General features: G+C 65.2%; 52 protein-coding genes (2 of these 52 only partly in view). 24 read left to right on the top strand and 28 right to left on the bottom strand.

The window, feature by feature from the left end; all coding sequences use genetic code 11:
• The 4 genes from DLM85_RS22500 to purB all read right to left on the bottom strand — a co-directional run.
• On the bottom strand, positions 1-2,870 hold the 5' portion of the coding sequence (locus tag DLM85_RS22500; RefSeq protein ID WP_111480433.1) for a T9SS type A sorting domain-containing protein. Its footprint begins 1,453 nt before the window's first position; the window shows 2,870 of its 4,323 coding nt (coding positions 1-2,870); it begins with the start codon at positions 2,868-2,870; its stop codon lies off the left edge, out of view.
• Between the two features lie 656 nt (positions 2,871-3,526).
• Positions 3,527-4,261 (bottom strand): helix-turn-helix transcriptional regulator, encoded by a 735-nt coding sequence (locus DLM85_RS22495; protein ID WP_111480432.1) that lies wholly within the window; start codon positions 4,259-4,261, stop codon positions 3,527-3,529.
• Between the two features lie 54 nt (positions 4,262-4,315).
• Positions 4,316-4,987, bottom strand: coding sequence for a LuxR C-terminal-related transcriptional regulator (locus DLM85_RS26250; protein WP_111480431.1), 672 nt, complete (start codon positions 4,985-4,987; stop codon positions 4,316-4,318).
• 296 nt (positions 4,988-5,283) lie between these two features.
• Positions 5,284-6,636: an adenylosuccinate lyase gene (gene purB, locus DLM85_RS22485; protein ID WP_111480430.1), complete on the bottom strand. Its 1,353-nt coding sequence runs from the start codon at positions 6,634-6,636 to the stop codon at positions 5,284-5,286.
• Between the two features lie 240 nt (positions 6,637-6,876).
• Here purB and DLM85_RS22480 point away from each other — a divergent pair, with 240 nt between their 5' ends.
• Positions 6,877-9,054: a biosynthetic peptidoglycan transglycosylase gene (locus DLM85_RS22480; RefSeq protein ID WP_111480429.1), complete on the top strand. Its 2,178-nt coding sequence runs from the start codon at positions 6,877-6,879 to the stop codon at positions 9,052-9,054.
• Between the two features lie 76 nt (positions 9,055-9,130).
• Here DLM85_RS22480 and DLM85_RS22475 read toward each other — a convergent pair whose 3' ends face one another.
• The 3 genes from DLM85_RS22475 to hemG form a co-directional block, all read right to left on the bottom strand.
• The gene (locus DLM85_RS22475; protein ID WP_111480428.1) at positions 9,131-10,072 is read right to left on the bottom strand and encodes a TerC family protein; all 942 of its coding nucleotides are present in this window, start codon (positions 10,070-10,072) and stop codon (positions 9,131-9,133) included.
• Positions 10,073-10,118: 46 nt separating this feature from the next.
• Positions 10,119-10,916, bottom strand: a complete 798-nt coding sequence (locus DLM85_RS22470; RefSeq protein WP_111480427.1) for a polyprenol monophosphomannose synthase — start codon at positions 10,914-10,916, stop codon at positions 10,119-10,121.
• A 91-nt stretch (positions 10,917-11,007) separates the two neighbouring features.
• Positions 11,008-12,339: a protoporphyrinogen oxidase gene (gene hemG / locus DLM85_RS22465; RefSeq protein ID WP_111480426.1), complete on the bottom strand. Its 1,332-nt coding sequence runs from the start codon at positions 12,337-12,339 to the stop codon at positions 11,008-11,010.
• A gap of 230 nt (positions 12,340-12,569) precedes the next feature.
• Between hemG and DLM85_RS22460 the strand changes: the two genes are divergently transcribed.
• Positions 12,570-13,103 (top strand): D-glycero-alpha-D-manno-heptose-1,7-bisphosphate 7-phosphatase, encoded by a 534-nt coding sequence (locus tag DLM85_RS22460; protein ID WP_111480425.1) that lies wholly within the window; start codon positions 12,570-12,572, stop codon positions 13,101-13,103.
• A 124-nt stretch (positions 13,104-13,227) separates the two neighbouring features.
• On the opposite strand, the gene DLM85_RS25635 is transcribed toward DLM85_RS22460, so the two are convergent.
• The 3 genes from DLM85_RS25635 to DLM85_RS22455 all read right to left on the bottom strand — a co-directional run bounded on the left by DLM85_RS25635 (position 13,228) and on the right by DLM85_RS22455 (position 15,341).
• A complete protein-coding gene (locus DLM85_RS25635; protein ID WP_165822260.1) occupies positions 13,228-13,380 on the bottom strand; it encodes a hypothetical protein in 153 nt (50 codons plus the stop codon).
• 224 nt (positions 13,381-13,604) lie between these two features.
• Positions 13,605-13,751, bottom strand: a complete 147-nt coding sequence (locus DLM85_RS25630; RefSeq protein WP_165822259.1) for a hypothetical protein — start codon at positions 13,749-13,751, stop codon at positions 13,605-13,607.
• Positions 13,752-13,940: 189 nt separating this feature from the next.
• On the bottom strand, positions 13,941-15,341 hold the full coding sequence (locus tag DLM85_RS22455) for a type III PLP-dependent enzyme domain-containing protein (RefSeq protein ID WP_111480424.1): 1,401 nt from the start codon (positions 15,339-15,341) through the stop codon (positions 13,941-13,943).
• 312 nt (positions 15,342-15,653) lie between these two features.
• Between DLM85_RS22455 and DLM85_RS22450 the strand changes: the two genes are divergently transcribed.
• The 7 genes from DLM85_RS22450 (at position 15,654) to DLM85_RS22420 (ending at position 23,823) form a co-directional block, all read left to right on the top strand.
• Positions 15,654-16,628, top strand: a complete 975-nt coding sequence (locus DLM85_RS22450) for an arginase (RefSeq protein ID WP_111480423.1) — start codon at positions 15,654-15,656, stop codon at positions 16,626-16,628.
• A 149-nt stretch (positions 16,629-16,777) separates the two neighbouring features.
• Positions 16,778-17,191: a YbaY family lipoprotein gene (locus DLM85_RS22445; protein WP_165822258.1), complete on the top strand. Its 414-nt coding sequence runs from the start codon at positions 16,778-16,780 to the stop codon at positions 17,189-17,191.
• A 237-nt stretch (positions 17,192-17,428) separates the two neighbouring features.
• A complete protein-coding gene (argS, locus tag DLM85_RS22440; protein WP_165822264.1) occupies positions 17,429-19,258 on the top strand; it encodes an arginine--tRNA ligase in 1,830 nt (609 codons plus the stop codon).
• A 110-nt stretch (positions 19,259-19,368) separates the two neighbouring features.
• Complete coding sequence (locus DLM85_RS22435; protein ID WP_111480420.1) at positions 19,369-19,950, top strand: LOG family protein; 582 nt, start codon at positions 19,369-19,371, stop codon at positions 19,948-19,950.
• 83 nt (positions 19,951-20,033) lie between these two features.
• Positions 20,034-20,627, top strand: a complete 594-nt coding sequence (locus DLM85_RS22430) for a glutathione peroxidase (RefSeq protein ID WP_111480419.1) — start codon at positions 20,034-20,036, stop codon at positions 20,625-20,627.
• A gap of 200 nt (positions 20,628-20,827) precedes the next feature.
• Complete coding sequence (locus DLM85_RS22425) at positions 20,828-21,784, top strand: 1,4-dihydroxy-2-naphthoate polyprenyltransferase (protein WP_243636091.1); 957 nt, start codon at positions 20,828-20,830, stop codon at positions 21,782-21,784.
• Positions 21,785-21,840: 56 nt separating this feature from the next.
• Positions 21,841-23,823, top strand: a complete 1,983-nt coding sequence (locus DLM85_RS22420) for a DUF2075 domain-containing protein (RefSeq protein WP_111480445.1) — start codon at positions 21,841-21,843, stop codon at positions 23,821-23,823.
• A 3-nt stretch (positions 23,824-23,826) separates the two neighbouring features.
• Here the strand turns inward: DLM85_RS22420 and DLM85_RS22415 are convergent, their stop codons facing one another.
• From DLM85_RS22415 to DLM85_RS22400, 5 genes are all read right to left on the bottom strand, one after another.
• A complete protein-coding gene (locus DLM85_RS22415) occupies positions 23,827-24,954 on the bottom strand; it encodes an ATP-binding response regulator (protein ID WP_111480417.1) in 1,128 nt (375 codons plus the stop codon).
• A gap of 15 nt (positions 24,955-24,969) precedes the next feature.
• A complete protein-coding gene (locus DLM85_RS22410) occupies positions 24,970-25,416 on the bottom strand; it encodes a response regulator (RefSeq protein ID WP_111480416.1) in 447 nt (148 codons plus the stop codon).
• Positions 25,417-27,732 (bottom strand): ATP-binding protein, encoded by a 2,316-nt coding sequence (locus DLM85_RS22405; protein WP_165822257.1) that lies wholly within the window; start codon positions 27,730-27,732, stop codon positions 25,417-25,419.
• On the bottom strand, positions 27,714-28,277 hold the full coding sequence (locus tag DLM85_RS25625; RefSeq protein ID WP_165822256.1) for a biliverdin-producing heme oxygenase: 564 nt from the start codon (positions 28,275-28,277) through the stop codon (positions 27,714-27,716). Before DLM85_RS25625 ends, DLM85_RS22405 begins: the two co-directional genes overlap by 19 nt.
• A 341-nt stretch (positions 28,278-28,618) precedes the next feature.
• Positions 28,619-30,151: a DEAD/DEAH box helicase gene (locus tag DLM85_RS22400; protein WP_111480444.1), complete on the bottom strand. Its 1,533-nt coding sequence runs from the start codon at positions 30,149-30,151 to the stop codon at positions 28,619-28,621.
• 194 nt (positions 30,152-30,345) lie between these two features.
• On the opposite strand from DLM85_RS22400, the gene DLM85_RS22395 reads away from it, so the two are divergent.
• From DLM85_RS22395 to DLM85_RS22385, 3 genes are all read left to right on the top strand, one after another.
• On the top strand, positions 30,346-30,654 hold the full coding sequence (locus DLM85_RS22395; RefSeq protein WP_111480414.1) for a hypothetical protein: 309 nt from the start codon (positions 30,346-30,348) through the stop codon (positions 30,652-30,654).
• 6 nt (positions 30,655-30,660) lie between these two features.
• A complete protein-coding gene (locus DLM85_RS22390; protein ID WP_111480413.1) occupies positions 30,661-31,383 on the top strand; it encodes an ATP-binding cassette domain-containing protein in 723 nt (240 codons plus the stop codon).
• 81 nt (positions 31,384-31,464) lie between these two features.
• The gene (locus DLM85_RS22385) at positions 31,465-32,124 is read left to right on the top strand and encodes an NAD-dependent epimerase/dehydratase family protein (protein WP_111480412.1); all 660 of its coding nucleotides are present in this window, start codon (positions 31,465-31,467) and stop codon (positions 32,122-32,124) included.
• A 47-nt stretch (positions 32,125-32,171) separates the two neighbouring features.
• Here the strand turns inward: DLM85_RS22385 and DLM85_RS22380 are convergent, their stop codons facing one another.
• Complete coding sequence (locus DLM85_RS22380) at positions 32,172-33,221, bottom strand: Gfo/Idh/MocA family oxidoreductase (protein ID WP_111480443.1); 1,050 nt, start codon at positions 33,219-33,221, stop codon at positions 32,172-32,174.
• Positions 33,222-33,470: 249 nt separating this feature from the next.
• Here DLM85_RS22380 and DLM85_RS22375 point away from each other — a divergent pair, with 249 nt between their 5' ends.
• On the top strand, positions 33,471-34,658 hold the full coding sequence (locus tag DLM85_RS22375; RefSeq protein WP_165822255.1) for a CaiB/BaiF CoA transferase family protein: 1,188 nt from the start codon (positions 33,471-33,473) through the stop codon (positions 34,656-34,658).
• An 89-nt stretch (positions 34,659-34,747) separates the two neighbouring features.
• Positions 34,748-35,656, top strand: a complete 909-nt coding sequence (locus tag DLM85_RS22370) for a hypothetical protein (RefSeq protein WP_243636090.1) — start codon at positions 34,748-34,750, stop codon at positions 35,654-35,656.
• A 156-nt stretch (positions 35,657-35,812) separates the two neighbouring features.
• Here the strand turns inward: DLM85_RS22370 and trpS are convergent, their stop codons facing one another.
• The 8 genes from trpS to DLM85_RS22335 form a co-directional block, all read right to left on the bottom strand.
• Positions 35,813-36,793, bottom strand: a complete 981-nt coding sequence (gene trpS / locus DLM85_RS22365) for a tryptophan--tRNA ligase (RefSeq protein ID WP_111480411.1) — start codon at positions 36,791-36,793, stop codon at positions 35,813-35,815.
• 11 nt (positions 36,794-36,804) lie between these two features.
• Positions 36,805-37,428 carry a hypothetical protein gene (locus tag DLM85_RS25195; protein ID WP_133257210.1) on the bottom strand — a complete coding sequence of 208 codons (624 nt, stop codon included), beginning with the start codon at positions 37,426-37,428 and terminating at the stop codon, positions 36,805-36,807.
• Between the two features lie 27 nt (positions 37,429-37,455).
• Entirely contained in the window at positions 37,456-38,229 is a 774-nt protein-coding gene (locus tag DLM85_RS22360) for a queuosine precursor transporter (protein WP_111480410.1), read from the bottom strand.
• A gap of 270 nt (positions 38,230-38,499) precedes the next feature.
• A complete protein-coding gene (locus DLM85_RS22355) occupies positions 38,500-39,411 on the bottom strand; it encodes a ribonuclease Z (protein ID WP_111480409.1) in 912 nt (303 codons plus the stop codon).
• 129 nt (positions 39,412-39,540) lie between these two features.
• Positions 39,541-39,915 (bottom strand): STAS domain-containing protein, encoded by a 375-nt coding sequence (locus DLM85_RS22350; protein WP_078012567.1) that lies wholly within the window; start codon positions 39,913-39,915, stop codon positions 39,541-39,543.
• A 108-nt stretch (positions 39,916-40,023) separates the two neighbouring features.
• On the bottom strand, positions 40,024-40,851 hold the full coding sequence (locus tag DLM85_RS22345) for a DUF4198 domain-containing protein (RefSeq protein WP_111480408.1): 828 nt from the start codon (positions 40,849-40,851) through the stop codon (positions 40,024-40,026).
• A 6-nt stretch (positions 40,852-40,857) separates the two neighbouring features.
• The gene (locus DLM85_RS22340) at positions 40,858-42,702 is read right to left on the bottom strand and encodes a glycosyltransferase (RefSeq protein ID WP_111480407.1); all 1,845 of its coding nucleotides are present in this window, start codon (positions 42,700-42,702) and stop codon (positions 40,858-40,860) included.
• A 138-nt stretch (positions 42,703-42,840) separates the two neighbouring features.
• Positions 42,841-44,694, bottom strand: a complete 1,854-nt coding sequence (locus DLM85_RS22335; protein ID WP_243636089.1) for an alpha-amylase family glycosyl hydrolase — start codon at positions 44,692-44,694, stop codon at positions 42,841-42,843.
• A gap of 186 nt (positions 44,695-44,880) precedes the next feature.
• Here DLM85_RS22335 and DLM85_RS22330 point away from each other — a divergent pair, with 186 nt between their 5' ends.
• The 5 genes from DLM85_RS22330 (at position 44,881) to DLM85_RS22310 (ending at position 48,378) form a co-directional block, all read left to right on the top strand.
• Entirely contained in the window at positions 44,881-45,990 is a 1,110-nt protein-coding gene (locus tag DLM85_RS22330) for a class I SAM-dependent methyltransferase (RefSeq protein WP_111480405.1), read from the top strand.
• Positions 45,991-46,054: 64 nt separating this feature from the next.
• The gene (locus tag DLM85_RS22325) at positions 46,055-46,741 is read left to right on the top strand and encodes a hypothetical protein (protein ID WP_133257209.1); all 687 of its coding nucleotides are present in this window, start codon (positions 46,055-46,057) and stop codon (positions 46,739-46,741) included.
• Positions 46,742-46,808: 67 nt separating this feature from the next.
• On the top strand, positions 46,809-47,372 hold the full coding sequence (locus DLM85_RS22320) for a YeeE/YedE family protein (protein WP_111480403.1): 564 nt from the start codon (positions 46,809-46,811) through the stop codon (positions 47,370-47,372).
• Positions 47,369-47,857: a DUF6691 family protein gene (locus tag DLM85_RS22315; RefSeq protein WP_111480402.1), complete on the top strand. Its 489-nt coding sequence runs from the start codon at positions 47,369-47,371 to the stop codon at positions 47,855-47,857. The genes DLM85_RS22320 and DLM85_RS22315 overlap by 4 nt, the downstream gene beginning before the upstream one ends.
• Before the next feature lie 122 nt (positions 47,858-47,979).
• Complete coding sequence (locus DLM85_RS22310) at positions 47,980-48,378, top strand: DUF6960 family protein (RefSeq protein WP_133257208.1); 399 nt, start codon at positions 47,980-47,982, stop codon at positions 48,376-48,378.
• Positions 48,379-48,509: 131 nt separating this feature from the next.
• Here the strand turns inward: DLM85_RS22310 and DLM85_RS22305 are convergent, their stop codons facing one another.
• A complete protein-coding gene (locus tag DLM85_RS22305; RefSeq protein WP_165822254.1) occupies positions 48,510-49,205 on the bottom strand; it encodes a glycosyl hydrolase 108 family protein in 696 nt (231 codons plus the stop codon).
• 271 nt (positions 49,206-49,476) lie between these two features.
• Between DLM85_RS22305 and DLM85_RS22300 the strand changes: the two genes are divergently transcribed.
• The 4 genes from DLM85_RS22300 (at position 49,477) to DLM85_RS22285 (ending at position 53,788) form a co-directional block, all read left to right on the top strand.
• Entirely contained in the window at positions 49,477-50,214 is a 738-nt protein-coding gene (locus DLM85_RS22300; protein ID WP_111480399.1) for a hypothetical protein, read from the top strand.
• A 288-nt stretch (positions 50,215-50,502) separates the two neighbouring features.
• Positions 50,503-52,167 carry a hypothetical protein gene (locus DLM85_RS22295; protein ID WP_133257207.1) on the top strand — a complete coding sequence of 555 codons (1,665 nt, stop codon included), beginning with the start codon at positions 50,503-50,505 and terminating at the stop codon, positions 52,165-52,167.
• A gap of 62 nt (positions 52,168-52,229) precedes the next feature.
• Positions 52,230-53,027, top strand: a complete 798-nt coding sequence (locus DLM85_RS22290) for a peptidoglycan recognition protein family protein (protein ID WP_111480397.1) — start codon at positions 52,230-52,232, stop codon at positions 53,025-53,027.
• A gap of 197 nt (positions 53,028-53,224) precedes the next feature.
• Complete coding sequence (locus DLM85_RS22285; RefSeq protein ID WP_111480396.1) at positions 53,225-53,788, top strand: hypothetical protein; 564 nt, start codon at positions 53,225-53,227, stop codon at positions 53,786-53,788.
• A gap of 33 nt (positions 53,789-53,821) precedes the next feature.
• Here the strand turns inward: DLM85_RS22285 and DLM85_RS22280 are convergent, their stop codons facing one another.
• On the bottom strand, positions 53,822-55,183 hold the full coding sequence (locus tag DLM85_RS22280) for a YfcC family protein (protein WP_111480395.1): 1,362 nt from the start codon (positions 55,181-55,183) through the stop codon (positions 53,822-53,824).
• A gap of 177 nt (positions 55,184-55,360) precedes the next feature.
• On the opposite strand from DLM85_RS22280, the gene DLM85_RS22275 reads away from it, so the two are divergent.
• Positions 55,361-55,606, top strand: coding sequence for a hypothetical protein (locus DLM85_RS22275; RefSeq protein ID WP_111480394.1), 246 nt, complete (start codon positions 55,361-55,363; stop codon positions 55,604-55,606).
• 35 nt (positions 55,607-55,641) lie between these two features.
• Here DLM85_RS22275 and DLM85_RS22270 read toward each other — a convergent pair whose 3' ends face one another.
• Positions 55,642-56,094, bottom strand: a complete 453-nt coding sequence (locus DLM85_RS22270) for a hypothetical protein (protein WP_111480393.1) — start codon at positions 56,092-56,094, stop codon at positions 55,642-55,644.
• Between the two features lie 39 nt (positions 56,095-56,133).
• On the bottom strand, positions 56,134-56,380 hold the final stretch of the coding sequence (locus DLM85_RS22265) for an efflux RND transporter permease subunit (protein ID WP_111480392.1). 1,994 nt of this gene lie beyond the right edge of the window; 247 of the gene's 2,241 nt are visible here — the last part of the coding sequence; its start codon lies off the right edge, out of view; it ends in the stop codon at positions 56,134-56,136.

Genomic DNA, 56,380 nt, shown 5'->3' with positions numbered 1-56,380 from the left:
TGTCCGTTGGTGCTCAGGTCGCCGCTGTTGAGCCGGAGTACCTGAGCCACGGCGGCGGGTTGCGAGAGGCGCAGGCCCGACGCGTTGCTGAGCTCCAGAGTGCGCACCTGCGCGGGCAGGCCCGAGCCCGTTACCTGGGCCTGGCTGCCGTTGTAGCGGTACACGGCGTCGGAGCTGAACGAGCGGGCACCGCTCAGGCGAATGGCGCCCAGCGTGTCGCCGCTGGCACGGATGCCGCCCGCGTCGCAGATGCCGAGCGTGGCGCCGCCCTGCAGCGTGAAGCTGCCAAGGCCGCGCACGGGCTGGCAGTTGGTGAGCAGGGCGCCGCCGGTCTGCACCGTCAGCGTGCCCGCTACGGAAAGCGGGCCGGTGAGCGTAGCCACGCCGGTGCCGGTGATGGTCACGTTGTTGTAAGAGCCGCTGATGTTCTGCGCGCTGCTGACGGTCAGGTTGGTCGGCGCCGCTACCACGGTGAAGACCGTACCGCTCAGGCCCGTGCTGCCGCCGTTGTTGACGCCGATAAAGCCCGTAGTGGCGTTGGCCGGCACGAAGGCGGTAATCTGGTTCGGCGAATTCACCGTGAAGCCCGTGCCGATGAGCGCGCCCTGGCCGAACGCCACTACGCCTACATCAACAAAGTTGGCCCCGGTGATGATTACCTGGGTGCCGGGGGCACCGCTGGCGGGCGAGAAGGAGTACACGACCGGGTCGGCCAGGACCGTGAACGAGGCGCTGGTGGCCGAGCCGTTGGGCGTGGTCACCTGAATCGGGCCCGAGGTGGCACCGGCGGGCACTACCGCCGAAATCTGGGTGCTGGAGTTGACCGTGAACGAGGCAGCGGTGCCGTTGAAGGTCACGGCCGTGGCCCCGGTGAAGCCGGTGCCGTTGATGAGCACGGTGCTGGACACCGGCCCCTGCGGGCGCGAGAGGCTGGTGATGGTGGGCGCCACCGTCACCGTGAAGCTGGTGGGCGACGTAGCCGTGCCCCCGGCCGTAGCCACGGCAATGGGGCCGGTGCTGGCGCCGGCGGGTACCAGCACGGTCAGCGACGTGCCGGCCGTATCCACGGCGAAGCCCGGCGCCGTCGTGCCGTTGAAAGTCACGGCCGTCGTGCCGTTGAAGTTGGCCCCGTTGACGCGCACGCTGGTGCCCACCGGGCCGCTGGCCGGCGTGAAGCCGCTGATGACCGGCGAGGGGGCTAGCACGGCCCCGATCAGGAAGGGTCCGAAACTCACTAGGGAGCGGTCGGAAAAAGTGCCGGTGGTGAGGGAGCCGCGGTCGTAGAAGGCTCCTGGGCGCACCGGCGTCTCGAACAGCAGGCCGATGGGGTAGTGCGCCACGGCGCTGGCGGGCTGGGCAATGCCTACCAGGAAGTCGCCGGCCGGCAGGGCCACGGGCGTGGTGAAGTTGAACGTGACGTTGGTGCCCAGGTCGGCCGCGCGCACGGTGTAGTCCGGCGTGCGCACCATCTGGGTACCGGCCGCATTGAGTGCCACCGCATAGATGACCTGCCCGACCGAATTACTACCGGTTGGTATGAAGTTGGTAACCGACAGCAGGGTGGAAACCGTTGGGTTGTTGAACTTCACGGCCGTGATGCCTTCGCGGGTATCAAACCCGTAGTACGAAGGCGTGATACCCGAGCCGGCAATCGGCTGCACGTAGTTGAGCGTGCTGGCCGTCACCGCCTGGGTGACCTGGAGCGAGTTGCGCACCGCGTAGGCATCGGCGGGCACACTCACCGCCACGGCGTTGTTGCCGCGCTGCGCCGAGGTCGTGTAGGGCGCAAACGTCACCGTGGTGCTGGCGCCGGGCGCGAGGCTGCCCACGAGCTGAACGTTGGAAAACGTGTTTACCCCCGACACGTTGAGCGTCACGGGCAGGTTGGTCAGGGTTTGGGTGCCAACGTTGCGCACCACGGCCTGCACGGCCAAGGAGCGCCCGACGGGCACCTGGCCCAGGGTGTACACCGCCGCCACATCCGCATCGTTGGCGGCATTGGCCCGGAAACGGTAGGTGTTGCCCGCTACGGGGCGCACCGAGCTACGGATGTTGAACGGGTCGGTACCGACGTAGTAGTTGTCGTAGAAGACGGCGCTGCTCCAGGCGGTGGCCGAGGCCTTATCCACCATCACCACGTCGCCAGCCAGGCCCTGACCGTTGTTGTTGCCTTTCAGGCCCACGGCCACGCTCCGAAACGCATCGGGGCCCGGCCCGGCCGTATTGGGGCCGTACACGAAGTCGACTTGCCCGGAGGTTTCGTACAGCTTCACCTGGAACGAAATGCTGGCGTACTGCGTGCCAATGGTAGTAGTGTTCGACGCGGACGCCTGCTTGGGCTTGTCGCGCACGTTTTTCCACTGAATGGTGCACACCCGGTTGGGGGCTACCCCGGTGGTGGCCACGCGGTATTCGGTACCGCCGCTCAGGGCGCCGGCCAGGTCCACGGCCAGCGGGGCAATGATGTTGTTGCTGCGCGAGTCGCTGCTGGCAATCGGCCCGCCCGGATACACCAGCTGCCCGTTGACCATTTCGGTCTGGGCGTATACCAGGTACAGGTACGGGTCCGACAGCGGGGAGCTGCCCAGCTTGATAAAGCCGTTGCTGCTCAGGATAAAGCTGCTAAAGGTGCTCCCGTTGTAGGGAAACGAGAAGCCAATGTTCTGCGGCGCTGAGTCGGCGTCGTCGAAGTTGGCGGTGGCAATGACCGTCCCCGCAGTGTCCAGGCTCGCGTAGGTAGTGGCGAGCACCTGCGCGTTCTGCGCGCGGAAGTTGAAGCTTTGCGCCGCGGCCGGCCTAGCTGCGGCTACCAGCCCCAAGGCGGCAACAGCTCCGCAGAGCGCAGAGCGGATAGGGTTGAGGTGTGTCATAAGCGACTCAGTGGGAAAAGGTGGATGTATTCACGCCGGGCCGAGAAGGCCCAACAAGTCAAGGCGCGCGCGCCCGTAGGCAGGCCACGGGCGCGCGGGGCAGAATCCGTTTGTCTTATAGCTGGCAGCCGGCGGGGCAGGAGCAGGGTCAAGGGCCCAAAAGGCGGACTCGTCTGCCGGAAGCATCAGCGCTGACTGGCCGGGCAGGCAGCGGCAGGTAGAAAAGAGAGGCCGCCAGTCGGCAGCCAACACAGTGCGTACGGGCGGAATTAGGGCACGAAGCGTACCAGCAGGGCAACAAGCTGATAGGCCGCCCAACACCACATTCCGGCGCCAGTTGAGTACAGCAAAATTGCCGGGTAAGCCACCCGGATCCAATACCCACTTTCGGGTATTTTTCATCTTTAAAGGAAATAATATAATTGCCTGCGAGGGGCCGGGACGTCGCTGCACGGAGCTGCCGGGCGGCCGCCCCGCGGCTCCGGCTACCCGCTGCCGGAGCCGGTGCAGCAGGATTCGGCCGGGGCTGAAAACGCAATGGGTGCCCGATGCACCCCAGGCCGCGCCGGGCGCCGCAGCTCTACCGCACGATTCAACGAAGCGGTAGAGCTGCGGCGCCCGGCGCGGCCTTGACGGCGCTCAACGTACCCAGAGGCCTAGATCAGGTCGAAGGCGCGCGCGTACTGGCTCAGCTCAAACAGGGAATCGGCGCCGAGCTTCTGGCGGATGTTGCGCCGGTGCGTTTCGGCCGTTTGCTGGGCAATGAAAAGCGCCTTGGCAATTTCGGGGGCGCTGTGGCCCAGCACCAGTAGCCGCAGCACCTCCCGCTCGCGCCCGGTGAGCGTGGCGAAGCGCGGGGCATTCAGGCGCAGGAAGTTGTTTTCTTCCAGCAGCCGGCTCACTTTGTGCGTGACGTGGTGCAGCGGGTCCACGGGCACCGACGAGGTGACCAGCAGCAGGGGCTGGCCGGTGTCCTCGTCGCGCAGCAGTACCCGCGTGGCGCTCAGGTGCCACACGTAGCCCCGGTCTTCGGCAATGCGCACCTGCTGAAATATGCTCACCACCGCCCACGGGTCGGGGTTCTGAATCATCGCGTACACTTTGGGCAGAAGGTCGGCGGAGTCGGTGGGGTTGAAGTACGTTTCCCAGTAGCCCGGGCCCAGCGCCTGCAGCTCGGGCAGCGTAGTGCGCAGCTCCAGCAGGCCGCGCTGCGACATGTACTCGACGCGGTCGATGAGCAGGTTGGCAATGATAATAACGCCGGGATGCAGGTCGGCGGTGGCGGCAATTTCGGCCACGGCGGCGGCTATGCGGGCCCGCTGCCGGGCAGTGGCGGGGTGCTGCTCGGTGGCGGGCACGAGCAGGGGTGCAGAAGCGTCGGAATGGGACATAACGGTGGAGCAGCAGTAAGCAAGCGCGTAGTAATCCGCCGTTGGGGCGGCGGTTTAAATCAGATCGAAGGCCCGGGCAAACTGGCCCAGCTCAAACGCCGACTCCGCCCCGAGCTTCTGGCGGATGTTACGGCGGTGGGTTTCGGCGGTTTGGGCCGATATAAAGAGCACCTTGGCAATTTCGGGGGCGCTGTGGCCCAGCGCCAGCAGGCGCAGCACCTCCCGCTCGCGCCCGGTAAGGCTGGCAAACGTGGCGGCGTGCTGCCGCAGAAAGTTGTTTTCGTCGACCAGGCGCTGCACTTTCAGCGGAATGTGGCTGCTCGGGTCGATGGCGCAGGAGTTGGAGAGCAGCAGCAGCGGCAGGCCGTCGTCGCCGCGCAGCAGCAGGCGGGCGGCGCTCAGGTAGAGGCTCCAGTCGGGGCTTTCAAGGGTGCGCACCTGCTGAAAAAACGAAATTACCTGCTCGAAATCGTTTTGCGCCACCAGCGCCCAGAGCTTCGGGGCGTATTCGGCCGCGTCCTCGGGGTTGAAAAAACGCTGGTGGTAGTCGGCGCCCAGGGCCTGCAGCTCCTCGGCGGTGATGCCGAGCAGCTGCAGCCCGCGGCGCGACATATAAGCCACCGTGGTACTCGGAATGTGGTGAACGATCAGGATGCCCGGGTGAAAGTCGGCGGTGGAGGCAATGGCGGCAATGCAGTCTTGCATGCGCTGCTGTTCGGTGGTCATAATAGGCGCGGAGTAGGAGGCTGCCAAAAAGCAGCGTCCGGGGACGGGAAATCCAGCCGAAACAATCCTGCGCCAGCGGCCTACGCCACAGATCATTCGTTTAGATGATGTACAATCTTCATCATAAAATCATGTATATCAAATATTATTACTGGTTTTTGTCTCAAATTGAGAGTGGCCTTCTTAACTCACTGCTAATCAGAGAAGCTTATTGCAGGCTCAATGGGACATTGGGAAACCAAAATGCCCCGCTTCATGTGGGCGGGGCATCTTGGCGGGGCCGAAGCCGGACGAACTTAGGCGCCCACGTAGTTCCAGGGCGTGATGCCGCGCAGTTCCGCTTTCACGGCGTCGCTCACGGCCAGCTCCTCCACAAACTCGCTGATGGCCGCGGCTGAAATGGCGGTGCCGGTGCGGGTCAGGGCCTTGAGGGCGTTGTAGGGGTCGGGGTACCGCTCGCGGCGCAGAATGGTCTGAATGGCCTCGGCCACCACGGCCCAGTTGGCTTCCAGGTCGCGGCGCAGGGCGGTTTCGTCGAGGGCCAGCTTGCCCAGGCCGCGCTGCAGGGCCGTGAGCGAAATCAGGATGTGGCCCAGCGGCACGCCCAGATTGCGTAGCACGGTAGAGTCCGTTAAGTCGCGCTGCAGGCGCGAAATCGGCAGCTTGGCCGCCAGGTGCTCCAGCACGGCGTTGGCCAGGCCCAGGTTGCCCTCGGCGTTTTCGAAGTCGATGGGGTTGACCTTGTGCGGCATGGCCGAGGAACCCACTTCGCCGGCCTTCACCTGCTGGCGGAAGTAGCCCAGCGAAATGTACTGCCACACGTCGCGCGCCAGGTCGATGAGGATGGTATTGAGGCGCTTAAGCCCGTCGCAGGTGGCCGCCAGGTGGTCGTAGTGCTCGATCTGGGTGGTGGGGAAGGAGCGGTGCAGCCCCAGCTGCTCGTTCACGAACCGCGTACCGAACGCGTGCCAGTCCACGTCGGGGTAGGCCACGTAGTGGGCGTTGAAGTTGCCGGTGGCCCCGCCAAACTTGGCGCCGTAGGGCACCTGCTTCAACTGGTGCAGCTGGGCTTCGAGGCGCGCCACAAACACGTCCAGCTCCTTGCCCAGGCGGGTGGGGGAGGCGGGCTGCCCGTGGGTGCGGGCCAGCATGGGCACCGCGGCCCACTGGGCCACGAATGAGCGGAGCTGGTCGGCCAGCTGCTCGTAGGCGGGCAAGATTTCGCGCTGCAGGGCCTCGCGCAGGCTCAGCGGCACGGCGGTGTTGTTCACGTCCTGCGAGGTGAGGCCGAAGTGGATAAACTCCAGGTACTCGTCCAGGCCCAGGCCGGTGAACTGGTCGCGCAGCCAGTATTCCACGGCTTTCACGTCGTGGTTGGTCACGCGCTCGTGGGCCTTGATGGCCTCCGCGTCGGCCTCGGTGAAGTCCTGGTAGAGGCGGCGCAGCGGCTCGTACGCGGCCCGGTCGACGCCGGTGAGCTGGGGCAGCGGCAGCTCGCAGAGGGCAATGAAGTACTCCACTTCCACCAGCACGCGGTAGCGGATCAGGGCCAGCTCGGAAAAATACGGGGCGAGCGGGGCGGTCTGGCGGCGGTAGCGGCCGTCGAGGGGCGAGAGGGCGGAAAGGGGCGTCAGCGCGTCGTGCAGCATGATGGGGCGGAACTGCGGAGCCCGCCACCGGGGTTTCAGACGCTGAAGCACTGGCTCCTGCCTGCCCGCGGCGGCACTCCGGCTTGATTCGGGGGCGAAGGTAGCGAGGCCCGGCGGCCCCGGCAACGCAAAGAAGCTCGGCGCGTAGGGGCAGTTTATGGTACTTTTGTTCCAGGGGCAGCGCCGGGCCGGCACGAAAATGGCCCGGGCCGCCGTCCAATACCCTCTCTCGACCCCCGCGTGAAGCCGAAGACCAAGAAAATATTGTACTGGAGCCTGGGCTCGGTGGCAGCGGTGCTGCTCATCGGGCTGGGGATTTTTCTGCTCAAGCGCGAACAGCTGCTGCGCTACGCCCTGGGCGAAGTCAAAACCAAGGTGGAGCGCAAGTACCCGGTGACCCTGGGCCTGGGCCCGGCCGCCTTCACCGACCTGAACACGGTGCAGATCAGCGGGGTGAGCCTGGTGCCCACCGAGGGCCTGCGCGACACGCTGCTCACCGCCCAGCGCATCACCGCCAGCATTTCGCTGCGCTCCTTGTTTGCCCGGCGCCCGGTGTTCAGCGACCTGCAGATTCACCAGGCCCGCCTGCGCGCCCTGAAAACCGCCGCCGGCGACGACAACTACGGCTTCCTGCTCAAGAAGCGCGGGGCCGTCACCGCCGTCAAGCGCGACACGACCAAGGGCACCAACTACGGCGCCGTGCTCAACCAGCTGCTCGACGCGGGCCTCGACAACATTCCCGGCCAGGCCGATTTCCGCGACTTTCTCGTCACCTACCGCAGCCCGCGCCACACGGCCACGCTCACCATGCCCCAGCTGGCCATCGAGGACGGCGACCTGAGCGGGCAGCTCACCGTGGTGCTCGACTCGGTCACGAACCGCATCGGCCTGACCGGCCACGTGGAGCAGGGCGACGAAAACCTCGACGTGCAGGTGTTCGGCCAGAACCGGCAGCCCGTCATTCTGCCGCTGCTGCAGCGCCGCTACGGCGCCCGCGTGCAGTTCGATACCCTGAACCTGAGTTTGGCCGGCAAGGACTACGACGACGAGCAGCTGACCGTGCGCGGGGCCGCCGCCGCCAGCAACTTCCGCCTGAACCACCCCAAGATTTCGGACTCCGACGTGGTGGTGCGCCGCGGCGGCATCGACTTCGTGGCCACCCTGGGCCAGAACTACCTGGCCCTGGACAAGGGCACGAAAGTGCGCCTCAACAAAATCGAGGCCTACCCGCAGGTGAGCATCCGCCTGCGCACCGCCGCCGATCTGAAGGGCCGCTACGACGAAAACACGCTCAACTACAGCCCGCGCCTGCGCGGCCTGCTGCTGGCGGCCACCGTGGAATCGGCCGAAACGCCGGCTACCGACTTCTTCGCCTCGCTGCCGCAGGGCGTGTTCGAGGCCGTGCAGGGCATGCAGGGCACCGGCAAGCTGCAGTACCGCATGAACCTGGCGCTGGACATGCAGCGGGTCGACAGCCTGAAGTTCGACTCCGCGCTGAAAAAGAGCAGCGACTTCCGCATCACGCGCTTCGGCAACACCGACCTGCGCCTGCTCAACCAGGAATTCCCCTACACGGCCTACAACGACAAGGGCGATTCGCTCAAGACCTTTCTCGTGGGTCCCTCCAACCCCGAGTTCGTGCCCTTCAGCCAGGTGTCGAACTACCTGAAATACGCCATCATCACGGCCGAAGACCCGCGCTTTTTCACTCACAAGGGCTTTATGGAAAAGGCCTTCGTGAAGTCGGCCATCCAGAACCTGAAGGAAAAGCGCTTCGCCCGCGGCGGCAGCACGCTCTCGATGCAGCTGGTGAAGAACGTGTTCCTGACCCGGCAGAAAACCATTGCCCGCAAGGCCGAGGAGGCGCTGATGGTGTGGCTGATCGAAAACACCCGCCTGGTGAGCAAGGAGCGCATGATGGAGGTGTACCTGAACATCATCGAGTGGGGCCCGAGCAAGTACCGCTGGCCCGGCGGCGAACGGGGCGTGTACGGCGTGGGCGAGGCCGCCCGGTTCTACTACGGCAAGCAGCCCGCCGACCTCAACCTGCAGGAAAGCCTGTACCTGGCCAGCATCATTCCCAAGCCCAAGTACGCCCGCCAGTCGTTTGACGCCTACGGCGACCTGCGCCGCAGCACGCGCTACTTTTTCCGCCTGATTGCCGACATCATGGCCGCCCGCGGCTACATTCCGGAGGCCGAAGCCGACGGCCTGAGCCGCTCCGTGAGCCTGACCGGTCCCGCCCGCGGCTACATGGCCTTTGCGCCGCGCCCCGATACGACGCGCGTCGTGGCGGCCGACAGCAGCCAGTTCGACCCGATCAACCTCATCGACCTGCTCAATACCGGCGGCGCCCCCGACGCGGGCGTCAACGCCGCCCAGCCCGGCGAAGCCCCCGCCCCCCCGCCGAAAAACTAGCCACGCCCCCAAACACGAAGGCCGCCCGGAGCAAACCGGGCGGCCTTCGTGTTTAGGGGCGGGTGCCGCGCGGCGGCTATTCGTCGGGCGCTTCCAGCGGCACTTCCTTGCGCGGAAACACGAGCGAGAAGACCACCGACAACGCCAGCAGCGCCGCCACAACGCCCAGGGCCCATTCCGTGGGCACCGCGAAAAAGTCGTGGAGCAGCAGCTTGCCGCCGATGAACACGAGGATAAGCGCGAGGCCGTAGTGCAGGTAGTGAAACAGGGTCATCAGCCCGGCCAGGGCGAAGTACAGGGCGCGCAGTCCGAGCAGGGCAAACACGTTGGAGGTGTAGACGATAAACTTATCCTGCGTGACGGCCAGGATGGCCGGAATGGAATCGGCGGCGAATACCACGTCGGTGGTTTCCACCATGACCAGCACCACAAACAGCGGCGTGGCGAAGAGCAGCTTTTCGCGCCGCACGAAAAACCGGCCGCCCTCGTAGCGCGCGGTGATGGGCAGGTGCCGGCTCAGGAACTTCACCACCGGGTTGTTTTCCGGGTCGATGTTCGGGTCGCCGCTGCTGCTGGCCATCTTCACGCCGGTATACACCAGGAAGGCCCCGAGCAGGTAAAGCGTCCAGCTGAACTTGCTGATGAGCGCCGCCCCGAGCACGATAAACGCGGCCCGCAGCACCAGCGCCCCCAGCACGCCCCAGAACAGGATGCGGTGCTGGTACTGAGCCGGCACCTTGAAGTAGGTGAAAATGAGCAGGAACACGAACAGATTGTCCACGCTCAGGGCCTTTTCCAGCAGGTAGCCGGTCAGGAAATTCATGGCCGCCTCCCGGCCCATTTCCCGGTAGATCAGGTAGTTGAAGGCCAGCGACAGGGCAATCCAGAAGGCGCTCCAGCTCAGGGCTTCGCGCATGCGCACCACGTGGGCCTGGCGGTTGAATACCAGCAGGTCCAGCAGCAGCATGGCCAGCACGAAGAGGTTGAACCCAACCCAGAACCAGGGAGAAATCGTCATGCAGCGCGCCCGTAAAATGGCCGCCGCGGCGGCCTGTTGTCAGCCCTTACCGCGTTTCCCGGGCCGGGGTTGCGGCCGTCGTCGCGGGCGCGGCCGCAGCCGCCGTTTCGCCCCGCCGCGGGAAGCGGCGGAACCAGCTGTCGACCTTCATTTGCACCACGCCCAGCAGGGCTTCCTTGAAAATGCCCTTCGACATCTTGGAGGCGCCGCGGGTGCGGTCGGTGAAGATAATCGGCACTTCCTTGATGCGGAAGCCGTACTTGAAGGCCAGCCACTTCATCTCGATCTGGAAGGCGTAGCCCACGAAGCGAATCTTGTTTTCCAGGATGGTGCCGAGCACCGCGGCCGAGTAGCACTTGAAGCCGGCGGTGGCGTCCATGATGGGCATGCCGGTGACGAAGCGCACGTAGGCCGAAGCAAACCACGACATCAGCACGCGGTCCATGGGCCAGTTCACCACGTTCACGCCGGTGATGTAGCGCGAGCCGATGGCCATGTCGTGCCCCTCGACGGCGCAGGCCTCGTAGAGGCGAATCAAATCGTCGGGGTTGTGGGAAAAGTCGGCGTCCATCTCGAAGATGTAGCCGTAGCCGTGGCGCAGCGCCCACCGGAAGCCGTGAATGTAAGCCGTGCCCAGGCCCAGCTTGCCGCGGCGCTCCTCCAGGTGCAGGCGCCCCTGAAACTCGTGCTGCAGGCTGCGCACCACGTCGGCGGTGCCATCGGGCGAGCCGTCATCGATGATGAGCACATCGAATAGCTTCGGCAGCGAAAACACCTTGCGGATGATCAGCTCGGCGTTTTCCCGTTCGTTGTAAGTCGGTATGATGACGAGCGAATCGTTCATTAGGTCAAAGGTAAGCATTCGGCTCACGCGTAGCCAAGGAAGCCGCCGGGGTGCGGCGGCAGAAAAGAGCACGGACGGCCCCGGCGCCGGCTTAACCGGCCGTCAGGGCCGTGGCCACCTGCTCGGCCCGGCGCAGGCAGTCGGGGATGCCCACGCCGGCGCGCCAGTTGGCCACCGTCCAGAGGCCGCGGGCTTCCAGGCGGTCGGCCGCCGCGTGTGCCGGTAAGATGCCCGAATCAAACTGAGGGATGCTTCGGGGCCAGCGAAAAATATGCTGCAGCCGCGCCGGCGCCCCGGGCTGCAGGCCGTACAGCCGTTCCTGCTCGGCGCGCACCGCGGCCAGCAGCGGCTCGTCGGGCAGCTGGGCCAGGGCCTCGTACTGCGCCCCGCCCACGAAGGACGTGAACAGCACCTGTCCGGCCGGCGCCCGATCCGGAAACAGCGAGCTGCTCCACAAGGTGCCCGCGGCCACGGGCTGCTCCACGCGGGGGCTCAGCGCCCCGAAGCCGTTGAGCGGGTGCTGCACGGCCGTGCGGTCGTAGGCGGTGTGCACGGCCGTCATGGGCGGGTAGTGCACCGCGGCCAGCGCCTCGCCCGCCTCAGCGTCGAGCGGGGCCAGCAGCGGGGCGGCGGCGTAGGCGGGCAGGGCCAGCACCACCGCGTCGAAGATTTCGGCCAGGGCAGGCTGGCCCGCGAGGCGCAGGCGGTAGCGGCCGTCGGGCTGGGGCAGCAGGGCCTCCACGCGGGTGCGGGCGTGCAGGTGGGGCAGCCGCGCCACCAGGGCATCGGTGAGGGCCTGCAGGCCGCCGCGCAGGGAAATGATGCGCCGCCGGGCCGCGCCCTTCATGGTCTTGGCAAAGCCGCGCAGCACCGAGCCGTGCGCCTGCTCCAGGGCCGGCAGCTGCGGAAACGTCTTGTGCACCAGCAGCCGGGCCGGGTCGCCGGCGTAGATGCCCGATACGAAGGGATTGACGGCGTAGTCGAGGATTTCCTGGCCGAAGCGGCGCCGGAAGAAGTGGGCAATGGTTTCCTGCGGATCGGGGGGCTGGGCGGGGCGGCGCAGCTCGCGCAGCACGCTGAGCTTGGCACCGAGCGAGAAAAAGCCGCTGAACAGCAGCTGCTGGGGCTTGGCGGGCAGCTCGCGCACCCGGCCCTCGCGCACCACGTAGCGGCGGCTGCTCACGGCTTCGGGCTCCTGAATCTGGCTTGCCAGGCCCAGGCCGTTGATGAGCTGCTCCAGCTCGGGGCTGAGCTGCAGGGAGTTGGGGCCCAGTTCCACCACGTAGCCGCCGGGCAGCTGGCGGCTGCGCATGTTGCCGCCGGCTTCGCCCGCTTCGTACACGTGGGCCGTGGCGCCGCGCTGCTGCAGGTGCCAGGCCGTGACCAATCCCGTAATCCCCCCGCCGATAACTGCTATGTTCATGCTAGTGCGAAATCCGCCCGAAACCGCAAAAATAACCCGCCGCCGGCGGTAAAGCGGCACCCGCGCGGCTGAGGCGCGTCAGCTACGGCGCGAATCGGCTAAGCCACGGCCGGAGCTGGCTGAAATAGAGGGTATTGCCGCTGCGAACCCGCAAGCTCGCCCGCGTTGCAGGACGCCGACCGGCGGCAGTCTTGGCCTGGTACTGCGGCAGGGTGGCTACTTTTGCCTGCATGACTACGCCTGCCGCGGCCAAGGCCGTGTTCCTCGACCGCGACGGCGTGCTCAACGCTGAAATCGGCCACTACGTGTGGCGCCTCGATGAATTCCGGGTGCTGCCCGAGGTGCCCGCCGCCTTGCAGCGCCTGCACGCGGCCGGCTACCGCCTCATCGTCGTCACCAATCAGGCCGGCATTGCCCGGGGCCTCTACACCCGCGCCGACATGGACGCCTGCCACCAGAAGCTGCAGGAGGCCTGCGGCGGGCTGATCGACGCCTTTTACTTCGCCCCCGGCCACCCCTCGGTGTCGGAGTCGTTGTCGCGCAAGCCCGGCTCGCTGCTGCTGGAAAAAGCCCTGGCCCGCTTCCACCTCGACCCGGCTCAGTGCTGGCTGGTCGGTGACCGGGCCCGCGACCTGGAAGCGGCGCACCGCGTAGGCGTCCGCGCCATCCTGGTCGGGCCCGAGGAAACGCTGGCCTACGAGCCGCGCACTACCAATCTGGCCACCGCCGCCGACCTGATTCTGGCCGCCGGGCCGGCCGCCTAGCGCCGGCCTGATTGCCGCACCGGCTACCCCGAAAAAGACGGCGTCCCGGCCGGGCAGCTCCGTAGCGAAGTGCTGCCTGCCGGGACGCCAAGGCTGCGCCCCTAACGCAACCTTAAAGTGGTTTTTACTGCCGCTCGGCGGCGGACCGGGCCGCGCTGGCCGTTACGGTTTCGGATTGGCGGTTCGGGGCCTTTTCGGTGTAGGCGGGGCACTTGGTTTGGCAGGAGCCAAGCCCGGCAACCAGCGCAACGAAGGCCAGTGGTGCAAGCTTTTTCATGCAAAAGTTCAAATGATGGTAAGCGGAACGGTGCGTGCAATTGCCTCATTAGAACGGGGTATAGGTAATTTTTATTCTGTGTCCCTCTTGTAATTTTTTTATTTATCATTATTGGATAATCGAATTGAATACCCGCGGACCGCGGTGCTAAGCAGCCATAAAAAAAGTCCGCCGGACGTCCCTTGCGAGACGCCCGGCGGGCTGGCGGCCGAAGCCGGTATGGGTTACTGACGGGCCTGCGGAGCTTCCGCGGAAGCTACCGGCTCGGCCGTTTTGTTGTCGGCTTTCGAGTAGGCCGGGCAGGTTTGCTTGTTGCAGGCGCCCAGGGCCAGCGAAGCGGCGGCCGTCAGCAGAAGTACAGCTTTTTTCATGGTGGGGGAGATGCTAGTTGAATGTGAGCTTTACAAACTTACGACTTCGCCCGGCTACGCTCCAACCAAGCAGACAAATTTCACGGCAACAATCAGATATAGCCGGGTTGGTGAAGAACGGGTACGAACCCAGAAGGTCCTGTCGCGCTTGTCGCGACAGGACCTTCTGGGTTCGTCAAACAGACCGGCTTACTCCGTGTAGCCCAGGATGCGCATCATCGATTCGGGGTCCTGCTCCGGGGCGAATTCCCAGTCGCGCACCGAGCCGTCTTCCTCGCGGTCGATGATGATGTGCTTGGGGGCCGGAATCAGGCAGTGCTTGATGCCGCCGTAGCCGGATAGCTGCTCCTGGTAGGCGCCGGTGTGGAAAAAGCCCACGTACAGCGGCTTCTGCGGGCTTTGCTCGGGCAGGAATACCTGGTAGATGTGCTTTTCGGCGTTGTAGTAGTCCTGCGAGTCGCAGGTCATGCCGCCGAGCTGAATCTTCTTGTAGCTCCGCTCCCAGCCGTTGAGCGCCAGCATGATGAAGCGCTGGTTCAGGGCCCAGGTGTCGGGCAGGTTGGTGATGAACGAGCCGTCAATCATGTACCACAGCTCCTTGTCGTTCTGCAGCTTCTCGTCGAGGATGCTGTAGACGTGCGCGCCCGACTCGCCCACCGTGAAGATGCCAAACTCGGTGAAGATGTGCGGTTCGGGCACGCCTTCCTCGCGGCAGATGCGCTGAATGGTGCGCAGCACTTCCTCAATCATGTACGGGTAGTCGTACTCGGGCTGAATCGAAGTCTGAATGGGCAGGCCGCCGCCGATGTCGATGGTGTGCAGGGTGGGGCACACCTTGCGCAGCTCGCAGTACTTGTGCACGAAGCGGCGCAGCTCCGACCAGTAGTAGCTGGTGTCCTTGATGCCCGTGTTGATGAAGTAGTGCAGCATCGTCAGCTCGAAGCGCGGGTCCTCCTTGATCTTCTCCTCGTAGAGCGGAATGGCGTCGGCGTAGCGCACGCCCAGGCGCGAGGTGTAGAACTGGAAGCGCGGCTCCTCGTCGGAGGCCAGGCGGATGCCCAGGTTGGCGCGCACGTCCTCGCGCACGTGCTCCTTGTAGTAGTCGATTTCGTTGAGGTTGTCCAGAATCGGCATGCAGTTCACGAAGCCGTCGTTCATGAACTCCGTGAGGTAGCGCTTGTACCGCTCGCGCTTGAAGCCGTTGGCAATGATGTAGGTGTCCTTCTGAATCTTGCCCTTGGCGTGCAGGGCCCGGATGATGTGCATGTCGTAGCCCGACGACGTCTCGATGTGGATGTCGTTTTTCAGCGCTTCCTCCACCACGAAGGCGAAGTGCGAGGCCTTGGTGCAGTAGCAGTAGGTGTACGAGCCCTGGTAGCCGAGCTTTTCGATGCCCTGCTGGAACCACTGCTTGGCCCGCTGAATCTGGGAGCTGATTTTGGGCAGGTAGGTGAGGCGCAGCGGCGTGCCGTGCTTCTCGATGAGCGGCATCAGCGGAAAGCCGTGGAAATACAGCTCGTTGCCCTCCACGGTAAACTCCTGGGAGGGAAAATCGAAAGTCTGGCTGATCAGGTCGTGGTACGTGTCCATCAGGGGCGCGTTTTCTCGGGTTTCGTTGTTCGTTATTCGTGATTCGACCTGGGAAGTCGTTGAGCCTTTAGCCCGTACAACCCCAGCAAATGGGTGTCGAGCAGGACGAACAACGAAAAACCAAAAACGAAAAACGAAAACCCCGAACTTGGGGTCCGCAAAGATACCCCCTCGGGGGTGTTTTGGTTGTTGATTGTACGTCGGAGAATACCCGAGCGGAGGGTCCGCTCGCTCCGAGCCTGGTTGAGTGCCCGTTCCCACCCACCAATCGGCAAACAACACCTTTTAACCCTTCTGCCCATGTAAGACTGTATGCGACGCATCAAACTGATCGAAGTTCGGTCCGAACTCGGCGCGGGCACCCGCGGCGCCAGCCTCGGCATCGACGCCCTCAAAGTGGCCTGCCTCAACAAAGGCTCCGACTACTTCCGCCGCTTCAACTCCGTGGCAGTGCCCGACCAAAACCAGGTGCTGTTCGACAAAAACCACTTCCCCTACGCCAAGCACATCGACTCCATTTACAACGTGCTGAAGGGCATCAGCAGCACGGTGGAGCAGACGCTGCGCTTCGGGGAGTTTCCCTTGGTGCTGGCCGGCGACCATAGCAACGCCGCGGGCACCATTGCCGGCATCAAGGCCGCTTACCCGCACAAGACCCTGGGCGTGGTCTGGATCGACGCCCACGCCGACATTCACTCGCCCTACACCACGCCCTCGGGCAACGTGCACGGCATGCCCCTGGCCATGAGTCTGGGCGCCGACCACCGCGCGCTGCAGCACAACCAGGTGGAGCCCGAAACCGAGTTTTTCTGGCGTAAAATCAAGAACCTGGGCGAGGAAGGCCCCAAAATCACCCCCGAGCACCTCGTGTACGTGGTCGTGCGCGACACCGAGCCGGAGGAAGACGCCATCATCGAGCAGCAGCACATCCGCAACTTCAAGCTCGACGAGTTCCGGGCCAAGGGCGCCCGGCAGGTCGCCCGCGAGATTTACGAGCAGCTGCGCTTCTGCGACCTGGTGTATATTTCCTTCGACGTTGACTCGCTCGATTCGCGCTTCTCCAAGGGCACCGGCACGCCCGTGGAGCTGGGCCTCGACGTGGGCGAAGCCATGAGCCTGTGCCGCTACCTGCTCGAAAACGACCGGGTGGTGTGCTTCGAAATGGTGGAAATCAACCCCACGCTCGACTCGGAAAACACCATGGCCGCCAACGCCTTCGACATCCTGGAAGTGGCCACCGACGCCATTCAGGAGCGGCTGAAGCTCGACACCGTGACCGGCCGCTGACGCCCGCGGCCCAAGGCAGTATCCCTGAAAAAGAATAATCAGCGGTTTAAATAGTGCAACAGCGGCGAAATCGGCTACATTCGTGATTATCAGTCACGTTTGAGCCCGGTTTTGCCGCTGTCGCCATGAAAACCACCGTTCTGCCTGCTGTGTTGCTGTCCGTACTGCTGGTGGCCTGTGCCAAGCCCACTGCCCGCACCAGCGCCGCCGCCCGCGCCGTGGCCGCCGTGCAGGACTCCATCACTGGCACCGTGACCTACCGCGAGCGGCTGGCCCTGCCGCCCGGCGCGGTGCTGCGCGTGCAGCTGCAGGACGTATCCCGGCAGGGCGCGCCCGCCACCGTGGTGGCCGAAACCACCGTGGCCGCCCGGGGCCGGCAGGTGCCGCTGACCTTCGCCCTGGCCTACGACACGCTACGCATCGACCCGACCAATACCTACGCCGTGCAGGCCAGCATCGAAGCCGAAGGCCGGCCCTTGCTGGCCAACGCGGCGGCGTACCCGGTCATTACGCGTGGCAATGCCAAGCGGGTGCAGATGATGCTGCGCAGCGTGGCCCGGTAGCCCGCGGTTTTTCGGGGGCGGGGCTGGCATGTCCGGCCTGGCTGCCTACCTTTGCGGCCGTGAAACCGCTGCCTTTCTTCGTTTTGATGCCGGTAGTGCGGTCGTTTCGGAGCCGGAACGAGCGACGAATGTAGCGTAAGCCTGCCGCCGACGCAGCAACGGGGTTGCCGCGGGCGAGGTTTACGCCATAGTTCGCTTTCCTGTCTCCTGAATCCATTGTTTCTCAGCGGCGCCGGCATGCTGGCCGGCGCGTCGATACAACATCAGCACCTTCCTGTGCAACAACTCGAACAAGACCTCAAAACCGCCCTGGGCGCGGCCATTCAGCAAGTTTTCGGCGCCCTGGTGCCGGCCGAGCAACTGACCATTCAGCCCACCCGCAAGGACTTCGCGGGTACCTTCACCCTCGTTACGTTCCCGCTGACCAAAGCCCTGGGCAAAGGCCCCGAGCAGATCGGCCAGGCGCTGGGGGAGTGGCTGACGGCCAATGAGCCGCGCGTGAGCGGTTTCAACGTGGTGAAGGGCTTCCTGAACCTGGAAATTGCCGACGCCGAGTGGCTGCGGCTGCTGCGCGAAATGCGTAGCCAGGATGTGGCAGCGCCCGTCAAGACCGGTGGGCCGCAGCGCGTGGTGGTGGAGTACTCCTCGCCCAACACCAACAAGCCCCTGCACCTGGGCCACTTGCGCAACAATTTCCTCGGTTACTCGGTGGCCGAAATCCTGAAAGCCACCGGCGCCGAGGTAACCAAGGCCAACCTGGTGAACGACCGCGGCATTCACATCTGCAAGTCGATGCTGGCCTACCAGGAATACGGCCACGGCGAAACGCCCGCCTCGGCTGGCATGAAGGGGGACCACCTGATCGGCAAGTACTACGTGCTGTTTGAGAAGCACTACCGCGAGCAAATCAAGCAGCTGGAGGCCGAAGGCGTGGCTACCGACGTGGCCAAGCGCGAGGCGCCGCTGATGCGCCACGCCCAGGACATGCTGCGCGACTGGGAAGCCGGCGACGAGGAAGTGGTGAGCCTGTGGCGGCAGATGAACGGCTGGGTGTACGAGGGCTTCAACGACACCTACCAGCGCATCGGGGTGGATTTCGACAAGTTCTACTACGAGTCGGAAACCTACCTGCTGGGCAAGGAGCGGGTGGAAGAGGGCCTGCAGAAGGGCGTGTTCTTCCGCAAGGACGACGGCTCGGTGTGGGTGGACCTCACCGACGAAGGCCTCGACCAGAAGCTCTTGCTGCGCGCCGACGGCACTTCGGTATACATGACCCAGGACCTGGGCACGGCCGAGCTGAAATACCAGGATTTCGGTTATGACTCCTCGGTCTACGTCATTGCCGACGAGCAGAACTACCACATGCAGGTGCTCAAGCTGGTGCTCAAAAAGCTGGGCAAGCCCTACGCCGATGCCATTTACCACCTCTCGTACGGTATGGTAGACCTGCCCTCGGGCAAGATGAAGTCGCGCGAGGGCACCGTGGTCGACGCCGACGAGCTGGTGGAGGAAGTAAAGGACGCGGCCAAGGAAGCCACCCTGGCCAAGGGCAAAACCGAGGGCCTGAGCGACACGGAGCTGGACCAGCTCTACCACCAGCTGGGCCTGGGCGCGCTGAAGTACTACCTGCTGAAGGTCGACCCGAAAAAGCGCATGCTCTTCAACCCCGAGGAATCGGTGAAGCTGGACGGCGACACCGGGCCCTTCATTCAGTACACCCACGCCCGCATTTCGCAGCTGCTGCGCAAGGCCGCCGAAATGGGCATCGAAGTCGACGCGGCCTCCGACGTGGCCGAGCTGCACCCGGCCGAGCGCGACCTGGTGCAGGCCCTGGCCGGCTACGCCACGGCCGTGACCGAAGCCGCCAAAGCCTACTCGCCGGCCGTCATCGGGCAGTACGCCTACGACCTGGCCAAGCTCTACAACCGCTTCTACAACGACGTGAAGGTGCTGCCCGAGCCCGACGCGGCCAAGCGCAGCCTGCGCGTGGCCCTCTCGGCCCAGGTGGCCGCCACGCTGCGCCAGAGCCTGAAGCTGCTCGGCATTCAGGCCCCGGAGCGGATGTAAACCACGGTGGTGCCACGGCTCAAAGCCGTGGCACCACTACTTTTAAGCCCGCGCTGAGTAAACCATGGCGGGGCCACGACGCTGATCCGTCGCACCATTGCGTTCCAGATATGAAATCAATTGCAGTATACTGCGGCTCCAGCGCCGGCACCGACGAGCGGTTCCGCCAGCACGCCACCGAAGTCGGGCAGCTGTTTGCCCGGCGCCACATCACGCTGGTGTACGGCGGCGGCAACGTGGGCCTGATGGGCGCCGTGGCCGATGCCACCATGCACGGCGGCGGCCAGGCCATCGGCGTGATTCCCGGCTTTCTAAAGGACAAGGAAGTGGCCCACCTGGGCCTGACTTCGCTGGAAGTCGTGGAGAACATGCACCAGCGCAAGCTGCGCATGGCCGAGCTGGCCGAGGGCTTCATTGCCATGCCCGGCGGATTCGGTACCTTGGAAGAGCTCTTCGAGGTGCTCACCTGGGGCCAGCTGGGCCTGCACCGCAAGCCCGTGGGTTTGCTCAACGTGGCCGGTTTCTACGACGCGCTCATCACTCTGCTCGACCACATGACCACGCAGGGCCTGCTGCGGGCCGAAAACCGCGGCCAGCTGCTGGTGGCCGACAACATCGACGAACTGCTGGCGCTGATGCAGGCCTGGCAGCCCGCCCACGTCGAAAAGTGGCTTACCCCGCGCCGCACCTAAGTCCGCCGCGGCCAACAAATCGTACCTGCTCTGGGTTAGCCCCTCGACCGATGGCTGACCCACCACTCTCACCACCGTTCATCATGAAAACACTCGTACTCTACGTCGCGGCTGCGGCGCTGGCCGCCTGCGGCGCGCGCTCGGCCTCCGGCCCCAATAACCCCGCCATGCCCGAAACCGCTGCTACCGCCCCCGCCGCCCGCGGCTCCGTTTACGACTTCACCGTCAACGACATCACCGGCAAGCCCGTCAAGCTGAGCCAGTTTGCCGGCAAAAAGCTGCTCATCGTCAACACGGCCTCGGAGTGCGGCTACACGCCGCAGTACAAGGAGCTGGAGGAGCTCTACCGCAAGCACGGCGACCGGGTGACGGTGCTGGGCTTTCCGGCCAACAACTTCGGCGGGCAGGAGCCGGGCACCAACCAGCAGATTGCCGCTTTCTGCGAGAAAAACTACGGCGTGAGCTTCCCGTTGTTTGAGAAGGTATCAGTGCAGGGCGCCGACACGGCTCCGCTCTACCAGTTCCTCGGCAGCAAGGTCCAGAACGGCGCCACCGACGAGAAGCCGACCTGGAACTTCTGCAAGTACCTCGTGAACGAGCAGGGTCAGGTGGTCGGCTATTACCCCTCGAAGGTGAAGCCCATGAGCGAGGAGCTGGTGGCCGCCATCATGAAGTAATACGGTGCCTGCCGCTTCGGCCGGTCGTCGGCGCGGCCGGGCGACGGCCGACGCCGGCAAAACATAGGTATGTCCGGGGTAAAGCATAGTTATGTTTTTGAAAAACGTAGGTACGTTTTGCCCCGGACATACCTATGTCAGGTATTCCCCTAGCTGACGGCCGCCGCCCGGCCGCGCTGCTTTTTCCGCTTTCTTCCGTTTTGACGACTTCCGCCCTGCCACCCGCTACGCCCAGCCGCGCCGCCGCCTGGATTTCGGCCTTCCGGCCGCGCACCCTGCCGCTGGCTTTGGCCAGCATCCTGATGGGCGCCTTCCTGGCCGCCAGCCGGGGCCGCTTCAACGGCGCCGTGGTGGCCCTGGCCGCCCTCACCACCGTGCTGCTGCAGATTCTCTCCAACCTCGCCAACGACTACGGCGACTCGCAGAACGGGGCCGACAGCGTGCACCGCGAGGGGCCGCAGCGGGCTGTGCAGAGCGGGGCCATCAGTCCGGAACAGATGAAGCGGGCCATGCTGCTGTTCGGCGGAGCTTCCCTGGCGGCCGGCGTGGCGCTGCTGTGGGTGGCGCTGGGCTTTGCCGGGCTGTGGGTGTTCGGGGCCTTCCTCGTTATTGGCCTCTGCGCCATCTGGGCGGCCATCAACTACACCGCCGGCGCCCGGCCCTACGGCTACGCCGGCCTCGGCGACGTGTCGGTGTTCCTGTTTTTCGGCCTGGTGGGCGTGGGCGGCACGTACTTCCTGCAGGCCTACCGCGCCGCCACCGGCTGGGCCGAGGCCCTGCCCCTGGCCGTGCTGCTGCCCGCCGTGAGCCTGGGCTGCTTCTCGGCCGCCGTGCTGAACGTGAACAACATCCGCGACATCCGCTCCGACGCGCTGGCCGGCAAAATCACGGTGCCGGTGCGTCTGGGCCCGCAGCGCGCCCGCCTCTACCACTGGCTGCTGCTGCTGCTGGGCCTGGGCGCGGCCGTGGTGTACGTGCTGCAGCACTACCGCTCGCCCTGGCAGTGGCTGTTCCTCGGGGCCGCGCCGCTGCTGATTTTCAACGGCGTGCAGGTGGGCAAGCGGCAAGAGTCCATGCAGCTCGACCCGCTGCTGAAGCAGATGGCCATGAGCACCCTGCTGTTCGTGTTGCTGTTCGGGGTGGGGCAACTGCTGTAAAAGCAGTCGGATTAGCCCGAATAGCAAGTGTTATCTACCTGACCAACGAATTGCCGGTGCAACGCGCGTATTATCACGCTCCCGTCGACGTATTCTTAGCCCACGACGAGGCCCATATTATTGGCCAACTCACCTTGGCGCACACGCACGCGCTGGAAGACCTGCAGAAAAATGCTTGGCGCGACCAAATTCATCTGCTCAAGCGGGAATTGCGGGCGTTTGAGCGAGGCTATGTGCTACTGGAACTGGTGATTCCGCGCATGGGTAAGCGCGCCGATGCGGTGTTGCTGCTCGACGACGTGGTGTTTGTACTTGAGTTCAAGGTTGGCAGCACCTCCTACGACCCAGGGGCCCTCGACCAGGTGCTGGACTACGCGCTGGACCTGAAAAATTTCCACGCCGGCAGCCACCACGCGCGCATCGTGCCGGTACTGCTGGCTACCAAAGCGGGGCGGCATGCGAATGAGCCGCGCGCCTTTCTGGATTTGGTATATCACCCGCAGCGTGGCAACGAGCACCAGTTGGCCGAGATGCTACAGCTGAATTCGCCCGCCCAGCCCACAGCTGCCGCCATCGAGCCCGCGGCTTGGCTGCACGCCGGGTATCATCCCACGCCCACCATCATCGAAGCGGCGCAGGCTTTGTACCAGGGCCACCAAGTAGCGGATATTTCTCGCTCCGACGCGGGCGCCGAAAACCTGACTGTCACCGGCGCCTGCATTGCCGCCATCATCGAGCGGGCCAAGCGTGAAGGCCACAAGGCCATCTGTTTTGTTACGGGAGTGCCCGGCGCGGGCAAAACACTGGCTGGGTTGAACATTGCCAATGAACGTACCCAAGCCGACGAGCAAGAACACGCCGTGTTCTTGTCCGGCAATGGGCCTCTGGTGGAGGTGCTGCGCGAAGCCCTGGCGCGCGACCAAGTGCGCACCGCCAAAACGCAGGGGCAGCGACTCGACAAAAAGCAGGCCCTGTCGCAGGTCCGCTCATTTATTCAAAACATCCACCACTTCCGCGATGAAGCCCTGCGCACCGCCGGACCGCCCATCGAGAAAGTGACGGTGTTCGACGAAGCCCAGCGCGCGTGGTCGGCGGCGCAGGCCAGCAAATTCATGCAACAGAAACGCGGCCTGGCCGACTTCAACCAGTCGGAGCCCGCTTTTCTGGTTGAAGTCATGGACCGCCACCCCGACTGGTGCACCATCGTCTGCCTGGTGGGCGGCGGGCAAGAAATCAACACCGGCGAGGCTGGGCTGGAAGAATGGCTCCGCGCGTTTCAGGCCCGTTTTCAGGATTGGCGCATCTACTACTCGCCGCGCATCCGCGACGACCGGAACTACCTGCCGAACGCCGCCGCGCTGGCGCAACTCGACGCGCTCCGCGCCCAGCCGCTCCCGGCGCTGCATCTGGCCGTATCGGTGCGCTCATTTCGGGCCGAGAAACTCGCGGCCTTCGTGCAGGCCGTGCTGGACGTGCAGCCCGAAGTCGCGCGGCAGTTCTACGAAACGGAGCTGCGCGCCGTGTATCCCTTGCGCATTACCCGGAACTTGGCAGCTGCCAAGCAGTGGCTGCAAACCCAAGCCCGCGGCAACGAGCGGTATGGACTGGTGGCATCCTCGGGGGCGCACCGCCTCAAGCCGCTGGGGCTGAATATCAAAGATAAAATAGACGCCTCCGAGTGGTTTTTAAATGAAAAAGCGGACGTACGCTCTTCCTTTTACTTGGAGGACGTCGCCACCGAATTTGATATTCAAGGGCTGGAACTCGACTGGGTTGGAGTGGCCTGGGACGCCGATTTGTCGCTGCACGCCGACGGCTGGCAGTTTCGCAAGTTCAAGGGCACCAAGTGGCAACAGTGCAACGCTGCCGACAGCCGCCGCTACCTGCTCAATGCCTACCGGGTGCTGCTGACGCGCGCGCGGCAGGGCATGGTGTTGTTCATCCCGGAGGGCTGCGCCGCCGATGCCACGCGGCCGCCCGCGTATTATGACGGCGTATACCGCTTTTTCCAGCGCATCGGCGTGGAGGCACTGGCGTAGCCGCTACCCCCGCAGATGCACCCGGAACGTGGTGCCCTGGCCTTCCTCGCTTTCCACTTCGATGCGGCCTCCGTGGGCCTGCACCAGGCGGTTGACCAGGAACAAGCCGACGCCGGTACCCTCACCCGCGTGCGGGTGAAAGCGCCGGAACAGCTGAAACAGCTCCGGGCCGTGGCGCTCCAAGTTCATGCCCAGGCCGTTGTCCTGCACTTCCAGCACCGGCTGGTTGGCGCACACTTTGGTGCGCAGCGCTACGCGCGGGGCGCGCTCCGGGTGGCGGTATTTCACCGCGTTGGTGAGCAGGTTCAGCAAGATGGTGCGCAGGTTGCTGCGCACGTACTCCAGTTCCGGCAAGTCGGCAAAATCCGTCTGGATATCCGCCTGCACGGCCTGTAGCTGCGGGTGCAGGGTCTGCAGCACGTCGGCCGTGAGGTCGGCCAGGGCTACGGGCTCGGTGGTTTGCTCGCCGGTGGGGCGTGCCACCTGCACCACGGCCGCCAGATCGGTAATGGTGGTCGACAGCGCGTGCAGCGAGGCATCGACCATGCCGAGAATGGCGGCCTGGTCCGGGTCGTCGAAGGTGGCGCTGCGGCGCAGCTCGTCGAAGAGGCCGCGCAGGTTGTTGACGGGCTGGCGCAAGTCGTGCGAGGCCGCGTACACGAAGTTGTCCAGGTCGCGGTTGGTGCGGGCCAGCTGCTGGTTGACGGCCTGCAGCTGACGGTGGTGGTCGGCCACGTGCTGGCGCCACTCGTTTTTCTCGATGGCGTGCATCACCGTTTTAAACAGCAATTCGTGGTCGAAATGCTGCTTCACCAGGTAATCCAGGGCGCCGTTGTTTAGGGCCTTTACGGCCAGGGCTTCGCTGCCGCCGCCGGTTATCATCACCACGCACAGCGTATCGGTGGGGGCCAGCAGCTTCAGTTCCTTCAGCAGCTCCAGCCCGTCGGTGTCGGGCAGGTTGTAGTCGAGCAGTACGCAGTCGGGGCGGTGCGCAGTGAACTGGGCCCGGGCCGCGTCGCCCGAGTCAGCCTCGAATATTTGAAATTCCTGGTGCTCGGCCTGCTTGCGCAGCAGCCGGCGGTACAGCATCCGGTCGTGCTCGTTGTCGTCGACAAGGAGGATTTTCTTCACGCAGAACAGGCGGGGCTAGCTTACAGACGGCAGCTCGGACGTGGCGAGCCAGTAACGGACCAGGGAAGCGGTTTTTTCCTCCAGGACCGAAAACTCGATGGGCTTGGTGAGGTAGCTGTTGGCGCCAAGGCGGTAGCAGTCCTCGATGTCGCGCGAGTTGGTGGACGTGCTGAAGATGATGACCGGAATGGATTGCAGGTGCGGGTCTTGCTTGAGCTTGCTGAGCACGGCACGGCCGTCGGTGCCGGGCAGGTTCAGGTCGAGCAGGACGAAGGCCGGCATCTGGGCGGGCCAGCTGGCATGCTTGCCGTATCCCTGCAGGTATTCCAGGGCCTGGTCACCGTCTTCGCAGCGCAGCACGGGGTTGGGTAGCGCGTGCTTGCGGAAGGCCCGGCCCAGGGCCGTAAAGTCTTCCGCGCTGTCTTCCACCACCAGGATGGGTTTGTGAGCCGAGGGTATCACTTACAAGTGCTTTGAAAGAGAAAAGAAAAACGTTGTGCCCTGACCGGGTACCGACTCTAACCACAATTCCCCCTCGTGGCGTTCCACCATTTTGCGGGCAATGGGCAGGCCGGCGCCCGTGCCGCCGCCGTACTTGTCCTGCGCGTGCAGGCGCTTGAAGATCTTGAAGACGGCTTCGTGGTGCCGGGCATCAATGCCGATGCCGTTGTCGCGTACGTAGAACACGTAGTAGTCGTCGGGCCGGCCGGTGCCGCGCGGGCCGCGCACCTCGGCTGAGGCCAGGCCCACTTCTACGTGCGGCGTGGGTTTGTCGTTGTATTTGAGGGCGTTGGTGAGCAGATTATTGAAAATTTCCCGCAACCTAACTGCGTCGCAGCGCATGGTGGGCAGCGGGCCGTGCACCGTTACCAGCCGGTCGAGGCGCTGGTAGCTGAGCTGCAGCACGTCGAGCACGTCGGCCACCACTGCGTCCAGGTCGGTTTCGGTGACGGTCAGCTCCTGCCGGCCCACGCGCGAGAGCTGCAGCAAGGACTCAATCAGGGCTTCCATGCGCTGGCTCAGGCGCACCAGCGTCTGCAGCTTCTGGGTGCCGTCGGCGTCGAGCTTGTCGGCGTAGTCTTCGAGCAGGAAGATGGAGTAGTTGTGAATGCCGCGCAGGGGCTCCTTCAGGTCGTGCGAGGCCACGTAGGCAAAGGAATCCAGCTCGTCGTTGCTGCGCTCCAGCTCCGAGTTCAGCTTGCTGAGCGCGGCGGCGCGCACCTGCAGCTCGTTGAAGATTTTCAGGCGCACGTCGGAAAGGTGCAGCCGGATTTCCTCGGCGGCCTTGATTTCCATCGGGCGCCAGGCCACGGCGGTGCTGTCGACGGTCTGCTTCCAGGCCTCGAAGGATTGGCGCGGCGAGAGGTGCAGCACGCCGTTTTCCAGGCGTTCCACTTTCTGCTCGCGGCCGGCCCAGGTCACCGTCTGAATCACCTCGGGCCGAAACCAGAGCAGGTAGTCGCCCGGCTCCTGCGACAGGGACACGGCCATGATGCCGCTGGCCGTGCCGCGCATGGCCAGGCCCGCCGGGTTGTGCTGCACGTAGGAGTTGGTGTAGAACAGGTTTTGCGGGGCGTGCTGCTGCAGCCACGCGGTCAGCTCCGCAATCTGAGCATTGGTGGGCGTGTTGCCCAGGGTGATGATGCTGCCCTCGAAGCAGATGGCCGCCCCGCCGCAGTCGAACACGTCGGTAACCGTGGGGCGGCGCTGGTAGAGGCCGTCGAGGAAGTTGGCGTGGCGCCCGACCTGCTCGAACAGCTGGGCCTGCGTTTCGCGGATGTGCAGCTGATAGGCAAATTCGTCCTGCTGCTGCTTGGTCTTGAGCAGGGCCGAAAACGTCTTGCCGATGAACAGGCACAGCTCGCGCAGCTCGTAGCGCAGCAGATGCGGGGTGAGGTGGTGGCAGGTGATAAGCCCCCACAGCCGGCCTTCCTGAATGACGGAAATCGTCATGGTGGCCGCCACGCCCATGTTGCGCAGGTACTGCAAATGGATGGGCGACACGCTGCGCAGCACCGAATACGTCATGTCGGGCGGGCGCTGCTGGCCGGGGTGGAGCACCGGCACCAGCGGCGCGGGCCGGTAGTCCACGTCGGGAATAAAGCGCAGCCAGCTCTTCAGGTACATGGCCCGCGCCTGCTGCGGAATGTCGGTGGCGGGGTAGTGCAGGCCGAAAAAGGGCTCCAGGTCGGCGCGCTTGGCTTCGGCCACCACCTCGCCGCTGGCGTCCTCGGCGAATCGGTACATCAGCACCCGGTCGAAGCCCGTCAGGTCGCGCAGCTGGTCGACGGCGAACTGGCAGAACTCCGGCACCGAGCCCGCGCTCAGCATCTGGCCCAGCGTCTGGTTGAGCGTAGCCAGGTCCAGCACGTTCCGCTCGCCCTCGGCCACGGGCTCAAACTCCAGCCAGAGCAGCGCGTCGTGGCGGTGTACGATAAGGCGGTAGGCCGGGCGGCCGGCCACCGCGTCGAGCTGGATGGTGAGCAGCTTAGGCTCTTCGGACGCCGCATCGAGCAGCCGCTCCACCTCGGCCGGGGCAGTCGGGCCGAGCAGGCGCTCCAGGCCCAGGCCCAGCAGGTCCTCGGCTTCGATGCCCACCTGCTCGGCCGCGTTGGCGGAGGCGTGCACCACGCGGTGGCTGCGCTCGTCGAGGCAGAGCAGGAAGCCGTAGGGCTGCACCGCGCCCGGAATGTGAATCGGCTCCCGGTCGCAGTTGGTCAGCGTGACCGGCGCATTTATTAGGGCTTCGTCCGTAGTGACTACCGTTGCTCGATCCACGCGTGTAGCAATTGAAAAGTCTGAATGGCGGCGGCGACGATATCCGCTTCGTTGTCGTCGGTAGCTTCGGTGGCCAGCAGCTGGCAGCAGCTTTTCCAAAGCGGCCCGGTGCGCTCGGCGTGGCCGCTGAAGTAGCGGCGCATCCCAATGCCGGCCTGGGCCAGCTGCCGCGTAATGACCTGCCCGCCCAGCGTGGAACCCTCCAGCACGTACAGGGCGCCCAGCATCCGGGCACGGGTGTCGAGCCGGGGCATGCCGGGGCACAGGGGCAATGCGTCGGCCGCCGGCAGGTCTTCCCGGATCAGGTGGGCGCGCTGCCGCAGTTCCGGCTGCCACTCCGGGCCGAAATCGTAGCGGCGCAGGGCAGCTTCGTAGGGCACGAGAAAGCCGTAGAGCTTACCCAGAAACCGCTCAGTGGCCGCGGCCGTGAGGGTGCCGGCCGTCAGTGCCCGGTTGAAGTCGTTTTGCTCCAGTGCCTCGTGGTACGGGTGCGTTTCGCGGCGCAGGCGCTGCAGAATAACGGGACGTTCGAGGGTGGCGGACATGAGACGGGCGCGGGGCAAAGGGTAGGCGTAAGGTAAATATAGAACAAGCTACCGGAAGGCCTAGCCCCGGGCAGCCTGGTTAGGAATTTTCATCAGGCACTTCGAATTAGTCATGTGCTTGATTTTCATCTGATAACGGCAGTAAATCGGCCGGTTGGCAGCTGAAATGTATCTACATGTTTTTGATAGCCAGCGCCGGGGGAGGTAGCCTGAACTGAAAGAGCCGTTGCCGGGCTGCCCCGCGAGGGTTGGGCAACCCCGGCCAGTATGGGGCCGGCCGGTAAACAGTGAGCCCCGCGGTGCAAACCGCGGGGCTCATGCTCAACAATACAGTCTGCGGCCTATTCGGCGGAAGCGGCCGTGGCCACCGGGGCCGACTCGACTACGCCTTCCGGCTTCGGCCCGCGGCCGCTGCGGTTGCGCCCGCCGCGCTTGCGGCGGCGCTTGGCTGCTTCGCCGGTGCCGGCTTCACCACCGTCGGCGGCGGCCGGCGAGGTAGCCTCTGCCGCGCCCGTCGCTTCAGCGGAGGCGGTTAGGGCGCCTTCCGACTTGGGGCCGCGGCGGCGCTTCTTGCGGCGCTGGGCCTGTTCGGCGGTTTCGCCGGCTACGGCAGGTGCTTCGGCGCCTTCAGCCACGGCTACCACTGCGGCGGCCGGCCTAGGCGTGCTGTGGGCCGGGCGCTCCGAGCGGCTGCTGCCGCTGCGGCCCCCCGAGCCGCTGCTGGCGTAGGGCGACTTGCCGCGGCCCCCGGGGCCGGCGGCGCCCCGGCCGCGGTATTTTTTCGGGTCAAACTCGGGCGAGGGGCCGATTTCCGCGGGCGTGGGGTTTTTCACCAGCTCCCGCTCGATAAGCTTCTCGATCTTGACCACCGCGTCCTGGTCGTGGTCGGAGACGAACGTAATGGCCATGCCGGAGGTACCCGCGCGGGCCGTGCGCCCGATGCGGTGCACGTAGTCCTCGGCGTCGCGCGGCAGGTCGAAGTTCACCACGTGGCTCAGCTCGCTCACGTCGATGCCCCGGCTCATCACGTCGGTGGCCACCAGAATCTGGAACTGCTTGTTCTTGAACTCGCGCAGCACCTGCTCGCGCTCCTCCTGGGTGCGGTCGGAGGTGATGCCGCGCACGTTCAGGCCTTTCTTGCGCAGGGCCCGCTCGATGGGGCCCACGTTCATCTTGCGCGAGGTAAACAGGATCATGCTCTGCACGTCCAGCTCGCCGATGAGGTGCTCCAGCAGGGCCAGCTTCATGGTGTCGTACACCATGTAGAGCTGCTGGTTGATGTTTTCGGCCGGCTTCGACACCGCGAGGCGAATTTCCTCCGGCTCGTGCAGAATCTTCTTCGAGAAGTCGCGGATCTTGTTCGGCATGGTGGCCGAGAAGAGCAGCGTCTGGCGCTTAACGGGCAGCTGGGCGACAATCTGGATGATGTCGTCGGAGAAGCCCATGTCGAGCATCTTGTCGGCCTCGTCCAGGATCAGGAAGTCGATCTGGTCGAGCTTCACGTAGCCCAGCTGCAGGTGGGCAATCAGGCGGCCCGGGGTGGCGATGATGATGTCGGCGCCCTGGGTGAGGGCGCGCTTCTGCTGCTCCCAGTTCTCGCTTTTGCCGCCGCCGTAGATGGCAATGCTGCTGGCCCCGACGTGGTAGCCGAAGCCCTCCACCTGCTCGTCGATCTGCTTGGCCAGCTCGCGCGTGGGGCAGAGGATGAGGGCGGTGGTGTGGGCGGGCCGCTCGTAGGCAATAAAGTCGAGGACGGGGAGGAGGTAGGCGGCGGTTTTGCCGGTTCCGGTCTGGGCGCAGGCAATCAGGTCTTTGCCGGCCAGCACGGCCGGAATGGCCTGTTCCTGAATGGGAGAGGGCTTGGAGTAGCCCATGCCGTGTACCCCGTCGGCTACGTCGGGGTGCAGTTGAAAATCGTCGAACGTCAAGGGTTCAGCAAAATGAGTTGAAAAGATGGCTGACCTTGGGTTCCTGGTCAGCTGATAGCAGCGTATTCTGGCTAAAGATACGCGAAAACAACCGCAGCCGTCGTTGGAAGGTTCGCCGGGTATGATCGGGTGTTTATTCTATGATGCTATTGCTGCGCCACTTGCGCGCCGTCGGACAATTTTACTGCACCGTGGCTCCCGCCAGCCTGGCCGTGACGCTACTGATGGCGGGCCTGCTGCTGCCGTTTCGCGAGGCGCCCAACTACGGCGTGCCCCTGCTGCTGAAGCTGCTCACCTGGCTGCCGCTGCTCTACTTGCACGCGCGGCTGCGGCCCCAGGCCCGCTGGTGGTGGCATAACTTGGGCTACTCGCGGCGGCAGCTCTGGGGCACCGTTTTCGCGCTCGATATGCTGCTGTTCGGGCTGATGCTGGGGCTGGTCTTTAGGTAAGCGAATATGATTCTTGGTAACTCCAAACCCGCGCAGGTACTGGAAGCTGATGGGCTGCAGCGGCGGCTGCCCGACGGGCGGCAGCTGCTCTCGGACGTTTACCTGCGGCTGACCACCGGCACCGTTACCGGCCTGCTGGGGCGCAATGGCAGCGGCAAAAGCACCTTGTTGCAGGCCGTTTTCGGTCCGCAGGCGGTAGCTGATGCCTCCGTGCGCCACAATGGCCGCTACGTGCAGCCGGCTTACCGACAGCCGGGCCTGGTCAACTACCTGCCCCAAACGCCGCTGCTGCCGCCCAACATGACGTTGCGGGCGGCCGCGCAGTGGCTGGGCGTGCCAACCGAAACGGCATTTGCGCGGTTTGCGGAGCTGCGGGCGCGGCAAGCGGAACCGGTGGGGCGGCTGTCGGGCGGGCTGGCGCGCACGGCCGAGGCGCTGCTGTTGCTGCACGCACCCACGCATTTTACGCTGCTCGACGAGCCGTTTGCGGGCGTGTCGCCGGTGCAGCTAGAGGAGCTGGCCGCGGAAATTGGGGTCGTGCGGCAGCGCAAAGGCGTGCTCGTCAGCGACCATAACTACCGCCTGCTGCTGCCGCTCTGCCAGCACTTGTACTTGCTCACCAACGGCGTGCTGCGCCCCGTCAGCCCGGAGCACTCCGTTGAGGAGTTGATAGCGCACGGCTACTTGCCCCCTACTGAACCGCCGCTGCGGCAGTACAGCGTCCCGTAAAATAGTTGGGGGAGCGGCAAAGTATTGAAGGGCATCGGCCGACGTAAAGGGTAAAATCCCCCAAACCTCAGCCGCAACCAGATGAATGTAATCGTAACCGGCGCCACCGGCATGGTGGGCGAAGGCGTGCTGCTCGAATGCCTGCAGGACCCCGGCATCACGCGCGTGCTTGTCGTCACGCGCAAGCCCACCGGCCGGCAGCACCCCAAGCTGCGGGAAGTGCTGCTGCCGGACTTTGCGCACCCCGAAGCTATCGAAAGCGAGCTGACGGGCTACGACGCCTGCTACTTCTGCCTGGGCGTGTCGTCGGTGGGCCTGAAGGAGCCCGAATACACCCGCCTCACCCACGACCTCACGCTGGGCTTTGCCCGCCCGCTGGCCCGGCTCAACCCGCAGATGACGTTCTGTTACGTCTCGGGCGCGGGCACCGACAGCACCGAAAAAGGCCGGCAGATGTGGGCCCGCGTGAAGGGCCGCACCGAAAACGAGTTGCTGCGCCTGCCGTTCCGGGCCGCTTACATGTTCCGGCCCGGCTTTATGAAGGCCACCGAGGGCCAGCAAAACGTGCTGCCCATGTACAAGTACATTGCCTGGCTGTACCCCGCGCTGCGCCGCTTCACGCCCGGCTTCGTGTCGACATTGGCCGAGGTAGGCCGGGCCATGATCAACGTGACCCGGCACGGCTACGAGAAGCGCGTGCTGGAAGTGCGCGACATCGTGGAGCTGGCGGGTCGGTATTGAGGATGAGCCCGTTGCGGCGGTAGTTGCAAGCGGTTTAGAACAACCAGCTACTCCGCCCGGCGCAGCTCCCAGGCATCATCGGGCGCCGTGAGGGCCTGCAGCTGCCACAGCAGCTGCTCCTCGGTGATGGGGTAGGGGGCCGCGTGGCGCAGGCTCTGGTACACGGCTTCGAACAGGCCCATGTAGTCGCCCTTGGGCGCGGGCACGGCGGTGGTCTGGCGCTGGCCGTCGGCACCAACCACCGTGAGCTGGCCGGCCAGCTCGGCGGGCTCCAGGCCGTAGGCCGCATCGAGCGGGGAGAGGGCCTCGTTGAGCTGGGCTTCCTGCACGTCGGCGCGGGGCTTGAGGTAGCTGCCGTGGGTGCCGTGCAGCACGTAGCTGGGCAGCGGCTGCGGAATCACCAGGCCGCCCACCACCGTCACGAGCGGGCCCTGGGGGTAGTGCAGCTGCAGCTGGAAGTAGTCGGTGACCTGGGAGCCGGGGCGGAACTGGCCCTGGGTGCGGCGCACGTGCGCGGGCTGGCCGAACAAGCTCAGGGCCTGGTCGAGCACGTGGGGGCCGAGGTCGAAGAGCAGGCCGCTGCCGGGCGTTTCGGGCTCTTCCTTGAACAGCTTGTGGTGCAGGGCCAGCTTGTGGCGGTCGAAGCGAAACGTGACTTCCGCCAGCTGCCCGAGCTGCCCGCTGTCGATAACCTGCCGCACCGACTGGAAATCGGAGTCCCAGCGGCGGTTCTGGTAGGCCAGCAGCTGGCGGTTCATCGTGCGGGCCAGCTCAAACAGCTCCCGCACTTCGGCCGCCGAGGTAGCCACGGGCTTTTCCAGCAGCACGTGCTTGCCGGCCTGCAGGGCCTGCCGGGCCAGCTGCACGTGTGAGTCGTTGGGCGTATTGACGATGACCAGCTCAATGGCCTCGTCGGCCAGCAGCTCGGCCACCGCGTCGTAGCTGATGACGCCCGGGTAGCGCTGCCGGGCCTGCTTGCGGCTGCGCTCCACCACGGCGCGGAACTCAAAGGCGGGGTGCGCGGCCACGAAGGGCGCCTGAAATAGCTGGCCCGACATGCCGTAGGCGAGCAGGCCGGTTTGGATGGCGTTGGTCATGGCGGCAAAATACGCGAAGAAGCCGGGCAAGGCCGCGGCGAACGTTGAAGCAAGCCGCCGAGACGCTTTATTCCTGGTCCGCTTCGAGCCTTGGACATAAAATTTCAGGCCGTTGAAAAAAATATGTCCCGGCCTCTCATCAATTGGGCAGGACATAAATTTTCGGGGTGCGCAAAAAAATATGTCCTGCCCTCGGCCGCGCCAGCTGCTTACTTAGTGGCCGTTTTACCCCCTCGACCTATTTTTCGAATGCAGGCCCTCGACGCTTCCGAACTTCCTCTTGCTGGCCTGCGCGTGTTGGAGCTGGCCGCCGTGCTGGCTGGCCCGCAGGTCGGGCAGTTTCTGGCCGAGCTGGGCGCCGAGGTGCTCAAAATCGAGCCGCCGGCGGGCGACGTGACGCGCACCTGGAAAACGCCCGCCGAGCCGGCCGATACCGACGTGTCGGCCTATTTCGCCTGCGCCAACTGGGGCAAGCAGTCGGTGGTGCTGGATCTGCGCAGCCCGGCCGGCCGGGCCCGGGTGCAGCAGCTGGCCGCCCGCGCCGACATCGTGCTGGCCAGCTACAAGCCCGGCGACGCGGAAAAGCTGCAGGTCGACTACGCCGCGCTCAGCCAGCACAATCCGCGCCTGATCTACGGGCAGATCAGCGGCTACGGCCCCGAGGTGCCCCGCGCCGGCTACGACGCGGTGGTGCAGGCCGAGGCGGGCTTCATGCACCTCAACGGGGAGCCCGGCCAGCCCCCGCTGAAGATGCCGGTGGCCCTGATGGACTTGCTGGCCGCCCACCAGCTCAAGGAAGGCCTGCTCACGGCCCTCTACCGCCGGGAGCGAACCGGCCGAGGCGCCCTGGTGCAGGTGTCGCTCTGGGACGCCGGGCTGGCCTCGCTGGCCAATCAGGCCAGCACCTACCTCGTCACCGGCCATGATCCGCAGCCCCTGGGCTCGGGCCACCCCAGCATCGTGCCCTACGGCACCGTGTACCAGGGCGCCGACGAGGTGCGCCTGATCCTGGCCGTGGGCTCCGACCGGCAGTTCGTGGACCTGTGCGCCGCGCTGGAGCGCCCGCAGTGGGCCACCGACGAGCGGTTCCAAACCAACGGCGCCCGCGTGCGGCACCGGGCCGCGCTGGAAGCCTTGCTGGCCGGGCGCATTGCCGAAATCAGCGGGGCCGAACTGCTGGCGCGGCTGGAGGCAGCGGCCGTGCCCGCCGGGGCCGTGCGCAGCGTGGGGCAGGCCCTGCGGGAGCCCGGCGCCGCGGCCATGCTCTTGCCGCCCGCGGCCGAATTTCCGCACCCGGGGCTGCGTACGGTGGCATTTCGCAGTCCGCAGTGGCCGGTGGTGACGGCGCTGGCCGCGCCGCCCGGGCTGGGGGCGCACGCGGCGGCGTTGGACGGAACTGACGGCGTTTCGGTCGAAAATTCCATCCCCCCACGCTAAAGATTCGTAGCATTAAGCGTCCTTTCGCTGGCCGGAGGGCCCCATGCCATTCCAGCCGCTGACTCCCAAAAGGCTCTGCCTGCCCACCTATGCCCGAGGAAAACAACCGCCCGACCCCGTCTGCTGAGTTCTCCGAAACTCCTGCTGCGCCGGACCCGCGTCCGGCCGACAAACCGGCCAAACCCGCGAAGGCCGGCAAGCCCGCCAGCGCGGAAAAGTCCGCCAAAGCCGATAAGCCCGCCGGCCGCAAAAAAGCCGCTAAAGCCACCGGGGCCGCGGGTGAAGCCCCGCCCGAGGAAATCGAGGACAAGCTCGACATCATCTTCGAGGGGCTGCGGCAGAAATCGGCCGCCAAGCAGGCCATTTTCCGCAACGCGCAGGCTGCTTTCGAGTGCCTGCGCACCGTTACGCAGGAGCTGGTGCTCGACCTCACGCGCCGCGTTACCTCCGTCGATTCCAGCGTGGTTATCGAGTACCGGCCCGTGAACGAGCTGGAGTTTCACATCCGCTTCAGCGGCGACCTGCTGGTGTTCGTGATGCATTCCAACATCATCACCTTCCCCGACGACTTCCCGCTGTTCGGCTCGCGCTACGTGAGCGAGGACTTCCGGCGCCGCTTCTTCGGCCACATCATGGCCTACAACTTCATGGCCGACTCGATCAAGTACCAGCGCCTGAACGACCCGGGCTACCTGGTGGGCCGCCTGCTGATCAACATCGACAACCACTACTACATCGAGGGGGCCAAGCAGCTGGACATGCCCGACAACGACATGGAGCATAACGTGGTGAACGAGGACGCGATGCGCCTGTACGTGGAAAGCGCCATGATTGCGGCCGTCAACAACGACCTGATGGCCCCGCCCATCCAGGATATTCAGAAAATCAGCGTCAAGCAGAAGCTGGAAAACCAGCAGGTCAGCCGCGGCAGCAAGGTCGGCTTCAACTTCCGCAGCGAGCAGGCCCGCCACCCCGGCTACGACGGGCTGACGTATTAGCGGTGAGGTGGTGAAATAGTGAGTTCAGGTCCTGACCTGACCGCCCATTTTGTGCCCCGTAATAATCGGACGGCCCCGGCAATGAGTTTGCCGGGGCCGTTTGCACATTCTGAGCTTGGCAGAATGTTAAAATCACCATTTCACTATTTCACTACCTCACCGCCGCGGCAGGTAGCCTACCTTCTCGCGCACCTTGTTGAGCACCGTGGTGCCGTAGTCCTGGGCTTTGCGGGCGCCCTCGGCCAGTTTCTTATCGACTTCGGGCAGGTTCTGCATGTAGTAGTTGAACTGCTCCCGCTCCTGGGCAAAGCGCGTGCGGATGACCTCGAACAGGGCCTGCTTGGCGTGGCCGTAGCCGTAGCCGCCGCGCAGGTAGTTCTGGCGCATGTCCTCCACCTCGGCGGGCGTGGCCAGCAGGGCGAACAGCCGGAAGGTGTTGTCGGTATCGGGGTTTTTCGGGGCTTCCAGCGGGGTGCTGTCCGACACAATCTGCTTGATGTTCTTCAGCAGGGCCTTGTCGTCGAGGAAGATGTCGATGATGTTGCCGTAGCTCTTGCTCATCTTCTGCCCGTCGAGGCCGGGCACAATCATCACCTGCTCGTCGGTGCGGGCCTGGGGCAGCACGAAGGTGTCGCCGTAGCGGCTGTTGAAGGCCGAGGCAATGTCGCGGGTGATTTCCAGGTGCTGCACCTGGTCCTTGCCTACGGGCACGAAGTCGGCGTCGTAGAGCAGGATGTCGGCCGCCATGAGCACCGGGTAGGTAAACAGGCCCGCATTCACGTCCGAGAGCCGGTCCGACTTGTCCTTGAACGAGTGCGCGTTGGCCAGCATCGGGTAGGGCGTGAAGCAGGAGAGGTACCAGGCCAGCTCGGTTACCTGCGGCACGTCGGACTGCCGGTAGAACATGTTCTTCTCCGTGTCGAAGCCGCAGGCCAGCCAGGCGGCGGCCACCGAGTAGGTGTTGTGGCGCAGCAGCTCCGCGTCGCGCACCTGGGTGAGGGAGTGCAGGTCGGCAATGAAGAGCAGGGACGTATTGGCCGAGCTTTTCGACAGCTCAATGGCGGGCAGAATGGCGCCGAGCAGGTTGCCCAGGTGCGGGCGGCCGGTGCTCTGAATGCCGGTCAGAATGCGGGACATGGAGAGGTTGATTATTCTTTCCGCTCAGGAATGGCAGAAATTGAAAAAGGTAAGTTGTTATTAAGTGCGTGGAGAGCAGTAGGCAAGTTGCTGTAAGTTATCAACCCTTCATCCAGCATTTGCGCCAAATCAGAGCGGCTAGCCAAAAAAGGTCGTGCCTGTTGACGAAAACGAGCCTTGTCAAAGTAGTCAACGACGACGGCGACAGCAGAATCTGGGTGGCTTTGCAGTAAATAAGCGTCAATGGAATACCGGTAGAGACACAGCCAGTCCGCACCGGTATTTAGGAGGTGGTCATAACGCATTACCACTACCTGCCCACTGTCGAGCCGCTGTACGAAAGCCTCGTCTACAGCAATTGAGCGAGAATTGACGGAGAGATGAAAGTGCTTAGCCACCACATAGGCGCGAGAACCAAGTTGGAAACGCTTAACTTCATCGGGGGGCAATTTGAGGCGTTTCCCTTTTTTCGTTTTGACAAGGAGCTTACGCTCATTTCGAAGCTTTAAATCCCCCAATTGCCTAACGCCAGGATTAGCCATTAAAAAGTATGAGCCTGCTTCAAAACGCTTAGAAAATTGTGCTACTGCCAATTGGGAAAGTAGCAGGCCGATAATAAGCAGCAAGTAGCGCATTGGCTTGAAGTGCAGTGGCAAACCGCCTTACACGCTTACATCCGCAGCGGCTTCCGTCTGCAGCTCCGAAGTTTCGGCCCGGCCCAGGTACCGGTCGATAAGGTTGTGGGCCAGGTAGAGCACCGGCGTGAGCAGCACCGCCGCCGCGAATTTATACCAGTAGTTGGTGTTGGCCACGCGCAAGACCTGCTCGAAGGACCAGTTGCCGAACACGTAGAAGGCCACGAACAAGACCACAAACGAGTCGACCAGCTGCGAGACGAGCGTGGAGCCGGTAGCCCGCAGCCAGATCAGGCGGCTGCCGGTGATGCGGCGCAGGCGCTGAAACACCGTCGCGTCGAGCAGCTGGCCAATGATGAAGGCCGCGATGGAGCCGATGATGATGTTGCCGCCCTGCCGGAAAATGCTCTGGTAGGCGTAGTCAATGTCGAAGGGCCGGCCCTGGGCGTCGGTTTTGTTGACGTCGAGCCAGAAGGCGGCGGGCTGCAGGCGGGTGGTGGCGTAGATGACGGCAAAGGCGTACAGGATCAGCCCGGCCGTGAGCAAACTCACCCGCAGCACGCCCCGGGGCCCGAAGTACTCGTTCAGGATGTCCGTGGTTACGAACACCGCCGGCCAGATCAGCACGCCCGCCGTCAGGTCGCCCGGCACCGATTCGGGCAGGCCGATCAGTCCGTTGACGTGGAAAATCTTCACCCCGATGATTTCGGCCAGCAGGGCATTGACGATGAAGATGGCGCTGAGCACCAAATACAGCTGCTGCTTCTTGTGGGCAAACAGCGCGTTGGCCGGGGTAGACATGAAGGGAATTATCAGTTGTCAGTTGCGGGTTGTCAGGCCAACAAGCGAAGCTGTTTAGGAAGTCGCCGAAAATTAATCAGGGCGTCATGCTGAGCGCAGTCGAAGCATGACGTTCTTTTAACTGTCTAAACAACTTCAGCAGTTGAAGCTGCAAAGAAACTAAGCTTCGGCAGGAAAAAACGCAACCTGCCCAGACGAAGCCAGTTCATAACTGCCAACTGCCAACTGCCAACTGCCAACTGCCAACTGCCAACTGCCAACTGCCAACTGCTACAGCGTCACGGTGAGGCCTTCGACGGCCAGCTGGGTGGGCTCGAACTCGCGGCGGGCTTCGCTGAGCAGGGGCTGCAGGTCGCGGTAGCGGGAGGAGAAGTGGCCGATGAGCAGTTGCTTGACCTCGGCCAGGCGCGCCAGCTGCCCGGCTTGGCGGGCGGTGGAATGGCCGGTTTGCTGGGCCCGGTCGAGCATTTCGTGCAGGAAGGTGCACTCGTGGTAGAGCAGGTCGACGCCGCGCACCAGCTCCGCCAGGCTTTCCTGGTACACCGTGTCGGAGCAGTAGGCGTAGCTGCGGGGTGCGGGCGGCTCGGTGGTCACGTCGTGGTGGCGCAGCCACACGTGGCCGGCCGCGTCGTGGAGGTCTTCGCCGCGCGTGAGGGCCTGCAGCTGCTCGGGCGTGAGCGAGTCGGGCAGAACTTCCTTGAGCAGGCGCCGGCGCCGGGGCTGCTCCCGAAACAGGTAGCCGCAGCACGGAATGCGGTGGCGCATCGGCAGGGTATACACCTGCACCAGCTGGTCGGAATAGATCAGCTGGTGCCGCTCGGTATCCACCGCCACAAAGTCCACGTCGTAGTTCAGCGGGGTGCCGGAGCAGCGCAACTGGGTGGTCAGAATTTCGTCGAGGCCGGCGGGACCGAAAATGCGCAGCGGCTCGGTGCGGCCCTGCAGGTGCAGGGTGCCCAGCAGGCCGAAGAGGCCGAAGAAATGGTCGCCGTGCAGGTGCGAGATAAAGATGCAGTTGATGCGCCCGAAGCGGATGCGCTGCTCAATCAGGCGCTCCTGGGTGGCCTCGCCGCAGTCAATCAGATACGGCTCGCGACCCACGGCAAGCACCTGCGCCGTGTGGTGGCGCCCGAGCATGGGCGTGGCCGAAGCGCTGCCGAGTATCGTTAGCTCAAACTCCAAAACAGTTGTCAGTTGTTAGTTGCCAGTTGTCAGGTGCAGCTTGGGGCGGCTACAAAACGAGCGAGGTTGTCAGTTGTCAGCTTCTCGAACTGACAACTGACAACCTCGCAACTGACACCTAGACGAAAACTACTCCTTGCTGGTCAGGTCGCGCTCGATGGCGTGCAGGAAAATACGGTCGATGCCTTCTTCCACCGTGGGCAGGATGTGCAGCACCGATTCCAGCTTGGAAATGGTGATGAGCTTCATCACGTGGTCCTGCAGGCCCGTCAGCACGAGCAGGCCACCGGTGGAGTTGCAGAGGCGGTTGGCAATCAGGATGGAGCTCAGACCCGACGAATCAGTGTACTTCACGTTCTGCAGGTCGAGGATCAGGTTGTTGATGCCCTCGGCGTTGAGCTTCACGAACTCCGACTTCAGGTCCGGCGCGACGGTGGTGTCGAGCTTTTTCTCGTCAATCGTGATGATCGTGTAGTTCTCTTTTTTATCGATGGAGTACTTCATACCAGGAAGGAGGGTTGTGCGAAGAGGGGGTAGGTTGCGAAGGTAAGAAAAAAAGCCGGGTGTCTGGTATAGGCGGAACCCTACGAAGTTATAGGTTTTCCGCCAATTTCAGCGCCCCACCGCCCCGAAAGTGAGCGAGGCCCAGGTGCTTTGCCAGTCGGCCTGCGGGTGCTTGGCGAGCGGAACCATGCGCACGGCGGCCAATAGCACTTCGGCCGGAGCCTGCAGCTGAAACAGCGCCCGGCCGTTTTGGTTGGTGTGCAGGGTAAAATGTTTGGGCGGTTGCCCGCCCACGGGCCGCAGCCACACCTGCACGGCCTGGGCCGCGGCGGGGCGGCCGTCGGCCAGCACGCGCACGGTGAGCGAGGCCCCCGGCGCCAGCGTGTAGGGGTTTTGCTCGGGGATGATTTCAAGCGGATGACCCACGCGGCGCCGGTAAGTGGTGTCGGCCGCCGATACGGCCCCGGCGGGGCCGGCCAGCATCAGGGTTTTGGCGCAGCGGCGGTAGGCCTCGCGGCCGGGCTTGTCCTGCTGCTTGCGCCGCTGCCGCTGCCAGCTGATGTCGCTCAGGCCTTCTTCCTTCAGGTACGCCTCAAACTCGGCGGCGGGCAGGGTGAGGTAGGCGTCGTTGGTGCGCAGGGCCAGCAGGTGCACGCCGGGCTGCCGCAGCTCCACGGTGGTGCTGAGCGTGTCGGCCTGCCGGGCCGGGGCCGTGAGGTCCACGGGTTCGGCGGCGCCGGGCGGCAGGTGCAGCAGCCGCTCCAGCCGGGCGCTCTGCCCGGTCCAGCGCGTGCCCTTGAAATCGGCGCCCACCCAGCGGCCCAGGTGCACGCGGCTGCCGGGCGCCACGGCGAAGCGCGTGGGCTGCAGCCAGAACTCGTTGGCCAGGGCCGTGCTGACGGCCAGCAGCAGGCAGGGCAGGAGCAGGCGTTTCATGGCCGCTTACTCCCGCTCCAGGGCCAGCTCGTAGGCGCGGTCGTAGTGCTGGCGCAGCTGGTGCCAGTCGAACTGCCCGGAGGAGCTTTCCACCTGGTTGCGCTGCATGATTCGCTCCCGGCGGTTGAGCATCACGAAGCGCCAGAGCATGTCGGTCAGCTCCTCGGCGGCCTCGTCGAAGCTGCGCTCCTTGCGGCGCACCACGAAAATGCCCTTCTGCTCGTGGTCGGGCACGTGCTGCTGCACGTAGTCGCCGAAGCCGGAGAGGTCGGAGGTGACGGCCGGCACGCCGCGGGCAATGCACTCCAGCGGGGTGTAGCCCCAGGGCTCGTAGTAGCTGGGGAAGATGCCCAGGTGGCAGCCGCGCACGAACTGCCCGTACTCCATGCCGAACAGCGGGGAGGTGGTGGACACGAAATCGGGGTGGTACACCACCTTCACGCGGTCGTGACGGTTGTTCACCAGGTTGGCGCGGCGCACGAATTCCAGGATGTCGTCCTTGGAGTCGTCCACCAGGTTGTGGGTGATGACCGGGGGCAGGCGGGTGGTTTTCCAGCTTTGCAGGGCGCGGCGGTAGCGCAGCTTCCAGTAGTCGTCGACGAGGTCGTTGAGGTTGGGCAGCTGGTAATCGGAGGAGCTGGCGGCCTGGTAAAACAGCTTTTCGCCCACCTGCTGCTCGATGGCCTCGCAGGTGCTCTGCACCTCGTCGAGCATGGCGCGGCTCTGCAGCACCTCGGCGTTGATGCTGTGGTAGGGCCGCTTGGTAATCATGAACAAGACCACCTGCCCCTCCAGCCCGCTCTGCTGAATGCGGTAGTTCAGGCGCGCCACGGCCTCCAGCGTCACGTCGAAGCCCTTGTTGTGGTACTCGTAGCGGCCGGAGGTGAAGAAGTACAGCGTCTTGTCCAGGTCGAAGGAATACGACTGGAAGAAGTGCGCCATCACGAATTCGTGAATCTTCGACTTGTACTGCTGGTGCAGGTTCTGAAACTCGTGCAGGGCCACAAACCGCTCGATGTTCAGCCCGTTGGGCAGCACCGCGTCCGGAATCCGGTCGAGCAGGTAAATGCACTCCCGCACCGTCAGCTCCGATACCGTGGTGAACACGTGGGCGCCGTGCGCCGCGGCGCGCTCCATGCGCACGGCCGTCTCGATGTTGAAGTGCTTGGCTTCCCGCTCCCAGTCCACGTACAGCAGGTGGTCGTAGAAGTTCGGGTCGTTCATGGCCAAATAGCGGCCGAGCAGGGTGGCGTGGGTGGTAAACACCAGCTTGGCCTTGGTTTGCTCGCGACGCAGGGCCGGAATGGCCGAGCCCACCATCCACTCGTGGAAGTGGGCAATGATGCGGTACTCGGCGGCTTCGGCTTCGGCCTCCAGCGTCTGCACAAAGCGCGTGGCCAGGTGCCCGAAGGCCGTGACCTGGTGCAGCAAATCGTCGTGCTCCTGCGAGGGAATGTGGTGGTGGTGCCACAGGTCGGACTTGAGTTGCCCGAGCTGGTGGTAGGCCTGGAAGGGCGAAATCAGCACCACCCGCGGCTTGCCCGTCACCAGCCAGTGGCCGTAGTGCACCTCCACGCCCTGCTGGCGCAGGCGGCGCACGGCGCGGGCCACCGGGTCGTGGTAGGCGGCGGCCAGCTGGGTGTCCGACAGCGGCTCGAACTCGGCCTGGGCCTGCTGCGGAAAGTAGGGCCCGAGCAGGCAGTACCGGTCGTTCCACACGTCGACGGTGGCCGGGACTTTGGAGCGAATAACGGTGTAGATGCCGCCGACCTGGTTGCAGACTTCCCAGGCAACTTCCAGGAGCAGGGCGCTGGGCACAACGGTTTCGGGGGCGGAGGCGGGAAATTGCATTCGGTAAGGGCGCGTTGGAGGACTTGCGGCAAGATAGAAGCTGCCCGGTGGTTTCAAGGGCAAAACATCAGCAAAAAGGCGGGCGGCGCAGTTTTTTTCAAAACCACCGCCGCCCGCCGCTCCGATTTGCTGCCGAAGCTACTCCGCGTCCTGCGAAATAATCAGCACCGAGTACGGCGCCAGCCCGAAGGTGCCGGCAAACGGCTGCCCGTCGTAGTCGCCCGCCTCGGCCTCGGCACCCACGCTCTCGAAGTTGCCGAATTCCTGGTCGTAGCCGGCCCAGTCGGAGTTGAAGCGCACCTGCCACTGCCCGCCCGCCGGCAGGCCGATGGTGTAGGCGTCGTGGCCGCGGTCGGCGAAGTTGCAGAGCACGATGGTGTCGTCGGCGGGGCCGCCGGCGTCCCAGCGGCGGAAGGCCAGCACCTTCTCGTCGTCGTTGACGTGAAACACCTCGATGTGCTGGCCCAGCAGGCCGCGGGTGGTGCCGTGGTAGTTGCGGCGCAGCGCAATCAGGTCGCGGTACAGGTGCACCAGCCCCGCAAACTGCTCCTCGCGGGCCCAGTCCAGCGGCTGGTCGTCCGAAAACGAGCCGTCGGCGAGCATGGGCTGGCCCTGGAAAATCATCGGGATGCCGGGGGCGGTGAAAACCAGCGCCGCGCCCAGGGTGGAGCGTTTCTTCGGAAACCACGAAGCCGCGTCGCCGGGCATGATTTCCTCGGTCACGCGGGCCTTGCCGTTGGCCACCTCGTCGTGCGACTCGGTGTAGATGACGCGCTGAAACGCCTCGCCGTTGTACACTTTCGTCAGCGCCGCGGCCACGGCGGGCATGCTGCGGTCCTGGTCGTTGGGCGTCACCAGCGCCTCGCGCACCGGGTACACGAAGGCCGAATCCCACTGCGTGGAAAAGCCCTGGCCGCCTTCGCCGGGCGTTTTGGTGATGTACTCGTTGCCGAGCAAGTCCTCCGCGATGGTGATTTTCCAGGGCATGCGGGCGTGCACTTCCTCGTTCACCCACTTCATCAGGCTCCAGCCGTCGGGCAGGTCGCGGGCGGGGTCGTTGGTGCCGTCCACGTTGCGGATGTGGGCAATGGCGTCGGCCCGGAGGCCATCCACGCGGTATTCTTCCAGCCAGAGCAGGGCGTTGTCGCGGATGTACTGGCGCACTTCGGGGCGGCCGTAGTCGGGGCGGTTGTGGCCCCAGGGCGTTTCGGCGCGCCAGTCGTTGTAGAAGTAGATGCCGCCGCCGTCATTCTCGCTCCAGCCGTCGAACTGCCACAGGTCCAGGTCGCCGGGGCCGAAGTGGTTATACACCACGTCCAGAATCACCGCAATGCCGTGCTGGTGGGCGGCCCGGATAAACTCCTTAAAGGCCAGCGGTCCGCCGTAGTCGGTTTCGATGGCGTAGGGGTGGGCCGGGTTGTAGCCCCACGACAGGCTGCCCGGAAACTCCGTGGCCGGCATGATTTCCACGGCGTTGATGCCAAGGTCCTTCAGGTAGCCCAGCTTCTCAATGGCGTCGCGGAAGCTGCCGGGTCGGGCGGGGTCGGGGGCGTAGAAGGTGCCCACGTGCAGCTCGTAAATCACCAGCTCGTTCCAGGCGGGCATCTCGAAATGGTCGTCGCCCCAGTCGAAGTTGGGGTCGTGCACCACCGAGTTGCCGGCCGAGTGGGTGACTTCGCGGGCGTAGGGGTCGTGGCGGGTCAGCTCCTGGCCGTTTTCGCCCTTGAGCCAGAATTTGTACTCGGTGCCGGCTTGCAGGCCGGGGATGTCGGCGGCCCAGTAGCCGTCGGCTTCGTGCTGCAGCGGGTGGGCTTCGGGGTTCCAGTCGTTGAAGGGCCCGACCACGGCGACGGCCCGGGCGTGCGGGGCCCACACGCGGAAGGCCACGCCTTTATCGTGCAGAATGGCACCCATGCCAGTGGGCAGGGCAGCCACGGGAGCGGCCGGCTGAGTAGTGCGGCGCGGTTGTTTCGGGGTTGAGGTGCTAGGCATGTAAGAAAGCAAGGTGTGCGGCAAAATCAGTAGGCAGTAACTGCTTTTGTCGAGTTTAGGTTGTGCCGGCCGCGGTTACAGCCCGGGAAGCGGCCCAGGGCGCTAGTGGTTGATATTGATTACCTTGACGATAAGCCCGGCGGAAGCTGTCCGCCGGCGGTGTCGTCAACCCAACCCCGGAGCGTTATGGAAACCACCACAAGCGCCGCGGCCGCCGAGGTCAGCGCCGAAGCCTTTGCCGACCGGTTCGTGCAGTCGTTGCTGGGCACGCTCGACGTGTTCGGCGTGTATCTGGGCGTGCGCCTGGGCTACTACCAGGTGCTGGCCCGCAGCGGCCCGCTCACCGCCGCCCAGCTGGCCCGCCGCAGCGGCACCGATGCCCGTTACGCCCGGGAGTGGCTGGAGCAGCAGGCGGTATCAGCCATTCTCACCGTCGACGACGAGCGGGCCCCGGCCGAGGAGCGGCGCTTTGCCCTGCCGCCCGGCCCGGCCGAAGTGCTGGCCGACGAAAACAGCCTGCAGTACCTCGCTCCGCTGGCCCAACTGATGGCCGGCATCGTGCACCCGCTGCCGGCTGTGGTGGCCTCCTACCGCAGCGGCGGCGGCCTTTCCTTCGGCGCCTACGGCCCCGACATGCGCGAGGGCCAGGCCGGTCAGAACCGTACCATGTTTCTGCAGCAGCTCGGCCAGGAGTGGCTGCCCGGCCTGCCCGATATCGACGCCCGCCTGCGGCAGGCCGCGCCGCCCGCCCGCGTGGCCGACATCGGCTGTGGCGCCGGCTGGTCGGCCATCGGGCTGGCGCAGAGCTACCCGCACGTGGTGGTCGACGGCTTCGACCTGGACGAGGAATCGGTGGCGCTGGCCCAGGCCAACGTGGCCGCCGCGGGCCTCGCCGGGCGGGTGCGCATCCGGGTGCAGGACGCCGCCGAGGCCCCGCTCACCGCCGGGCACTACGACCTGGTCACGGCCTTCGAGTGCCTGCACGACATGGCTCAGCCGGTGGCGGTGCTGCGCGCCATGCGCCGCCTGGCCGGCCCCGGCGGCGCCGTGCTGGTGATGGACGAGCGGGTGGCCGAGCAGTTTTCCGTCAGCGCCGACCCCATTGAGCGGCTGATGTACGGCTTCAGCATTCTGCACTGCCTGCCGGTGGGCAAGGCCGAGGAGCCTTCTGCCGAAACCGGTACCGTGATGCGCCCCGGCACCCTGGCCCGCTACGCCCGCGGCGCCGGTTTCGCCCGCACCGAAATCCTGGCCATCGAGCACCCGTTTTTCCGCTTTTACCGGCTGCACAGCTGAGGCGTTGGCCGCCGGGTGCCGCGCGGAGTTGCGCCCTGCCCGGATTTTGCCGTGCTTGGGCGCCGTGAATTCCTCCGCCTCCGACCCCAGCCGCATTGTCGTGTACCACCGCCACCACGCCCGGCGGCAGCGCGCCAAGGCCCTTTCGCACCTGGTGCCCGCGCTGGTGCTCCTCAGTAGCCTGCTGCCCCTGCTGCAGGGCGAGGCGCCGAGCTGGGTGACGGCCGCCGAAATCGGGGTGGGCGCGGCCTACGTGGTGCTGCTGGTGCGGGAGCTGCGCCACCTGCACCACCACCCGCACCACCGCGCCGCGGTGGAGTGGCTGGAAATTGCCGGCGCGGGCATTCTGGCCCTCGAAGGCTACCACATCTGGCACCGCCACCACGAGGCCGAAGCCGCCGGCGCTCCGGCCCGCTTCCACGTGCTGCCCTGGCTGTATTGGGGGGGGGCGCTGGTATACGTGGGCTTGGCCTTCGGCCTGCGCCACCTCGATGCCCGCCGCCACCTGCACCTGCACGCCGAGGGCTTCAGTCTGCGCCCCAATCCGCTGGTGCCCTTGCGTCACTGGCGCTGGGCCGACATCGACACGCTGGTGGCCGTGGGCCCGGCGGACCTGCTCATCCGCTACCGCAGCGGCCGCGAGGAGCGCCTGTCCTTCGCCCATTTGCACGAAGGCCCGGCCCTGCGCGAGCAGCTGCTGCAGCACGCCGCCGGTGGCCCTGTGCACGACGAAAACGAAGAACCGGCGTAGGCCCGACTGAGGTAACGTTCGTCCGGCTGGTTGGTCCCGAATCGGCCCGAAAGCCTTACTTTAAGGCATGATGGAATTTCTCGCGCGCCCCTGGCCCTGGTACGTGGCTGGCCCGCTCGTAGGCCTGATGGTGCCTCTGCTGCTGCTGCTCGGCAACAAGCTCTTCGGCATATCCAGCAACCTGCGTCACGCCTGCGCCGCCGTGCTGCCCACCCGCGGCCTCGACTACTTCCGCTACGACTGGCGCCGGGAAGGCGGCTGGAACCTGGCCCTGGCGCTGGGCATCATCGGGGGCGGACTGCTGGCCGGCACCGTGCTGCGCAACCCGCAGCCCGTAGCCATAGCCGCCACCGTGGCCGATCTGCAGCGCCTCGGCCTCCACGACTTTCGCGGCCTGGTGCCGGCCGAGCTGTTCAACTGGCCCGCGCTGCTGAGCGGACGCGGCCTGGCCCTGGTGGTGGGCGGGGGCTTTCTGGTGGGCTTCGGCACGGCTTACGCGGGTGGCTGCACCTCGGGCCACGCGCTGACGGGCGTCGCCGACCTGCAAAAGCCCTCCATGCTGGCCATGGCCGCCTTTTTCGTGGGCGGCATCATCGGCACCTGGGTGCTCTTACCACTGATTCTGGCATGAGCGCGCCGCTGATTTCGGACGCGCCGCCGGTGGTACCGGCCGCGCGGGAAGCTTCGGCCGGAAGCTGGCGCGGCTTACTGCTGTATTTCGCGGTGGGCGTGGCCTTCGGGGTGGTCATCACCAAGGGCGAGTTGATTTCCTGGTTTCGGATTCAGGAAATGTTTCGCTTTCAGGGCTTTCACATGTTCGGCATCTTCCTGACGGCCCTGCCCGTGGCCATTCTCACCACGCAGCTGCTCAAGCGCAGCCACGCCCGCACCCTCGGCGGGGAGCCAATTCAGCTGCCGCCCAAAACCATGGGCCGCGGCATTCGCTACATCGTCGGCGGCACGCTCTTCGGCCTGGGCTGGGCCCTGACGGGCGCCTGTCCCGGGCCGCTGCTAGCCCTGTGGGGCAGTGGCGTGGGCGTTATTGGCGTAGCCATCGTCAGCGCCATGCTGGGCACCTGGGCCTACGGGTGGCTGCGCCCGCGCCTGCCGCACTAGCGGCGCGGCGCGGGTCCTCGGGTACCACTTGGCTTATCGGTGATACTTTTGCCGCCCGCCGAACCCGCGGCTTTGTTGCGGTGTTTTACTATTCTACGTCTCACCGCCAATTCCGCGTTTCTGTGCCCCGTCCGATGCTCGAATACGGCCTGTATGGCTGGTCGCCCGCCTACGGTTACTCTTACTTACACCCGGCCAACCGCCGCTCCTTCGAGTGGGTGGAGCCGCTGGACAAGCTCTTCGAGAAAATCAGCGAGGACGAAGACTGGATAACCCTGCGCTACGACGAGCGAAACTACCTCGTGCGCCCCGACCTGTTCCGCCCCGTGGGGCGCCCGCCCTTCGGCTTCGGCGACGCGGTGGAGGCCGTGGATCTGGAACCCGGCCAGCCCCGCCTGCGCGGCGTCGTGTCGGATATCATGTGGGATGAGCGGCAGGACCGCCCCCGCTACCAGATTGTGGTGCGCAAGAAGAAAGTGCCCCGCGTATTCGAAGCCGACGAGCTGCGCCCGGCGCGCTAGATCTGCTGGTGAGCCCCGCTTAAACAGGAACGTCCTGCTGAGCCCCGCGAAGCATCTCTACCGAGCCGTTGTTCGGTAGAGATGCTTCGCGGGGCTCAGCAGGACGTTCTTGACTTTTATAAAGCAGAGCTCTACGCCGTGGCCGTCGTGACGGTGGCCGGGGTGGGCGTGAAGGCTTCGTGGGTGCGGCCCAGCCAGCTGGCCAGGTACTTCTCCATGCGCACGTCGGTGTGCAGGTTCAGCTGCTGGGCGAAGAACTGATGCCAGGCCGCCAGGGCCGTGGCTTCGGCCGGGGTGAAGCTGCCCGCGCGGTACTTGTAGAACGCCTGGCGCATGGCAATCAGCCGCTGGTAGAAGTGGGCGGCGTCGACGGCGTTGAGGGCCGCCACGCTCTGCGGGCCGATCTGGCCGTCGAGGACGAGGTGGGCGCCAAACTCGGTGATGAGCAGGTACTGCCACATCTTGGCGGCGCGCCCGGTGCCGGCATTCACGCCGTGGTCGGCCAGCTGATCGGCAATGGGCTGCGAGTTCACCGCGTCGAGGTGCAGCGGGTTCCAGTAGGCGGCTTTGTAAAATGCTTCGATGGCGGCGGCCAGGGGCGCATCGGCGGCCAGGGCCAGGTTCAGCTGGTGCCAGTCGGCCTGCGGCACCGGGTGGGGCAAACCCAGGTGGGCCTTGATGGCGTCGACGGTGGGCCAGCCGGACCAGTGCGGGTTGGCGGCGCGAGCAATGCCGCGGTAGGTTTCGCCGCCCGGGTCGAGCGGATCGTGGCAGTAGCCGCCTTCGTTGGCGAGCAGGGTGGGGTAGTAGTGCGCAAAAGCAGCCATAGCGAAAAAAGAACGGGCAGCAGATAAAATACGTGGGCGCGGTGGCGACCCCGAAAGGTCGATATTAGTAAAAAACATAATTAACGATTGGGCTTGACGAGGAATTTTTTAATTATGCAGCGGCAAGCCCGGCAAATGAATTAATGCCGGTTTGCTGCCGGAAATAAATGTTTGCCTTGTCAATTGGGCGTTGTGGCGGGGAGCAGGCCTGATTTACGGGCCGGCTACGAGCCGTGGATGGCGGCGCTTTTCACCTTCTTTTTTCCCGATTATGGCTCTGAGCTTACAAGACGACGCCATTGTTTCCACGGTTTCGCTGCCCGCGGCCCAGCCCGGCCGGCTCGATGCGGTGCGCGGCGCCATTCCCGATTCGGGCAACGTCAGCGGCATCGAGGTGCGCCTGGCGCAGCTGCACATCAAGGACAACCACACCCCGCGCATTCCGCCCTTCCCCGGCTACGCCAACCTCTACCTGCTGGTGGTGGTCATCGACGACCAGATGCAGGAGCCGCGCACGCTCACGCTCAACAGTTTCCCGCGCGTCGACGACAACGAGGACCTGCCCGTCGACCGCACCTTGTACTACTGGAAGCAGGAGCAGCCCGACCAGAAGCCGCCCTGCCAGGTGCACGTGCTCGTGTCGGTGCTCAAAAGCAAAAAGGACCTGCGCGACACCGGGCAGGTGCTGGCCGCCGCCCAAAACAACGATACCTACAAAAGCCTGCTGCAGCAGGTGACGGCCGCCATCGTGAAGGCCCCGACGCAGACGGTGGGCCTGATTCTGCAGTTGGGCAACGTTATCGGCTCGGCCCTGACCGACGTGGAGGACAAGACGCTGTTCACGCAGGTGGTCAGCTTCACCGACATCAACGGTGACTTCGACACCCTCGGCAAAACCCCGCACCAGCAGGAAAACCGCTACGTGGCCTCCACGCTCAGCATTATCGTGCGCGACACCGAGCGGGAGCAGGCCCTGGCCAACCTGGCGCCCACCACCCAGCCGGCGTAGTCAAGCCGGCGCTACAGCCTCCCTGGGTACAGTCGCTGCAACTGCCAGAGGCCGGCTGAGCCAGCCGGGGCCGTCAGCGCTTTTTTGCCCATTTACTTAGCGAATCAGATGCTGTTCTGGCGTAGAAATACGGGTTTTTTGGTGTGTATTCAGGTAATTATACCTGGTAGTTTAGCCGGTGGATCAATTGATTTTTGATTGTGGAATAATTACGGCTTTTCAGCTGCTTTTATTCAGATTGGAATGCATCCAAAGCCGTTACTCATTGGCCTTACCCGTTCGTTGTTCATGCTGAATTTCTCCCCGCGGACCCTTGCGCACCCGCTGCGCCTCACCCGGGCGCTGCTGTTGACGTGGCTCCTCGTTGGCGGGCTGCTGCCGGCGGCGCGGGCGCAACAGCCACCGCTGTTCCGGCCCGTCATCAAGAACATCCACGCTACGGCCGACGCCGGGCAGGATTCGCTGTTTAAGCTGGGCAGCACCATCACGCTGGAAGTGGAGGGCCTGGGGCGCTGGCTGCACGACGAGGAAGCCGCCCTGGAAAAGATGGGCATGAGCCCGGAACGCGCCCACGCCAAGGCCCGGCAGATGGTGCTCTACATCGACGACACGCCGCTGCGCAACATGCCGCCGCTGGCCGTGTACCTGGCCGGCACCGACAGCAAGGTGGCCGGCTCGCGGCACCGCGCCGCCGCGTACCTCACCGACGACGACACGCTGAGCACCGTGGCCGCTCCCGACCTGGTGGGGCGGGCCGTGCGCGAGGATACCGTGCTCAGCGACCTGAACGCGGCCTACGACAAGGTGCTCTTCAAGCTCGACCGCACGCCCGCCAACCTGCAGTACTGGGACATCGTGTACGGCTCGCCGTGGAAGTTTACGCACCCCGGCAAAATCGGCCTGGGCTACGATGATCAGGTGTTTACGGAGCTGTTTCCGGGGCCCGAGCGCAACGTGCATTTTCAGCTGGTGCAGCCCAGCGCGCTGTGGATTGCGGGCGTGGGCGTGTTTTTCCTCGCCCTGGGCATCATCACGCTGGCCCACCGCTCGGCCCTGCTGCGCACCGGCCGGGAGGGCGAGCTGGCCAGCGCCGGCGTGGGGCCGGACTCCACGCAGCGGCCCTTCAGCCTGGCCAAGACCCAGCTGGCCTGGTGGACGTTCATCATCATGAGCTGCTACCTGGTCATTTACTGCGTAACGGGCGAAATGACCAACATCAGCATGACCACGCTCTCGCTGCTGGGCATCAGTGCGGGTACAGCGGGGCTGAGCGGGCTGATCGGGATGAGCGGCGACGTGGGCAAGGCCCTGCCCGAGGGCCCCGAAGTCAGCCACGGCTGGATGACCGACATCCTCTCCGACAGCAACGGCGTGAGCATTCACCGCCTGCAGAAAGTGGTCATAACGGTGCTGCTGGGTTACTTTTTCGTGCGCACGGTGTACAAAACGGTGGCCCTGCCCGAGTGGAACAACAACGAAACCCTGCTGCTGGCCATCAGCAGCGCCACCTATCTGGGGCTGAAATGGCAGGAAAACCGCGGCCCCGACGGCCCCGCCGGTGCCGGTGCTGCCGCGGGCCTGCCGGCTGCCGGTGCCAGCGGCGCGTTGCTGAGCACGACCACCGTTGCTACTTCGCCGGCGCTGCCCGCGCCGCCCGGGCCGGTGGTGACTACCTATACGGCCCCGGTGCCCCCCACGCCTGATGCCTCGGCGTCGGCGAGCGGCTACGGGCAGGCAGTGCCCAGCCCTGCTACGCCCGGTGTAACCGTAACGACGACCACGCCAGTCGTGCCCGTGGCGACGCCGGTCGTTACCGCCGGCGCCACGGGCGAGTCGGTGGCGGACCCCACGACGGGGGCCGTGCTGCACCGCGCGGAGGACGACATGGGGCCCGATTCCGTCCAGCCCGGGGACGACGTGCCGCCGCTGGGCGCCGAGCAGATTCCGGGCTGATTTCGACCGGAGAGCGGCGGCTACCGCTGAGCCGGCCGCTAAATCCGCAACCTGACTGAGTTATGCGCCAGTTTCCCGACCTCGAATACCCCATCACCCAAAGCTGGCTGACGCCGCACACCAAGCGCCGCTCCGGCCTGCCGGCCGCACCCATCCGCTTCGTGGTGGCCCACGACACGGGCAACCGCGGTTCCACGGCCGCCGGCAACGTGCATTACTACGAACAGTCGCGCAACCAGCTCAGCGCCTCGGCCCATTTGTTCGTCGACGACCGGCAGATTCTGGAGTGCGTGCCGGCCCTCACCGCCCCGCCCGAAAGAGCCTGGCACGTGCTCTACAGCGCCACCGAGGACAACCGCCGCTACGGCGCCAATGCCAACGACGCGGCCATCGGGGTCGAGTATTGCTTCGGGCCCAACATCAACGCCGACGAGGCCTACCGCCGCTACGTGTGGGTGCTGGCCTATATCTGCTGGAAGTTCAACCTGGACCCGGCCCGCGCCATCGTTGGCCACTGCATCCTCGATCCGCACCGCAAAACCGACCCCAAATCGGGGCTGGCGCAGAGCAACCGCAGCTACGAGCAGCTGCTGCGCGACGTGCCCGCCGTGTACGCCCGCTGCACCGGCCAGCCCAGTCCCGCCGATTGGGCGAGCGAAGCGGCTACCGGCGTGGTGCGCACCCGTTCGCGCGTCAACATCCGGCAGGGTGAGCCGTACCGCCGCGCCCCCGCCCGCCTGGTGCCCGCCGGCCACGAGCTGGCCTACGTGGGGCGGGTGCAGGGCGAAAGCGTAAACGAAAACGCCAACTGGTACGCCCTGCCCAACAACGAGTTCTGCTGGAGCGGCGCCGTGTATTAAGGCAGAGGCGCAACGGCAAACTGCGCACAGCAGCGTGCCCGCATCACATCTTTGGTAACAGCGAGCCTGACTAGGTAGCCGGAATGCCCAAATCAGGTCGGGCGGCCGGGGCCGGTGGTCCTTCGGGTCCCAATCATGCGATTGACGACACCCGGGGCTAACGGTAAGTTTGGGCAAATCAGAAACTTGTATTTGCCATGAACCACCGCCCGCTCGGCCTGGCCGCCATCCTGCTCAGCCCCCTGATGGCCTTGATGCTCACCATGTACCACTGGCCGCAGCACCACGTAATCGGCGACGTGGCCGGCGGGCTATTTCTGCTCGGCTGGCTGTGCAGCGCCGTGGGTATGCGCCGGCTGCGGGTGTTGGGTCCGGGAGTGGTGGCGCGCGGCTTGTCGGCGCTGCAGATAATCCTGCTGGGGCTGGCGGCCTGCCAGCAGCTCTTCGATGCCACCACCGGCCGCCTCGACACCTGGTACTACTTCGTGTGCGACATGGCCTGGCCGGGCAGCATGGTGATGATGCTCATCACTGGCGCCTTGGTGTGGCGGGCGGGCGTCTGGGCCGACTGGCGCCACTTCGTGCCCGCGCTGTGCGGCCTCACGCTGCCCCTGGCCCTGCTGACGCAAGTGCTGGTGGGCGAGCTGGCGGCGGGTATTGTATTCGGCGGCTACAGCGGCGTGCTCTGGGCCCTGCTCGGACTGGCCGTGCGCTCGGGTGCCACGGTAGCGGCCCCCGCCCCGGCATATGCTGCCGCGTGATGCTCGTGCTAATTGGTAAGATTCGGGAGCCGCTTACACCCCCACGGCAATGCCGATGATGATGGCCACCACGGCCAGCCCGAGCAGCAGCAGGTACAGCGGAAACACGAACTTCCACCACTGGTCGAAGCGCACTCCGCAGGCGGCCACGATGGCCATGAGCGCGCCGTTGGTGGGCGTGATGATTTCGCAAAGGCCCGCGCCGTACTGATACGCCAGCACCGTGACCTGGCGCGAGAGGCCCAGCAGATCCGACAGCGGCGTGAGGATGGGCATGGTCAGCACGGCCTGCCCGCTCACCGAGGGCACCGGCAGGTGCAGGGCCGTGTGCAGGCCCAGCATGCCCAGGGCCGAAGCCGCCACCGGCAGGTGGGCCAGCGGTGCCGAGAGGCCGTTGACGATGGTATCGACAATCTGGCCCTGCTCCAGCACCACGAAAATAGCCCGGGCAAAGCCGATGAGCATCCCCGAAAAAGCAATGTCCTTGAAGCCGGCAATGAAGCCCTCGGCGGTGCCCGTCAGGCCCAGGCCGCCCACCAGCCCGGCCGACACGCCCAGGGCAAAGAACAGGGCCGACATCTGCCCGAAGTCCCAGCCCAGCTCCAGCACCCCGTAGGCGAAAAAGACGAAGGTGACGAGCAGCAGCAACAGCACCAGCCCGTGCCGGTGCCCGCCTTCGTGGGCCGAATGCTCGGCTTCTATCTGCGCGTCGTCCACGGCCAGCGGGGCGGTTTCGCGGTGGCGCCGGGCGTAGCGCATGGTGCCCCCGATCCAGATCAGCAGGGCCAGGGCCAGAAACACCAGCCGGAAGCCCAGACCCGAGAGCAGGGGCAGGCCGGCCAGCTTCTGCGCAATGCCCACCTGAAAGGGGTTCATCGGGCTGAAAGCCGCGCCCACGGCGGCCGAGCCGATGCTCACGGCGGCGGCCGTCAGCACCGGGTAGCGCATGCGGCGCATAAGCACCAGCAGCACTGGCACCAAGGGCACGATTTCCTCCTGCATGTTTTCCAGCGCGCCCATGGTGGCGAAAAGCAGCGCCACCACCGGAATGACCAAGGCCTCGCGGCCCCGCAGCTTGTCCAGCAGCCAGTCGACGCCGCGGCGCAGGGCCCCGGTCTGGTCGACCACGGTGAAGGCCCCGCCGGCCAGAAACACCAGGAAAATAACGTCGGCCGCGTCCTGCAGGCCCTTGGGAATGGCCGTCAGCGCATCCAGCGGCGAAACGGGCGTGGCGGCCACGCGGTGGTAGGAGCCGGGCACCACGACCTCGCGCTTGGTGGCCTCATCCTGGCGCCGCTCGAAGCGGCCGGCGGGCAGCACGTAGCTCAGGCCCACGGCCAGCAAGATGAAACCAACGAGGAGCACCAGCGGGTGCGGAAAGCGGAACGTGGGCATACGGGCGCAGCGAAAGTGGGGCGGCAGAACAGCGCGAAGGTAGTGCGGAACCCGCCGTAAGCCGGCAACGGTTACCCCTGCGGCTAAACCCGCGCCCGGGGCCCGCCCGCCTTGCGGCCGATTCAATTCTTCCCGTATCTTGCCCCGGCCGGCCGCGCAGTTGCCCTCAGTGTTGTCATGAAATTCGCCGTCTTCACCAAGCTTACCCTGGGCCAGCAGGCCGAAGTGCTCCGCTGCGCCGGCCACCACCTGGCCGACCGCGTCGAGCACGGCTGCCGCCTGCAGCTGTGGGCGCTGGAGGATTTTTACGCCGAGGTGTGGCGACTGGCGGGGGAGGAGCGCGTGCTCTTCATCAACCTTTTTCAGAAGCCCGCCCTGCTGCAGTGCTGGCTGGATGGGGTGCAGCTGCCCGAGGAGCTGTAGGGGGCCGCTGTGCAGCCCGAGTCGCCGGGGCCGCCTCAGCGCCGAAGAACTTCCGAATACGTCCGCACCCGCCACTGCTCCATTGTATTCGGCGCGTCGTAATCATCCGATGCGCAGAAACGTAGGAAATCGGCCAGAATGACGGCTTCGCTTTCTACGGGCTCGACCGGCGCGCTGAACGGTAGCTGCTCGTGGCAGTTGCTGAGGAAATTGAAGCACAGGTAGCCCGATTGGTAATCTACCCACAGGTAATACCGCAGGGCGTCGGCGGCTGACTGCTGGCGTAACTGGTCTTGGCGGTTCTGCTTGACGCGCCGCAGCCAATGCTCAAAATCGGCCACCCGCACCGCTGCAGCTAGCTCGGCCGGCAGCCCGATATGCCAGCAGTTGTGCCGGATTTCCTCGGTAAGTCGCTCCGGCCCGCCGGTCAGCAGCAGCGCATCGGTCACGACGTCTTCGAGGTCGGCGAAATACTCTTGGACGTTCATTGCTGGCAAGTTACGGGCGCCATTGGAGCGTGTAAACCTTCAAGGGGCGGGCGCTGCCTTCGGCGCCGGCTCCCGGTCGAAGCGCGCCAGCACCAGCGGGAAAATCACGATTTCGCCGAACAGCGCGGCGGCAATGCTGGCGGCCGTGAGCACCCCGAACAGCTGCACCGTCTTCAACGAGCCCAGGCCCATCACGGCGTAGCCCACGAACAGAATCAGGCTGGTGAGCACGATGGTGGGCCCGACGTGGGTGATGGTGGCCAGCCGCGCCGCCGAGGGCGTCATG

This window comes from Hymenobacter edaphi, assembly GCF_003258365.1.
Classification (GTDB): Bacteria; Bacteroidota; Bacteroidia; order Cytophagales; family Hymenobacteraceae; genus Solirubrum; species Solirubrum edaphi.
This window is presented reverse-complemented; position numbering and strand designations above follow the sequence as displayed.

Bases quoted from the DNA above. Each gene is read 5' to 3' on its own strand.
- DLM85_RS22495 (WP_111480432.1), bottom strand. From the start codon at position 4,261: ATGTCCCATTCCGACGCTTCTGCACCCCTGCTCGTGCCCGCCACCGAG.
- DLM85_RS26250 (WP_111480431.1), bottom strand. From the start codon at position 4,987: ATGACCACCGAACAGCAGCGCATGCAAGACTGCATTGCCGCCATTGCC.
- purB (WP_111480430.1), bottom strand. From the start codon at position 6,636: ATGCTGCACGACGCGCTGACGCCCCTTTCCGCCCTCTCGCCCCTCGAC.
- DLM85_RS22475 (WP_111480428.1), bottom strand. From the start codon at position 10,072: ATGACGATTTCTCCCTGGTTCTGGGTTGGGTTCAACCTCTTCGTGCTG.
- DLM85_RS22470 (WP_111480427.1), bottom strand. From the start codon at position 10,916: ATGAACGATTCGCTCGTCATCATACCGACTTACAACGAACGGGAAAAC.
- hemG (WP_111480426.1), bottom strand. From the start codon at position 12,339: ATGAACATAGCAGTTATCGGCGGGGGGATTACGGGATTGGTCACGGCC.
- DLM85_RS22460 (WP_111480425.1), top strand. From the start codon at position 12,570: ATGACTACGCCTGCCGCGGCCAAGGCCGTGTTCCTCGACCGCGACGGC.
- DLM85_RS25635 (WP_165822260.1), bottom strand. From the start codon at position 13,380: ATGAAAAAGCTTGCACCACTGGCCTTCGTTGCGCTGGTTGCCGGGCTT.
- DLM85_RS25630 (WP_165822259.1), bottom strand. From the start codon at position 13,751: ATGAAAAAAGCTGTACTTCTGCTGACGGCCGCCGCTTCGCTGGCCCTG.
- DLM85_RS22455 (WP_111480424.1), bottom strand. From the start codon at position 15,341: ATGGACACGTACCACGACCTGATCAGCCAGACTTTCGATTTTCCCTCC.
- DLM85_RS22450 (WP_111480423.1), top strand. From the start codon at position 15,654: ATGCGACGCATCAAACTGATCGAAGTTCGGTCCGAACTCGGCGCGGGC.
- argS (WP_165822264.1), top strand. From the start codon at position 17,429: ATGCTGGCCGGCGCGTCGATACAACATCAGCACCTTCCTGTGCAACAA.
- DLM85_RS22435 (WP_111480420.1), top strand. From the start codon at position 19,369: ATGAAATCAATTGCAGTATACTGCGGCTCCAGCGCCGGCACCGACGAG.
- DLM85_RS22430 (WP_111480419.1), top strand. From the start codon at position 20,034: ATGAAAACACTCGTACTCTACGTCGCGGCTGCGGCGCTGGCCGCCTGC.
- DLM85_RS25625 (WP_165822256.1), bottom strand. From the start codon at position 28,277: ATGTCCGCCACCCTCGAACGTCCCGTTATTCTGCAGCGCCTGCGCCGC.
- DLM85_RS22400 (WP_111480444.1), bottom strand. From the start codon at position 30,151: ATGGGCTACTCCAAGCCCTCTCCCATTCAGGAACAGGCCATTCCGGCC.
- DLM85_RS22395 (WP_111480414.1), top strand. From the start codon at position 30,346: ATGATGCTATTGCTGCGCCACTTGCGCGCCGTCGGACAATTTTACTGC.
- DLM85_RS22390 (WP_111480413.1), top strand. From the start codon at position 30,661: ATGATTCTTGGTAACTCCAAACCCGCGCAGGTACTGGAAGCTGATGGG.
- DLM85_RS22385 (WP_111480412.1), top strand. From the start codon at position 31,465: ATGAATGTAATCGTAACCGGCGCCACCGGCATGGTGGGCGAAGGCGTG.
- DLM85_RS22380 (WP_111480443.1), bottom strand. From the start codon at position 33,221: ATGACCAACGCCATCCAAACCGGCCTGCTCGCCTACGGCATGTCGGGC.
- DLM85_RS22375 (WP_165822255.1), top strand. From the start codon at position 33,471: ATGCAGGCCCTCGACGCTTCCGAACTTCCTCTTGCTGGCCTGCGCGTG.
- DLM85_RS22370 (WP_243636090.1), top strand. From the start codon at position 34,748: ATGCCCGAGGAAAACAACCGCCCGACCCCGTCTGCTGAGTTCTCCGAA.
- trpS (WP_111480411.1), bottom strand. From the start codon at position 36,793: ATGTCCCGCATTCTGACCGGCATTCAGAGCACCGGCCGCCCGCACCTG.
- DLM85_RS25195 (WP_133257210.1), bottom strand. From the start codon at position 37,428: ATGCGCTACTTGCTGCTTATTATCGGCCTGCTACTTTCCCAATTGGCA.
- DLM85_RS22360 (WP_111480410.1), bottom strand. From the start codon at position 38,229: ATGTCTACCCCGGCCAACGCGCTGTTTGCCCACAAGAAGCAGCAGCTG.
- DLM85_RS22350 (WP_078012567.1), bottom strand. From the start codon at position 39,915: ATGAAGTACTCCATCGATAAAAAAGAGAACTACACGATCATCACGATT.
- DLM85_RS22345 (WP_111480408.1), bottom strand. From the start codon at position 40,851: ATGAAACGCCTGCTCCTGCCCTGCCTGCTGCTGGCCGTCAGCACGGCC.
- DLM85_RS22340 (WP_111480407.1), bottom strand. From the start codon at position 42,702: ATGCAATTTCCCGCCTCCGCCCCCGAAACCGTTGTGCCCAGCGCCCTG.
- DLM85_RS22335 (WP_243636089.1), bottom strand. From the start codon at position 44,694: ATGCCTAGCACCTCAACCCCGAAACAACCGCGCCGCACTACTCAGCCG.
- DLM85_RS22330 (WP_111480405.1), top strand. From the start codon at position 44,881: ATGGAAACCACCACAAGCGCCGCGGCCGCCGAGGTCAGCGCCGAAGCC.
- DLM85_RS22320 (WP_111480403.1), top strand. From the start codon at position 46,809: ATGATGGAATTTCTCGCGCGCCCCTGGCCCTGGTACGTGGCTGGCCCG.
- DLM85_RS22315 (WP_111480402.1), top strand. From the start codon at position 47,369: ATGAGCGCGCCGCTGATTTCGGACGCGCCGCCGGTGGTACCGGCCGCG.
- DLM85_RS22305 (WP_165822254.1), bottom strand. From the start codon at position 49,205: ATGGCTGCTTTTGCGCACTACTACCCCACCCTGCTCGCCAACGAAGGC.
- DLM85_RS22300 (WP_111480399.1), top strand. From the start codon at position 49,477: ATGGCTCTGAGCTTACAAGACGACGCCATTGTTTCCACGGTTTCGCTG.
- DLM85_RS22295 (WP_133257207.1), top strand. From the start codon at position 50,503: ATGCTGAATTTCTCCCCGCGGACCCTTGCGCACCCGCTGCGCCTCACC.
- DLM85_RS22290 (WP_111480397.1), top strand. From the start codon at position 52,230: ATGCGCCAGTTTCCCGACCTCGAATACCCCATCACCCAAAGCTGGCTG.
- DLM85_RS22285 (WP_111480396.1), top strand. From the start codon at position 53,225: ATGAACCACCGCCCGCTCGGCCTGGCCGCCATCCTGCTCAGCCCCCTG.
- DLM85_RS22280 (WP_111480395.1), bottom strand. From the start codon at position 55,183: ATGCCCACGTTCCGCTTTCCGCACCCGCTGGTGCTCCTCGTTGGTTTC.
- DLM85_RS22275 (WP_111480394.1), top strand. From the start codon at position 55,361: ATGAAATTCGCCGTCTTCACCAAGCTTACCCTGGGCCAGCAGGCCGAA.
- DLM85_RS22270 (WP_111480393.1), bottom strand. From the start codon at position 56,094: ATGAACGTCCAAGAGTATTTCGCCGACCTCGAAGACGTCGTGACCGAT.